Source organism: Bradyrhizobium zhengyangense, assembly GCF_022012555.1.
Classification (GTDB): Bacteria; Pseudomonadota; Alphaproteobacteria; order Rhizobiales; family Xanthobacteraceae; genus Bradyrhizobium; species Bradyrhizobium zhengyangense.
Map to the genome: position 1 here is coordinate 114,959 of NZ_JAKLTZ010000010.1, position 57,671 is coordinate 172,629.

The 57,671-nt window shown below is 61.3% G+C and carries 50 protein-coding genes (2 of these 50 running past the window's edge); 14 read left to right on the forward strand and 36 right to left on the reverse strand.

What is annotated here, in order from left to right; translation table 11 throughout:
* The 3 genes from ahcY to L6639_RS30400 form a co-directional block, all read right to left on the reverse strand.
* On the reverse strand, positions 1 to 968 hold the 5' portion of the coding sequence (gene ahcY, locus L6639_RS30390) for an adenosylhomocysteinase (RefSeq protein WP_237865049.1). It extends 454 nt beyond the left edge of the window; the window shows 968 of its 1,422 coding nt (coding positions 1–968); the start codon lies at positions 966 to 968; the stop codon falls past the left edge of the window.
* 118 nt (positions 969 to 1,086) lie between these two features.
* The gene (metK, locus tag L6639_RS30395; RefSeq protein WP_237865050.1) at positions 1,087 to 2,283 is read right to left on the reverse strand and encodes a methionine adenosyltransferase; all 1,197 of its coding nucleotides are present in this window, start codon (positions 2,281 to 2,283) and stop codon (positions 1,087 to 1,089) included.
* A gap of 61 nt (positions 2,284 to 2,344) precedes the next feature.
* On the reverse strand, positions 2,345 to 3,700 hold the full coding sequence (locus L6639_RS30400) for a hypothetical protein (protein WP_237865051.1): 1,356 nt from the start codon (positions 3,698 to 3,700) through the stop codon (positions 2,345 to 2,347).
* A 162-nt stretch (positions 3,701 to 3,862) separates the two neighbouring features.
* Here L6639_RS30400 and L6639_RS30405 point away from each other — a divergent pair, with 162 nt between their 5' ends.
* Positions 3,863 to 5,593 carry a caspase family protein gene (locus L6639_RS30405; protein WP_237865052.1) on the forward strand — a complete coding sequence of 577 codons (1,731 nt, stop codon included), beginning with the start codon at positions 3,863 to 3,865 and terminating at the stop codon, positions 5,591 to 5,593.
* A gap of 106 nt (positions 5,594 to 5,699) precedes the next feature.
* Here the strand turns inward: L6639_RS30405 and L6639_RS30410 are convergent, their stop codons facing one another.
* The 6 genes from L6639_RS30410 to L6639_RS30435 form a co-directional block, all read right to left on the reverse strand.
* Positions 5,700 to 6,818, reverse strand: coding sequence for a cobalamin-independent methionine synthase II family protein (locus L6639_RS30410; RefSeq protein ID WP_237865053.1), 1,119 nt, complete (start codon positions 6,816 to 6,818; stop codon positions 5,700 to 5,702).
* Between the two features lie 81 nt (positions 6,819 to 6,899).
* Entirely contained in the window at positions 6,900 to 7,616 is a 717-nt protein-coding gene (locus L6639_RS30415; protein WP_237865054.1) for an ABC transporter ATP-binding protein, read from the reverse strand.
* Positions 7,609 to 8,364, reverse strand: a complete 756-nt coding sequence (locus L6639_RS30420) for an ABC transporter ATP-binding protein (RefSeq protein WP_237865056.1) — start codon at positions 8,362 to 8,364, stop codon at positions 7,609 to 7,611. The genes L6639_RS30415 and L6639_RS30420 overlap by 8 nt, the downstream gene beginning before the upstream one ends.
* Entirely contained in the window at positions 8,361 to 9,389 is a 1,029-nt protein-coding gene (locus L6639_RS30425) for a branched-chain amino acid ABC transporter permease (protein ID WP_237865057.1), read from the reverse strand. The genes L6639_RS30420 and L6639_RS30425 overlap by 4 nt, the downstream gene beginning before the upstream one ends.
* Before the next feature lie 8 nt (positions 9,390 to 9,397).
* Positions 9,398 to 10,267, reverse strand: a complete 870-nt coding sequence (locus L6639_RS30430) for a branched-chain amino acid ABC transporter permease (protein ID WP_237865058.1) — start codon at positions 10,265 to 10,267, stop codon at positions 9,398 to 9,400.
* A 201-nt stretch (positions 10,268 to 10,468) separates the two neighbouring features.
* Positions 10,469 to 11,647, reverse strand: coding sequence for an ABC transporter substrate-binding protein (locus tag L6639_RS30435; RefSeq protein ID WP_237865059.1), 1,179 nt, complete (start codon positions 11,645 to 11,647; stop codon positions 10,469 to 10,471).
* Positions 11,648 to 12,172: 525 nt separating this feature from the next.
* Here L6639_RS30435 and L6639_RS30440 point away from each other — a divergent pair.
* Complete coding sequence (locus tag L6639_RS30440) at positions 12,173 to 12,457, forward strand: hypothetical protein (protein ID WP_237865060.1); 285 nt, start codon at positions 12,173 to 12,175, stop codon at positions 12,455 to 12,457.
* Positions 12,458 to 12,499: 42 nt separating this feature from the next.
* On the opposite strand, the gene purU is transcribed toward L6639_RS30440, so the two are convergent.
* Positions 12,500 to 13,363 (reverse strand): formyltetrahydrofolate deformylase, encoded by an 864-nt coding sequence (gene purU, locus L6639_RS30445; protein WP_237865061.1) that lies wholly within the window; start codon positions 13,361 to 13,363, stop codon positions 12,500 to 12,502.
* 177 nt (positions 13,364 to 13,540) lie between these two features.
* On the opposite strand from purU, the gene L6639_RS30450 reads away from it, so the two are divergent.
* Positions 13,541 to 14,383: a uroporphyrinogen-III synthase gene (locus tag L6639_RS30450; protein WP_237865062.1), complete on the forward strand. Its 843-nt coding sequence runs from the start codon at positions 13,541 to 13,543 to the stop codon at positions 14,381 to 14,383.
* Positions 14,384 to 14,416: 33 nt separating this feature from the next.
* Here L6639_RS30450 and L6639_RS30455 read toward each other — a convergent pair whose 3' ends face one another.
* The 3 genes from L6639_RS30455 to L6639_RS30465 all read right to left on the reverse strand — a co-directional run bounded on the left by L6639_RS30455 (position 14,417) and on the right by L6639_RS30465 (position 19,988).
* Positions 14,417 to 15,862 (reverse strand): adenylate/guanylate cyclase domain-containing protein, encoded by a 1,446-nt coding sequence (locus L6639_RS30455; RefSeq protein WP_237865063.1) that lies wholly within the window; start codon positions 15,860 to 15,862, stop codon positions 14,417 to 14,419.
* A 97-nt stretch (positions 15,863 to 15,959) separates the two neighbouring features.
* Complete coding sequence (locus L6639_RS30460; RefSeq protein ID WP_237865064.1) at positions 15,960 to 16,640, reverse strand: redoxin domain-containing protein; 681 nt, start codon at positions 16,638 to 16,640, stop codon at positions 15,960 to 15,962.
* A gap of 21 nt (positions 16,641 to 16,661) precedes the next feature.
* Positions 16,662 to 19,988 carry an adenylate/guanylate cyclase domain-containing protein gene (locus L6639_RS30465; RefSeq protein ID WP_237865065.1) on the reverse strand — a complete coding sequence of 1,109 codons (3,327 nt, stop codon included), beginning with the start codon at positions 19,986 to 19,988 and terminating at the stop codon, positions 16,662 to 16,664.
* On the opposite strand from L6639_RS30465, the gene L6639_RS30470 reads away from it, so the two are divergent.
* Both L6639_RS30470 and L6639_RS30475 read left to right on the forward strand, forming a co-directional pair.
* Positions 19,987 to 20,190 carry a hypothetical protein gene (locus L6639_RS30470; RefSeq protein WP_237865066.1) on the forward strand — a complete coding sequence of 68 codons (204 nt, stop codon included), beginning with the start codon at positions 19,987 to 19,989 and terminating at the stop codon, positions 20,188 to 20,190. The two genes, L6639_RS30465 and L6639_RS30470, sit on opposite strands and share 2 nt — an antisense overlap.
* 89 nt (positions 20,191 to 20,279) lie before the next feature.
* A complete protein-coding gene (locus tag L6639_RS30475; RefSeq protein WP_237865067.1) occupies positions 20,280 to 21,524 on the forward strand; it encodes an MFS transporter in 1,245 nt (414 codons plus the stop codon).
* A 58-nt stretch (positions 21,525 to 21,582) separates the two neighbouring features.
* Here the strand turns inward: L6639_RS30475 and L6639_RS30480 are convergent, their stop codons facing one another.
* Entirely contained in the window at positions 21,583 to 22,257 is a 675-nt protein-coding gene (locus L6639_RS30480) for a Crp/Fnr family transcriptional regulator (protein WP_237865163.1), read from the reverse strand.
* 318 nt (positions 22,258 to 22,575) lie between these two features.
* Here L6639_RS30480 and L6639_RS30485 point away from each other — a divergent pair, with 318 nt between their 5' ends.
* The 6 genes from L6639_RS30485 (at position 22,576) to L6639_RS30510 (ending at position 29,803) form a co-directional block, all read left to right on the forward strand.
* Positions 22,576 to 23,397, forward strand: a complete 822-nt coding sequence (locus L6639_RS30485; protein ID WP_237865068.1) for an ABC transporter ATP-binding protein — start codon at positions 22,576 to 22,578, stop codon at positions 23,395 to 23,397.
* Positions 23,394 to 25,325: a long-chain fatty acid--CoA ligase gene (locus tag L6639_RS30490; RefSeq protein ID WP_237865069.1), complete on the forward strand. Its 1,932-nt coding sequence runs from the start codon at positions 23,394 to 23,396 to the stop codon at positions 25,323 to 25,325. The genes L6639_RS30485 and L6639_RS30490 overlap by 4 nt, the downstream gene beginning before the upstream one ends.
* 214 nt (positions 25,326 to 25,539) lie before the next feature.
* Positions 25,540 to 26,433, forward strand: a complete 894-nt coding sequence (locus L6639_RS30495) for a branched-chain amino acid ABC transporter permease (RefSeq protein WP_237865070.1) — start codon at positions 25,540 to 25,542, stop codon at positions 26,431 to 26,433.
* A 3-nt stretch (positions 26,434 to 26,436) separates the two neighbouring features.
* Positions 26,437 to 27,510, forward strand: coding sequence for a branched-chain amino acid ABC transporter permease (locus L6639_RS30500; protein ID WP_237865071.1), 1,074 nt, complete (start codon positions 26,437 to 26,439; stop codon positions 27,508 to 27,510).
* A gap of 42 nt (positions 27,511 to 27,552) precedes the next feature.
* Complete coding sequence (locus L6639_RS30505) at positions 27,553 to 28,836, forward strand: ABC transporter substrate-binding protein (RefSeq protein ID WP_237865072.1); 1,284 nt, start codon at positions 27,553 to 27,555, stop codon at positions 28,834 to 28,836.
* A gap of 127 nt (positions 28,837 to 28,963) precedes the next feature.
* Positions 28,964 to 29,803 carry an ABC transporter ATP-binding protein gene (locus L6639_RS30510; protein WP_237865073.1) on the forward strand — a complete coding sequence of 280 codons (840 nt, stop codon included), beginning with the start codon at positions 28,964 to 28,966 and terminating at the stop codon, positions 29,801 to 29,803.
* On the opposite strand, the gene L6639_RS30515 is transcribed toward L6639_RS30510, so the two are convergent.
* Positions 29,800 to 30,942, reverse strand: a complete 1,143-nt coding sequence (locus L6639_RS30515) for an AGE family epimerase/isomerase (protein WP_237865075.1) — start codon at positions 30,940 to 30,942, stop codon at positions 29,800 to 29,802. The genes L6639_RS30510 and L6639_RS30515 overlap by 4 nt on opposite strands.
* Before the next feature lie 86 nt (positions 30,943 to 31,028).
* Between L6639_RS30515 and L6639_RS30520 the strand changes: the two genes are divergently transcribed.
* A complete protein-coding gene (locus L6639_RS30520; RefSeq protein WP_237865076.1) occupies positions 31,029 to 32,252 on the forward strand; it encodes a phenylacetate--CoA ligase family protein in 1,224 nt (407 codons plus the stop codon).
* A 2-nt stretch (positions 32,253 to 32,254) separates the two neighbouring features.
* On the opposite strand, the gene L6639_RS30525 is transcribed toward L6639_RS30520, so the two are convergent.
* Positions 32,255 to 33,892 (reverse strand): carbamoyltransferase family protein, encoded by a 1,638-nt coding sequence (locus L6639_RS30525; protein WP_237865077.1) that lies wholly within the window; start codon positions 33,890 to 33,892, stop codon positions 32,255 to 32,257.
* A 154-nt stretch (positions 33,893 to 34,046) separates the two neighbouring features.
* Between L6639_RS30525 and L6639_RS30530 the strand changes: the two genes are divergently transcribed.
* Together L6639_RS30530 and L6639_RS30535 are read left to right on the forward strand one after the other, a co-directional pair.
* Positions 34,047 to 34,550, forward strand: a complete 504-nt coding sequence (locus tag L6639_RS30530) for a D-glycero-alpha-D-manno-heptose-1,7-bisphosphate 7-phosphatase (RefSeq protein ID WP_237865078.1) — start codon at positions 34,047 to 34,049, stop codon at positions 34,548 to 34,550.
* A 340-nt stretch (positions 34,551 to 34,890) separates the two neighbouring features.
* Positions 34,891 to 35,994, forward strand: coding sequence for a hypothetical protein (locus tag L6639_RS30535; protein ID WP_237865079.1), 1,104 nt, complete (start codon positions 34,891 to 34,893; stop codon positions 35,992 to 35,994).
* 11 nt (positions 35,995 to 36,005) lie between these two features.
* Here the strand turns inward: L6639_RS30535 and L6639_RS30540 are convergent, their stop codons facing one another.
* The 20 genes from L6639_RS30540 to L6639_RS30635 all read right to left on the reverse strand — a co-directional run.
* Positions 36,006 to 37,310 (reverse strand): nucleotide sugar dehydrogenase, encoded by a 1,305-nt coding sequence (locus tag L6639_RS30540; RefSeq protein ID WP_237865080.1) that lies wholly within the window; start codon positions 37,308 to 37,310, stop codon positions 36,006 to 36,008.
* A 192-nt stretch (positions 37,311 to 37,502) separates the two neighbouring features.
* On the reverse strand, positions 37,503 to 38,552 hold the full coding sequence (wecB, locus tag L6639_RS30545; RefSeq protein ID WP_237865081.1) for a non-hydrolyzing UDP-N-acetylglucosamine 2-epimerase: 1,050 nt from the start codon (positions 38,550 to 38,552) through the stop codon (positions 37,503 to 37,505).
* 26 nt (positions 38,553 to 38,578) lie between these two features.
* Complete coding sequence (locus tag L6639_RS30550; protein WP_237865082.1) at positions 38,579 to 39,463, reverse strand: NAD-dependent epimerase/dehydratase family protein; 885 nt, start codon at positions 39,461 to 39,463, stop codon at positions 38,579 to 38,581.
* Between the two features lie 7 nt (positions 39,464 to 39,470).
* Positions 39,471 to 40,595, reverse strand: coding sequence for a class I SAM-dependent methyltransferase (locus L6639_RS30555; RefSeq protein ID WP_237865084.1), 1,125 nt, complete (start codon positions 40,593 to 40,595; stop codon positions 39,471 to 39,473).
* Positions 40,596 to 40,619: 24 nt separating this feature from the next.
* Positions 40,620 to 42,482 carry an asparagine synthase (glutamine-hydrolyzing) gene (asnB, locus tag L6639_RS30560; protein ID WP_237865085.1) on the reverse strand — a complete coding sequence of 621 codons (1,863 nt, stop codon included), beginning with the start codon at positions 42,480 to 42,482 and terminating at the stop codon, positions 40,620 to 40,622.
* A 141-nt stretch (positions 42,483 to 42,623) separates the two neighbouring features.
* Entirely contained in the window at positions 42,624 to 43,574 is a 951-nt protein-coding gene (locus tag L6639_RS30565) for a methionyl-tRNA formyltransferase (protein WP_237865086.1), read from the reverse strand.
* Positions 43,575 to 44,273, reverse strand: coding sequence for a polysaccharide deacetylase family protein (locus L6639_RS30570; protein WP_237865087.1), 699 nt, complete (start codon positions 44,271 to 44,273; stop codon positions 43,575 to 43,577).
* Positions 44,274 to 44,302: 29 nt separating this feature from the next.
* Entirely contained in the window at positions 44,303 to 45,391 is a 1,089-nt protein-coding gene (locus L6639_RS30575) for a glycosyltransferase (RefSeq protein WP_237865088.1), read from the reverse strand.
* Positions 45,392 to 45,481: 90 nt separating this feature from the next.
* Positions 45,482 to 47,047: a glycosyltransferase family 4 protein gene (locus L6639_RS30580; RefSeq protein ID WP_237865089.1), complete on the reverse strand. Its 1,566-nt coding sequence runs from the start codon at positions 47,045 to 47,047 to the stop codon at positions 45,482 to 45,484.
* A gap of 38 nt (positions 47,048 to 47,085) precedes the next feature.
* A complete protein-coding gene (locus L6639_RS30585; RefSeq protein WP_237865090.1) occupies positions 47,086 to 48,285 on the reverse strand; it encodes a glycosyltransferase in 1,200 nt (399 codons plus the stop codon).
* Between the two features lie 236 nt (positions 48,286 to 48,521).
* Positions 48,522 to 50,003, reverse strand: a complete 1,482-nt coding sequence (locus L6639_RS30590) for a glycosyltransferase (RefSeq protein ID WP_237865091.1) — start codon at positions 50,001 to 50,003, stop codon at positions 48,522 to 48,524.
* Positions 50,004 to 50,059: 56 nt separating this feature from the next.
* Positions 50,060 to 51,349, reverse strand: a complete 1,290-nt coding sequence (locus tag L6639_RS30595) for a glycosyltransferase (RefSeq protein ID WP_237865092.1) — start codon at positions 51,347 to 51,349, stop codon at positions 50,060 to 50,062.
* 200 nt (positions 51,350 to 51,549) lie between these two features.
* A complete protein-coding gene (locus L6639_RS30600) occupies positions 51,550 to 52,683 on the reverse strand; it encodes a DegT/DnrJ/EryC1/StrS family aminotransferase (RefSeq protein WP_237865093.1) in 1,134 nt (377 codons plus the stop codon).
* Positions 52,684 to 52,755: 72 nt separating this feature from the next.
* Positions 52,756 to 53,364 carry a hypothetical protein gene (locus L6639_RS30605; protein ID WP_237865094.1) on the reverse strand — a complete coding sequence of 203 codons (609 nt, stop codon included), beginning with the start codon at positions 53,362 to 53,364 and terminating at the stop codon, positions 52,756 to 52,758.
* 19 nt (positions 53,365 to 53,383) lie between these two features.
* Positions 53,384 to 54,121, reverse strand: coding sequence for an SDR family NAD(P)-dependent oxidoreductase (locus L6639_RS30610; protein ID WP_338076565.1), 738 nt, complete (start codon positions 54,119 to 54,121; stop codon positions 53,384 to 53,386).
* A complete protein-coding gene (locus tag L6639_RS30615) occupies positions 54,118 to 55,491 on the reverse strand; it encodes a class I adenylate-forming enzyme family protein (protein ID WP_237865096.1) in 1,374 nt (457 codons plus the stop codon). The genes L6639_RS30610 and L6639_RS30615 overlap by 4 nt, the downstream gene beginning before the upstream one ends.
* The gene (locus tag L6639_RS30620) at positions 55,476 to 55,856 is read right to left on the reverse strand and encodes a MaoC/PaaZ C-terminal domain-containing protein (protein WP_237865097.1); all 381 of its coding nucleotides are present in this window, start codon (positions 55,854 to 55,856) and stop codon (positions 55,476 to 55,478) included. The genes L6639_RS30615 and L6639_RS30620 overlap by 16 nt, the downstream gene beginning before the upstream one ends.
* Before the next feature lie 76 nt (positions 55,857 to 55,932).
* Positions 55,933 to 56,175: an acyl carrier protein gene (locus tag L6639_RS30625; RefSeq protein WP_237865098.1), complete on the reverse strand. Its 243-nt coding sequence runs from the start codon at positions 56,173 to 56,175 to the stop codon at positions 55,933 to 55,935.
* A gap of 74 nt (positions 56,176 to 56,249) precedes the next feature.
* On the reverse strand, positions 56,250 to 57,347 hold the full coding sequence (locus tag L6639_RS30630; protein ID WP_237865099.1) for an LLM class flavin-dependent oxidoreductase: 1,098 nt from the start codon (positions 57,345 to 57,347) through the stop codon (positions 56,250 to 56,252).
* A gap of 18 nt (positions 57,348 to 57,365) precedes the next feature.
* On the reverse strand, positions 57,366 to 57,671 hold the 3' portion of the coding sequence (locus tag L6639_RS30635; protein ID WP_237865100.1) for an acetyltransferase. 369 nt of this gene lie beyond the right edge of the window; 306 of the gene's 675 nt are visible here — the last part of the coding sequence; its start codon lies beyond the right edge, outside the window — the gene reads right to left on this strand; it ends in the stop codon at positions 57,366 to 57,368.

Sequence of the window (57,671 nt, forward strand, 5' to 3'; positions counted from 1 at the left end):
ATGATATCCTTGTTGCCGGTGGCGGTGACGAAGATGTCGGCGCGGGGCGCGGCGTCTTCCATGGTCACGACCTCGTAGCCTTCCATCGCGGCCTGCAGCGCGCAGATCGGATCGACTTCCGACACCATCACGCGGCAGCCAGCCTGGCGCAGCGAAGCCGCCGAGCCCTTGCCGACGTCGCCGAAGCCCGCGACCATCGCGACCTTGCCCGACATCATCACGTCGGTGCCGCGGCGGATGCCGTCGACCAGCGATTCACGGCAGCCATAGAGGTTGTCGAACTTCGACTTGGTGACGCTGTCGTTGACGTTGATGGCGGGCCACAGCAGCGTGCCGGCCTTCTGCATGTCGTAGAGACGATGCACGCCCGTGGTGGTCTCTTCGGAAACGCCCTTGATGCTCTCGGCGATCGCGGCGAAGTAGCCCTTCGGCTTCTCCTTGAGCTGCTTCTTCAGAAGCGCGAAGAAGACTTCCTCTTCTTCCGAGCCCGGCTTGTCCAGGAACGCGGTGTCGCCTTTCTCGGCGCGCAGGCCGAGATGGACGTACATGGTGGCGTCGCCGCCGTCATCGAGGATCATGTTCGGGTGACCGCCGCCGTGCCAGTCGAACAGCTTTGCGGTGTAATCCCAGTAATCCTTGAGCGTCTCGCCCTTGACGGCGAAGACGGGAATGCCGGCGGCGGCGATCGCTGCGGCGGCGTGGTCCTGCGTCGAATAGATGTTGCAGGAGACCCAGCGGATGTCGGCGCCGAGCGCCGCCAGCGTCTCGATCAGCACGCCGGTCTGGATCGTCATGTGCAGGGAGCCGGCGATGCGCGCGCCCTTCAGCGGCTGCTTCGGGCCGAACTCCTCGCGGGTGGCCATCAGGCCGGGCATCTCGGTCTCGGCCAGCGAGAGTTCCTTGCGGCCGAAATCGGCGAGCGAAATGTCCTTGACGATGTAATCGGTGAAGCCGGGCTTCGCGTTCATTGCGAGTGTCCTGTTGTTGAACGGGCATTCCGGGCCACCTTGAAGAGGCGCCCCGGACTAGCGACGTGAGGATTTAAGGATCCGGGTTCGCGCACGAACCCGGAATGACGCACAAGAATCAGAGCGCGCGCTTCAGCTGCTCGACGAGATCGGTCTTCTCCCAGGAGAAGCCGCCCTCGTTGTCAGGCGTGCGGCCGAAATGGCCGTAGGCCGAGGTACGCGCGTAGATCGGGCGGTTGAGGTCGAGGTGGCTGCGGATGCCGCGCGGGGTCAGGTCCATCGCCTTGGCGGCGGCCTTCTCGAGCTGATCCTCGGACACCTTACCGGTGCCGTGGGTATCGATGTAGATCGACAGCGGACGCGCCACGCCGATGGCGTAGGCAAGCTGCAGCGTGCAGCGATCGGCAAGACCGGCGGCGACGATGTTCTTGGCGACGTAGCGCGCAGCATAAGCGGCCGAACGATCGACCTTGGTCGGATCCTTGCCGGAGAACGCGCCACCGCCATGGGGGGCGGCACCGCCATAGGTGTCGACGATGATCTTGCGGCCGGTCAGGCCGGAGTCGCCGTCAGGACCGCCGATGTAGAACTTGCCGGTCGGGTTGATGTGCCAGATGGTCTTCGGCGTGATCCAGTCCTTCGGCAGCGCCTCGCGCACGTACGGCTCGACGATCTCGCGGACCTGGTTCGAGGTGAGGTCCGGAACCAGATGCTGGTGCGAGACCACGATCTCGCGCACGCCGACCGGCTTGCCGTTCTCGTACTGCACGGTGACCTGGCTCTTGGAGTCGGGGCCGAGCACCTTCTCCTTGCCGGAGTGACGGGCCTCGGAAATGAGGCGAAGGATCTTGTGGGCGTAGAAGATCGGAGCCGGCATCAGGTCCGGGGTCTCGTTGGTGGCGTAACCGAACATGATGCCCTGGTCGCCAGCGCCCTCTTCCTTGACCTCGCCCGGCTGCAGCGCATCGACGCCCTGCGCGATGTCGGCCGACTGGGGGTGCAGCAAGATCTCGATGTCGCAGGTCTTCCAGTGGAAGCCTTCCTGCTCGTAGCCGATGTCCTTGATCGCCGCGCGCACGACGCTTTCGATGTGCTCGTTGGTGACCGACTTCGGACCGCGGGTCTCACCGGCAATCACCACCTTGTTGGTGGTCGCCAGCGTCTCGCAGGCGGCACGGATAGCCCACGGATCGATGCCGGCTTTCGGCCCTTCGCGGTAGAACAGGTCGACGATTTCATCGGAAATCCGGTCACAGACCTTGTCCGGATGGCCTTCGGACACGGACTCACTGGTGAAGAGATAGGACGCGCGCATCAAGAAACCCCTTGTTCCACCGCTACCGGCGGACGTTTGCGATGTTTACAGTTGGATTATGTCAATCACGCCGGCGCGAGATGACGTAGGATTCGTCGAGAAACCAGAGCCCGTTGTACTTCCGCAGCACATCCCTGGCGGCATCCAGAGTGCGGCCGTTTTGAGTCATATCTGTCAACCGGTCGTCCTCAATCTGAGCGACATACACCGCCGCATTCCACGCTGCAAAGGCCGTCGAGGTCCCGATGGTACCCGTCACCTCGTTGGGCAGCGCTTCCATATCATACCTGAAGATCGAACGGTTATCCGCATAAGCATTAAAATTTAGGTCTCGGCCCAACGATCCGAGCTCATACTTAACGGCGCGCAATAGCTCATGACGGCTCACTGAGAAAGGGTTTTCTCCGGGCCAGATGGCCTGGATCATTTCCATGCCGGGATCGTGACCGTGGGAGTGGATTCCGATCAGGCGGCCGCCCGGCCGCAATGCCCGCGCCAGCGGTGCAATGATCCGCTTGGCCCGGAAATTGACCGATGACAGGGCCCGGTATGGCTGGGATGCGATCACGAGGTCAAAATTGGCCTCGGTCTGTCCGGGCCGAGGAATGGTCGAATCGAGCAGGAATCGGTGGTCGTCGCGGTAGAGCACGAGCACGACCGGCCGCTCGTAGAGCGGCATCGCCGTACGCGGGCTGATCGCGGCGCGCCAATTCTGCTCCAGGAACGGCCGGAGCTCAGCGATCTGCTGCTCGAACTCGCCCGATGAGGCGCCCCTCAGCGGCACCTCGTGCCAGACGGTCGCAGCAGCTGCGGCAGGCGATGCCGGCGTGAGCCAGGGCGCCTCCGAATAGAACATGTTGGTGAAGACGAAAACGGATGCCGGGTGCTCGAAAATGCGGTCCGGCACCTTCTCGAGCGTCAGGCGCAGATCCTCGAGACTGAGCTCCTTGCCGGCCACATAGAACGGCATGTGCGGGTAGCGCTGGTGCGTGGCGCGCAGCACGCGCGCCAGCACCGTGCCGTCGCCGACCCCGGCATCGAAGATGCGCAGCGCCGGCGGCCGCGGATGGATTGTGGAAAGCTCCAGCGCCACCCGGTCGGCGACCACCCGTTTTTCGCTGCAGGTGTGGACGAACAGCAGATATTTCTGCCGGTTCTCGAAAAAACGGAAATTGCCCCGTGGATCGCGCTTTTCCGGGGGAACTTGAAGCCCCCGCGGCGGCGGCAGGCCACCGGTCGTCGATGCCGCGATATAGGCCTGGATCCGCTCCAGCGTGTCGATGGTGATGCGCTTGCCCTCGCGCAGGCGGTGCACGAGCTTCCCATCGTTCACCGCCCGTCGGCCAAACGTTGATTCCGCCATGTCCGCCTTACGGCAGAACTCGGTGATTTGGCTCAGGATTTCGTCGTTCGTCATGAATGGGAGAGCGGTGGGCAGGAAAGTTGGGACCTGTCTCCTAGCAAATTCTGCCCACCGAGGGAATACCGCCGCCTGCTTTACCCCAAACCCGATGACGCGCCCGTGAACCCCAACGTGCCGCCGGACAACAAACAAGCACGTCTCCTCAAGGAATTACCCATGAGCCGCCTGCTCGTCGCGTTCGCCCTGCTCGCCGCGATCCTTTGGTCGGCACCCTGCTCCGCCCAGTCGCGTAGCCAGCTCGGTCCGCTCTGCACCACCGAGACCACGCCGGCGGACCAGATGGTCGACGCCTGCACCAAAATTATCGCCCTGAAGGTTTTCAAGGGCGAGCAGCTCGCGACCGTCTATTTCTGGCGCGCGGTGGGCTGGAACAAGAAAGGCGACTACGCCAAGGTCATCGCCGACACCACCGAGGCGATCCGGCTGCAGCCGAGCCAACCGGTCTACAATTTGCGGGGCTCGGCCTATTACGACAAGGGCGACTACGACATCGCCATCGCCGATTTCGACGATGCGCTGAAGCTCGGCCCGCCAAGCGCCAGCATCTTCCATAATCGAGGCAATGCCTGGCGCGGCAAGCGCGACTACGCCAAGGCGATTGCCGACTACGATGCCGCAATCAAGGCAGATCCGAAATCGGCGTTCTCGTTGCTGAACCGCGGCGTTTCGAAAGAGGCGCTCGGCGATCTCGACGGCGCGCTCGCCGACATCAACCAGGCGATCCGGCTCGATCCGACACTGCCGCAGCCGCTGATCAGCCGCACCTCGATCTGGCGCGCCAAGGGCGAACTCGATCGCGCCATTGCCGATGGCAGCGAGGCGATCCGGCTCGCCAAGGAGAAACCGCCCGTCAACATCATGACGCCGCCGAACAGCGTGCTGATCTCCGGCTACACCCATCGCGCGATGGCCTATGAAGCGAAAGGCGACTACGCCCACGCGCGCGAGGATTACAACGCGACGCTGGCGATCGTGGCTTCCGATGCGGTCAGCAAGGCCAATCAGGCCACCGCAAAGGTGCGGCTGTCGCTGGTGACGGACGCAGCGGCGCCGATCCCGCGCGATGCACCATCCCCGACGACGCAACCGGCGGCAGCGCCGACGCCGCAGCAGACGGGCGCGGCACCTGCACCGTCTCCTGCGCCCTCGCCTGCACCGGCCGTTCGCGGCAGCCGCATGGCGCTGGTCATCGGCAACGGTGCCTATGCGCATGTGAAGGCGCTGCCCAACCCACCCAACGACGCGCGCGCGGTCGCAAAGAGCCTGCGCGACATCGGCTTCACCGTGTCGGAGGGCGTCGACCTCGACCGTGCCGCGATGCAGAAGATGACGCGCGACTTCCTGCGCGAGGCCGCACGGGCGCAGGTGGCGCTGGTCTACTATGCCGGCCATGGCGTGCAGATCGACGGCCGCAACTATCTCATTCCCGTCGACGTCGCACTGAAGCCAGGCAGCAGCATGACCGAGGCCATGATCGACATGGACACGATCATGGCGGGTCTCGACGACCAGGTTCGCACCAATATCCTGATCTTCGATGCCTGCCGCAACAACCCGATGGCACAGCAGGTCGCAAACGCTGGCGGAAGTCGCGGCATTGAAGGCGCCTCGGGCCTCGCTGCGCCGTCGAGCCTCGGGTCCGGTGCAACACTGGGGGCCGGCACGCTGATCGCATTCGCGACCGCGCCGGGCCAGGTCGCGCTCGATGGCGAAGGCGCCAACTCCCCCTTCTCCGCCGCGCTGTCCCGCCATCTCGGCACGCCGGGCCTCGAAGTGCAGCAGATGCTGACGCGGGTGCGGGCGGAGGTGGTCTCGACCACGAAGAACAAACAGGTGCCGTGGTCGAACTCCTCGCTGCTGGGCGAGGTCTATCTGGCGGAGAAGTGAGGACTCGCAAGCGCGTCGTCATTCCGGGATGGTGCGCAAGCACCAGACCCGGAATCTCGAGATTCCGGGCTCGATGCCTCGCATCGCCCCGGAATGACAATACTCGTCAGTTGCCCCACACTTCCTTCGCGATTTCGACCGCAAGGCTCAGCTTGGCCCATTGCTCTTCCTCGGAGAGGATGTTGCCCTCTTCCGTCGAGGCAAAGCCGCACTGGGGCGACAGGGCGAGCTGCTCCAGGGGAGCAAACTTGGAAGCCTCTTCGAGACGACGCTTGATGTCGTCCTTTTTCTCGAGCTCGCCAAACTTCGAGGTGATGACGCCAACCACGACGACCTTGTTGCCCTTGGGCAGGAAGCGCAGCGGCTCGAAGCCGCCGGCGCGGTCGCTGTCGTATTCGAGAAAATAGCCGTCGTAATTGGTGCCGGCGAGCATGGTCTCAGCCACCGGCTCGTAGCCGCCCGAGGAAATCCAGGTCGAGCGGAAATTGCCGCGGCAAACATGCGTCGTCACCACCATGTCGGCCGGCTTCTCGGCCAGCGCGTAGTTGATGATGCGGGCGTAGATCTGCTGGAGACCGTCCGGATTGTCGCCGCGCTCGCGCGCCTTCTGCAATTCGTCGGGCGAGCAGAGATAGGCCCACACGGTGTCGTCGAACTGCAAATAGCGGCAGCCCGCGTCGTAGAACGCCTTCACGGCCTTGCGGTAGGTCTTGCCGAGATCCTCGTAGAAGGCGTCGAGATCGGGATAGACGTCCTTGGAGATCGCCTTGCGGCCGCCGCGGAAGTGCAGCACGGCCGGCGAGGGGATCGTCATCTTGGCGGTGACGTGGGCCTGGTCGGCGACCTTCTTCAGGAAACGGAAGTGGTCGAGCATCGGATGATGGTCGGGGAAATCGAGCTTGTCGATCACCCGCACCGCGTCGTGACGGGTCTGCACACCCGCGAACTGGATGCCGGTGTCGGGGTGGAACAGCTCGCAGCCGCTGAGCTTGGCGAGGAAGTCGAAATGCCACCAGGAGCGACGGAATTCGCCGTCGGTCGCGAGCTTCAGGCCGACCGAGGCCTGCTTGTGCACGACCTTCTCGATCTCAATGTCCTCGATCTTGCGCAGATCGTCGGCCGAGATCTCGCCCTTCTCTAGTTTCGCGCGTGCCTCCTTGATCTTGGCAGGGCGCAAAAGGCTGCCGACCTCGTCGGCACGGAAGGGGGCTTTGGTTCGCTGCATTTCTTAACTCCCAAGATATTTTCTATAGCGTTTTCAAGCGAAGTGGAGACCGGTTCGCGTGAAGAAAACCCGTCGGACAAGTTAGTGGGCCGCCGCCCCTGCGACGCCGAGGTGGCGCTCCAGGACCGACGGGTCGGCCTTGAGCGCGGCGCTCGGGGCGTCGTGGACGATCGTTCCGCGCTCCAATATCACAACACGGTCGGCGAGCCCCAGAATCTTTTGCGCGTTCTGCTCGACGATGATCGAGCAGATGCCGCCGGCCCGGGTAATGGTCCCGATCGCTTTCAGAAGCTCCTCGACGATGATGGGGGCGAGGCCCTCGGTCGGCTCGTCCAGCAGCAGGACCTTCGGGTTGAGGGTCAGCGCGCGGCCGATCGCCAGCATCTGCTGCTCGCCGCCGGAGAGCTGGTTGCCGAAATTGCTGCGCCGTTCCTTCAGCCGCGGGAACATCTCATAGACCTTCTCGACGGTCCAGGGACCGGGCTTCGCCACCGCGGTCATGTTCTCTTCCACCGTCAGCGAGCGGAAGATGTTGCGCTCCTGCGGCACCCAGCCGATGCCGGCACGCGCCCGCTGGTCGGGCCGCAAGCTCGTGACATCCGTGCCGGCGAGCGTGACCGAGCCCGAGAAACGGCGGGTGACGCCGACGATGGAGTTGATCAGCGTGGTCTTGCCGGTACCGTTGCGTCCCAGCAGCGCCAGCACCTGCCCTTCGGCAAGGTTCAGCGTCATCTTCGGCAGCACCACCGCCTCGCCATAGCCGGCGCGAAGCTGGTCGATTGCAAGCAGGTCAGACATTGACCGCCTCCTCGCCGAGATAAACCGCCTTCACCTGTGGATCGCGCGCGACCTGTTCGGGCGGGCCTTCGGTCAGCAACGCGCCGGAGACCAGCACCGAGATGCGGTCGGCAAACGAGAACACGAGGTCCATGTCGTGCTCAATCAGCAGCACGGTGACGTCGCGCGGCAGGCTGCCGACGACCGCGAGAATGTCGTGGCGCTCGCTCTCCGGCACGCCGGCGGCGGGCTCGTCGAGCAGCAGCACGCGCGGCTTGGCGGCGATCGCAACCGCGATCTCGAGCAGGCGCTGCTTGCCGTACGGCAGCGTCACGGTCTGCTCGTTCATGACATCAAGCAGATGGAAGCGCGTCAGGAGATCGGCGATCTCGCCGTTGACGTCGCTGCGCGTACCCATCCGCCGCCACCAATCGCCGCCATGGCCGAGCCGCTCGGAGACGGCAAGGCCGATGGTCTCGAGCGGCGTGAGATCAGGATAGAGCTGGTTGATCTGGAATGTGCGCGACAGTCCGCGCAACACGCGCCTGTGCACGGGCAGATCGGTGATGTCTTGGCCTTCGAGCAGGATGCGACCCGAGTTCGGCTTGAGCACGCCGGTGAGTTGGTTGATCACAGTGGTCTTGCCGGCGCCGTTTGGGCCGATCAGCGCGTGACGGGCGCCCTGCTCGATCTTGAGCGAAAGATCCCGCGTGACACGCAGGCCACCAAAAGTCTTTTCGAGGTTCCGGGTTTCGAGTGCGATGGTCATGCGTCGCTCTCCGGCACGGTCACAACCGCCTTGCGTCCGGCAATCTGTTTGATCAGCAAATTGGGCAGGAACAGCACGCCGTAGTGCAGCCGCTGGCGACCAACCAGCACGATCACGACCAGCACGAGGCCGATCCAGAACTGCCAATATTGCGGGGTGATGGTGGAGAACACTTCCTGGAGCATGCGGAAGATCACCGCGCCGATCAGGCCGCCATAGAGATAGCCGGTGCCGCCGATGACGAGCACCAGCATCAGATCGGCCGAGCGATCGAATGCGAACACATCGAGCGAGGCAATCGCGGTGGTCTGGGTGAACAGCGCCCCTGCGATGCCGGCATAGAACGCCGCAAGCGTATAGATTGCGATCAGGCGGCGGTTGACGGGGATGCCGATGGCGGCGGCACGCAGCGGGTTGTTCTTGATCGCGCGCAGAGACAGGCCGAAAGGCGAATGCACGATGCGGCGGGCGAGCAGAAACAGCACGAACAGCACGGCCAGCGAATAGAAGAATCCGGCCTTGCCGAACATGTCGAACGGGATCTGGCCGAGGATCGGCTGCATCTCGATACCCTGCAGGCCGTCGGTGCCGCCGGTGATGTTGGAGAAGCGTTCGGCGAGCGCCTCCAGGAGCAGCGCGATGCCCAGCGTCACCATCAGGCGGGTCAGGTCGACGCCGCGGATCACCAGAAAGCTGGTGGCGAAGCCCAGCACCATCGCGGCAAGACCCGCCGCGATCAGCGCCAGCACGGGCTCGTTGATGACGCCATGAAGCGCAAGAAGTCCCGCGGCATAGGCGCCGACGCCGAAGAAGGCGGCGTGGCCGAGTGAGACGATGCCGGCATAGCCGAGGATGAGATCGAGCGACATCGCAAACAGCGCCAACCGCAGAATGTCGGTCATGATCAGATAGCGCGCGGGGAACAGGAAGCCGCAGGCAAGCACGATAAGCCAGAAGGCCGCTTCGCCATAGTGCCAACGCGCGTGCCGCTGGGCGTGATAACCGACGTCGGAAGAAGCGCTCATCGGCAAGCTCAACGCGCGGCCGTGCGGCCGAACAGGCCGTTCGGGCGCCAGATCAGGATCACGATCATCATGGTGTAGATCACGAAGGGTCCCATCTTCGGCACGTAATATTTGCCAGCGACGTCACCGATACCGAGCAGCAGCGAGGCCAGGAACGGGCCTGTGATCGAGGACGAGCCGCCGACGGTGACTACGATCAGGAAGTAGATCATGAACTTCAGCGGGAAATACGGATCGAGGCCGAGAATCTCGGCGCTCAGCGCGCCGCCGAGGCCGGCAAGGCCGCATCCGAACGCAAACGTGAAGGCGAACACCTGCGGCACGTTGATGCCGAGACCGCTGGCGGCGCGGGGATCATCGACCGCGGCGCGCAGACGGCTGCCGAAGCGGGTCTTGGCCAGCACCATCTGCAGACCGATCGTGAGCAGGCCGCAGATCACGATGATCATCAGTCGGTAGCGGCCGATGCCGATGCCGAACACATCGAACTGGCCCTGCAGCGCAGCCGGCAGATTGATGAAGACACGGGAGGAGCCCTGGATGTAGTCCACGGCCGCGACCGACATGAATGTCAGGCCGATCGTGAACAGCACCTGGTCGAGATGGCTGCGTGTATAGAGGTGGCGATAAAGCGTGCGCTCGAGCACGATGCCGATCACCGCGGACGAGACGAAGGCGAGCGGCAATGCCGCGAAGAACGGCCAGCCGTGCTGGTTCACCAGCAACATGCAGACATAGCCGCCGGCCATGGCGAAGGCGCCGTGGGCAAGATTGACGAAGTTCATCAGGCCGAGCGTGACCGCAAGCCCACAGGCAAGCACGAACAGCAGCATGCCGTAGGCCACGCCATCGAACAGGTTGGTGAGGATCGAGGTCATCGAACGTCGAATATCATCTCTAGTGTCGCTCAGGGCCGTGCTGCGCTCCCTCTCCCGCTTGCGGGGGAGGGCTGGGGAGAGGTGTCTCAACAACGAAGGCTGCCCCAGAGGAAAGAACCCTCACCCGGCGCTCTGCGCTGACCTCTCCCGCAAGCGGGAGAGGTGTGAAGGAAGAGCCGCCGGATGACGCGCTTTCGCGCGTCACTTCTTCGTCTTGCCGAGATCCTTGACGGCCTCGAAGGTCTGGAACTCGACATTGAAGAGCTCGCCGTCGACCTTCTCGACCTTGCGGATGTAGACGTTCTGGATGATGTCGCGCGTCTCCGGATCGATCGAGATCGGACCGCGCGGACTCTCCCACTTCTGACCCTTCATGGCTTCGACCAGCTTGGTGCCGTCGGTGTCGCCGTTAGTCTTCTTCAGCGCTTCGTAGATCAGGTGGATGCCGTCATAACCACTCACCGCCATGAAGCCCGGACGATTGCCGAACGCCTTCTTGTAGGCGGCAACGAAGTCCTTGTTCATCTGCGAGGGATGCGACGCTGAATAGATGTGCGCGGTAACGGTCCCGAGCACGGCGTCGCCCATGTTGTTGAGCAGGTCGTCGTCAGTGACGTCGCCCGGTCCGATCACCTTGATGCCCGCCTTATCGAGGCCGCGCTCGGCATATTGCTTCATGAAGTTGCCGCCCTGGCCCGCCGGCACGAACACGAAGATCGCGTCGGGCTTGGCATCCTTCATGCGCTGCAGGAACGGCGCGAAGTCGGGGTTGGCGAGCGGCGTCTTGACTTCTTCGACCACCTCGCCGCCGCCGGCCGTGAAGTGCTCCTTGAAGAAGTTGAGCGCGTCATTGCCCGGCGCGTAGTCCGACGTCAGGGTCGCCACCTTCTTGATGCCGTTCTTCACGGCCCAGTCGCCGATGATGGTCGAGGACTGCGCCAGCGTGAAGCTGGTGCGCACGATATAGGGCGAGCGCTCGGTGATGATGGAGGTGCCGGCCGCCATCACGACTTCCGGAATCTTGGCCTGCGTCGCCAGCGGAGCGGCGGCCAGCGCGGCCGGCGTCACGCCGAAGCCGCCGATGAAACTGACCTTATCGTTGACGATCAGTTCCTGCGCTGCGGTCTTGGTCTTGTCGGGAATTGCCGCATCGTCCTTGACGATGATCTCGATCTTCTTGCCGGCGACGGTATCGCCCTTCTGTTGCATGTAGAGCTTGATCGCGTTCTCGATCTGCTTGCCGGTCGAGGCCTGGCCGCCGGTCATCGGCAGGATCAGGCCGATCTTGACGGTGTCTTGCGCCTTGACCGGTGCGAGGCCTGCAAGGCCTGCGATGGCGGCAATGGCAGCCGCCCTAGAAAACGTTTTGTATTCGAACATCAGATGTCCCTCTCCTTCATTCCCGACCTTCTTCTGCGATGGACCGATTAGCTCGGTCCTTGGCTGACTTTAACCCGCGCACGAGCGATATCGCGCGTCACATGGCGTCTTTCGCGCCCTCATTGTCAATCGGACGTTTGGCGACCATTCCGCGCAAGGCCCGCGCGTTCCAGTCACCGAGATTGGAAAGTGATGTCGCGGTTACGCCAGGGTAACCCGGGCTCCGCGTTTGCACATTTCATTTGTACGATTGTACAAATGAAATGGAGCTGTCAACGAAAAAGCCCTCGCGCCGGCCAAGCAGATTGCGTACCGACGCCCGCAGTCTACGAAGGCGTTCGCCCGCGGGGATGGAGGATTTCGTCTTTCATTTGCAGAATCCGCACATCGGGGAGAATCGATACCGCGAATTCGAGGTATTTTTATACCTATCTCGAATAAGTCTATTTTACCTTGTTGAAGGCTACCGTTCCGGTCGCGCCGCTCGCCCGGCGTCCGCCCCTCGTCCCGATTGCAGTGCCCAATATGTCCAGACGTTTCCGTTCCATCGTGTCCCTGCTCGCGCTTGCCGCGGGCCTGTCCGGCTGTGGCACGGTCAGCGAAAAACTCTCGGCCGGAATGGGCGATTACATCCCGCAATGGGCCGGCGGCCTGCCGGCGGATGCCCCGCCCCGGCCGGGCACACCGCGATACGACGCCTACATGAAGGAGCGCGAACGCAAGCGGCTGATGCCAGCGGCGGATCGCGACAAGGAAGAGCAGGCGAAGAAGGGGGCGACTGGGTCGACTTCGGGCGACGCGGTGCACTGAGGGACTGGCTCCCCGCCCCGCAATCGGGGCGAGGTGAGCAAATCAATCCACGAACACCACGGTCTTGCGGCCGTTGAGGATGACACGGTCGTCGAGGTGATAGCGGATCGCCCGCGCCAGCACGCGGCGCTCGATGTCGCGTCCCTTGCGAACGAGATCCTCAGGCGTGTCGCGATGACTGATCCGCTCGACGTCCTGATCGATGATCGGACCTTCGTCGAGATCGCGCGTGACGTAATGGGCGGTGGCGCCGATCAGCTTCACGCCGCGCTCATGGGCCTGGTGATAGGGCTTTGCGCCCTTGAAGCCCGGCAGGAACGAGTGGTGGATGTTGATGCAGCGGCCGGACAGCTTGGCCGACAGATCATCCGACAGGATCTGCATGTAGCGGGCGAGGACCACGAGATCGGTCCCGGTCCTGGCAACGAGATTGAGGATCTGAGCCTCCTGCTCGCGCTTGGTCTCCTTGGTGACAGGCAGATAATGGAACGGAATCTCGCCGAAATCGAGCCCGGCATAGACCTCGCGCGGATGGTTGGAGACGATCGCAGCGAGCATCATCGGCAATTCGCCGGTGCGCCAGCGATAGAGGATGTCGACCAGGCAATGGTCGGACTTCGACACCAGCAGCATCACCTTGCGATGCGCGGCGCGGTCGCGCATCTGCCACTCCATGCCGAAGCGCTCGGCGATCGCGGCAAAGCCGGTCTGGAGCGCGGCTAATTCCACGGCGAGATCGGCCGCGGTGAAAACCACGCGCATGAAGAATTTCTTGGTCTCGACGTCGTCGAACTGCTGGGCGTCGAGAATGTTCTGTCCGGAGTTCGCCAGGAAGGTCGACACCGCCGAGACGATGCCGGGGCGATCCGGACAGGACAGGGTCAGAACGTATTGATGATCGGGCATGGCTGTTGAAGGAATGGCTGTTGAAGAGATGGCTCTTGACGAAGGTTTGGGCAGCGATGTGCGGAACGATCCGCGACTTGCGCCCTGCTCTAGCACCGAGGCGACCCTTGCGCCAATCCCGACGACGGAGTCAGGATGAACGGACGATTGCGATTTTGAACTGAACGGAGCACGCCCATGGCCGACCGATTGAACGGCACCCGCATCCTGATCCTGGAGACCCGCGAGGAGGCGCAGTTCTCGAAGCTCCTGGCCGAGCAAGGCGCCGAGGTCGTGCAGTGTCCGATGTTCACCATCCAGGATGCTCCGGACCCGGCCCCGGTCGAAGCCTGGATCCGCCGCGCCATCGACAAGCCGTTCGACGACCTCGTTCTGATGACTGGCGAGGGCCTGCGGCGGATCATGAAGCTCGCGCGCACGCGAGGGCTCGACCAGGCTTTGGTCGCAGCGTTGGCCAAATCGCGAAAGTTCACCCGCGGGCCGAAGCCCGGCAAGGCGCTGCGCGAAATCTCGCTCGAGGCTCAGCAGACCACGGAGAAGCCGACCACCGAAGGCGTGATCGAGATGCTGGGTAAGCTGGATTTGAAGGGGCATCGCCTCGGCCTCCAGCTTTATCCGGACAAGGACCACAGCGTCCTGACTGGCGCACTCGCCGCGCAAGGCGCTGAGGTCGATACCGTGCTGCCTTACGGCTACGACTCCAAAGCTGCGGACGCCAGCATCGTCGCCGCCATCGACGACATGGCGGAGGGACGAATCGATTCCATCGCGCTGACCAATCTCGGCCAGGTTCGCCGACTGATGGAAGCCGCGAAGGCACACGGCATCGAAGCGAAGTTGCGCGCAGGGTTGGAGCGGACGCTGATTGCGTCGGTGGGCCCTGCGGTGTCGGGGGAGCTCGCCGCGCATGGCCTACGCACGGACATCGCGCCGGCGGAAGATGCGTATTTCATGCGGCCGCTGATCTCGGCGATGGCCGTAGTGCTGACGGAGAAGAAGCCGAAAGTACCCGTGACGTGAAACTCTCCAGCAGGCTCGTGCCGGAGCAGGACCCTAACTCCGCACGACACGATACACGCACGCATTTCCCTCGACGCCGCGGAGAGGTGCGTCAAACTGAACGATGGCGTGGCCTGCGAGAAGGCCGCTGACGCCCGGCGCCGAATAAAGCGCTTCCGAGAGACAGATTTCGCCGGCATCAGCCAAGGCTTGCACGCGCGCCGCAACATTCACAGTCTGCCCGAAGTAGTCCAGATTTTCGTTGAGGGTCACTGCAATCGACGGACCACAATGCGCTCCGATCTTCAGGATGATGCTCGGGTCACCATGCTCGCTGTTGTAGCGTTCTATTTCTCCGAGCATCTGCAACGCCGCGGAGACCGCGTCGGTCGGGCGGGAGAAGACCGCCATCACGGCGTCCCCGATCGTCTTGACGATGGCGCCGGAATGCGCCTGGACGGTCGCTCCCAGCAAGCCAAAATGCTCGCGGACCAGGGCGTAGGCATTCAGATCGCCGAGACGCTCGTACATCGCGGTCGACCCCTTGAGATCCGTGAACAGCAAGGTCACCTGCCGGATACCGAGGCCTTCCCGCTCGTCGACACGTTCCGAGCGGAACAGGCGGCGGAAGGTATGCCGCGCAAGTAACATGCCGCCGGACATATACGGTTCGAACTCGAGCGCAGGCTTGGTCGTCTGAGCCAGGACTTCGGGCGGCCAATTGATAAGGAGCAATGAGCCACGCACCACGCCGGAGTTCTCCGCGTCGATCACAACGGGGCCGGGCGGGACGACGGGCAGCGAAGGCGAAAAGCGCTGCGCATCATATCCGACCCGCAGGACGGTCGGCGCGGTTGCGGGTTCGCCTACGACCGAGACCACGAATGCAGCCTGCGTCTGGACGTTGACTCCGGCCAGGGCACCGGGACCGAGGTCGGCACGAAGAGAGGTGGTCGAGCCCGGCGGCAAGAACGCAAGTCCACGAACCAATCCCCGCAGGAAATCGAGGAATCGGACCTGCTGACCGGGCATGCGCGCGTCGCCAAGGAAACGAAGCTTCCAGTGGAAATCCTCGATCGAAAGGGAATCAGGATCATGAAATGGAATCCGCCGGAGCTGCGGCGAGACCGTAAACGTAACGTCAATGAAATCGTCGAGGTCGGTTTCACCGCTGACGTCGCAGAGGCCGCAAACGTAATGGGTTTTCAGGGTGCGCAGAGCGCCAAAGCTGTCGAGTACCATGCCGGACTGGGGACAAACAACGTCCCAACTCATCTCGAACAACCCGCTCCTGGTCGCATGGAGAAACAGGTCGATGCTTTCAGCCTCGGTAATGGCGCGATCACGCGCGAACGCCAGGGGATTGATCCGGTAGAGCGAGAGATCGTCACCGCCCCTGATAAGCGTTTCGAATTTCGAGATCACGCGTGGGCTCCAGGATCGGGCCTGCTCGATCTCGGTCATCTTGCTTTCGAGCAGCCGCTCCTGGATGTGGGTCATCGTGCGCCTGAGTCTTTGCGAGTCATGAGCAGGAACTGTCGCCGCGGGTTGCAGCGCGTCGAGCGCGGCATTTGCACCGCCAACTCGGCGGCGATTCCTAGCTTGCCACTTGCGAGGCGGCCGACATCAACTCCTGGGGGCTCGGAGCCCCGAACATGCGTTGGCCGCCTTCAGGAACCTCGGTAAAGGACCAGCGCACGATGCCCTCACGATCGAGCAGGAACTGGCCGAACAGCTGGCCCTGGCCGGTTGCCGCCATGCGCTGATCGGCCTCCATCATCTGGTAGCCGTCCTTGTTGTTGAGGTACTCGGAAGCCGCCAACCGATTCATCGGCCCCGACGTTTCGCCGGGCATATCGACCTGCATGCTCATGACAACGTCCATACCCACCTTGCGCGGCCACTCGGTCTCGTTCTCCGTAAACTCGATATTGGGCAGGCCGAACGCGCGGTGCGAGACCCGTTCTGGGTCGGACGCGGCAAGCAGATTGGGCAAGGGATGATAGCGGAAGTAGAGCCGCGCGCGCTCGATCGGCGTATTCACGACGGTGAGACTTTCGACGCCCTTCTCGCGCAGGGCTGCGTCAAGTTGCGCCTGGGCCGCGATGTGGCGCCGACAGAACGGGCAGTGCAGCCCGCGAAACAAGCCGATCAATATCGGACTATGCCCGCGAAAATCCTGGAGCGCGATCGTTCCATCGCGTGTGATGGCGTCCAGCACGATGTTCGGTGCACGATCGCCCGGCTGAAGCGGTCCATCGACATGAAGTTCTGACATGGTTGAACTCCTTCATATGACTTAGTCAAGAAATGGCAACACGATCAGCCCGGCGGGATCGAGCCCGTGGCGGGCGCAGACATCATGGGCCAGCGCGAAATATCGGTCTGCCTCGGGCATGTCGCCTCGATCAAGGCTCAGCGTGGCGAGACCATCATAGCACGGAAAAAGCTGCTGCGGTTCGCCGGTTTCGTTCGCCACCTCGATTGCCTCATTGTAGCAGAGGGAGGCCAGATCGGGGCGGAAATGACATTGATGGATTTGCCCGAGCACGATCAGGGGCACGGAGAGATGCTCGCGCAGATCCAGCGCACGGTCGATTTCGATTGCCTTTTCGGCAGCCGGTACACCTTCCTCGCTACATCTGTCCGTGAAGGTGCAACAGGCAACAGCAAAATTGGCAAGAAGACGCGCCTGGAAGCCGAGGTCCCCGATCCGGCGCGCGATATCGAGCCCACGCCGGCAGACCGCCACGGCTTTCGCCGGGTCGACAATCGTATAGAGCGCACCGAGGTTGGTGTAGCCGCGGCAGGCTACGTTAAGGTGGCCGGCTGTTTCGGCGGCTGCAACACTTTGCTCCACCTCGCGCACCGCCTCCTCGTGTCGTCCAAGCCGCGCCAGCGCTACCCCCTTGGTGTTGAGGGCCTCCGCAATGGCACGTGCCGCCTCCAGCCCGCCCTGCTCGTCCGCCTCCGCCGGTACGGACCGTGCATAGCCGAGCGCCTCGTCTGCCCATCTCGCGGCGGCCACGTGATCGCCTGTCCGAAACGCGAGACGGCCGCGCTCCTGCAAGAGATGCGCCCACTCGATGGGCGCGTCGATCCCTCCAAGCAGGTTGGCCGCCTTGGCGTAATGCGTCTCTGCCTTGATCCGCTTGCCGGCATCCCACAGCAATCGGCCAAGCTTACGAAGAATTCGCGCTTCGCCGATCCGGTCCTGCGTGGCGCGGTGCCCCTCCAACGCGCTGCGAAAGTGCTCCTCGGCCGTGTTCCGGCGGCCAGCCGCGGCACAGAGGTCCGCAATCCGCTCGTACAGGACCAGACGTTCCGGCTCACGTTCGCTGCCGCCGGTCAACAGCACGGCGAGGGCCTGCTGGTAGAGACGGATGGCATCGTCATTGGCATAGCTGGCGCGCGCGCGGTCGCCGGCCGCGCGCAAATAGCGCGCGCCTTTCGGCTTGCTCGCGCTCAGACTGAAGTGATGTCCGAGCAGTATGAGATCTTCGAGCCGCTCGGGCTCATTGCTATAGAGCCTCTCGAGCGCCCCACCAATCCGTCCATGAAGCTCGATCCGGCGCTGCAGAAGCAGGTTTTGATAGATGACGTCCTGAAGCATGGTTTGCGTGAAGCGGTAGGTCCGCAGCGAAATCGAGTTCGAGCCCGCGATCTCCTCGACGATTTCCGCATCGCACAGAAGTTCGAGCCCTGCTTCAACCCTTGCCGGCTCGGTTGCCGCCGCACCGAGAGTAGCCGCATCAAAACGCGGGCCGATCACCGCGGCCTCCTGTGCTAGGCGGCGCACCTGATGCGGCAACCGGTCGAGACGCGCCAGCAACAACGCCTGAATACTTGCCGGAATATCGGCGGCGGCTTCATCCGACGTCATCCGCCACTGCGCACCGTCGCGCTCCAGAGTACCGGCTTCGATCAGGCCGCGTATGATCTCCTCGAGGAAAAGCGGATTGCCGCCGGCACGATCGAGGATCCGACTAAACAGACGCCCCGGCGGTTCACGCCAACCGTGACTGAAGTAAGCCGCGAGCAGCCTTTGTCCGTCGGCGTCGCCAAGCGGGGGCAGCCGGAGGGTTGCGTGACTGATCCTGCTCGAACCGAACTGGTCCAGTTCCAGCATCGGCCGATGCGTAAACAGCAGCATCAGCCGCGTCCGCTCAAGTCGATCCATCAGGAAGCGCAACGCTTCCAGAGACACCGCATCGGCCCAATGCAGATCCTCGACGATGATCAGCAGTGGCGACAGTGCCAGGCGGCGCTCGAAGACGGTGCGAATCGCGAAAAATATCTGCCGGCGGAGCTGTTCAGGCTCGACATGCCTGAGCAAGGTGTTGGGGTCGCCGAGGCCGAGTACGTGCAAATAGAGGGGTATCAGGCGGTCGGCCTCGTCAGTCGCGAGGCCAAGCTCCGACAGCGCTTCGGCGACCTTCGCCTCCGCCTCAGTGGCGCCCGCCTTCTGCGCGATGCCATAGGCGCTGCGCAGCACGGCGGCGAGTGTGCCATAGGATTGTTCGCCGAGCGGCGAGCACGCCGCCTGCCGGATCGCCACGCCAGCGAATTGATCCTGGTCGCGAATGCGGGCGACGAACTCCCTGACCAGGCGCGTTTTCCCGATGCCGGCTTCACCGACCAGCCGCACCAATTGTGCCGCGCCGCCGCACGCGAGATCAAGGCTGCCGATCATGCGCGCAAGCTCGGCGTCCCGCCCGATCAACGGCGCATTGAGGCCCAGCGTATCGAGACCTCGCGCCGCGCGGGGCGTGTCGAGCGCTTCCTTCAGACGGTGGACCAGCACGCTGCCCATCTTGCCCTTGAGTGAGACCTCGCCAAGCGAGTCATAGGAAAACGCATGCCGCGTCAGCCGGTGGGTCAACGGCCCGACCAGCACCTCGCCCGGAGCCGCCATCGATTGTAGTCGCTGGGCGGTATTCACCGTGTCGCCGGTCACCGAATAGGATTTGGTAACACCCGCACCGAGCCCGCCCGCGACGACATGCCCGGTATTGATCCCGACATGGAGCAGCAGAGGTGAACCTGCATACGCCTTCGCGCGTTCGCTGAGGCGCGCCGTCCGGTCGATCATGTCGAGGGCAGCGCGCACCGCCCGCTCCGGGTCATCCTCGTGCGCCGCCGGCGCACCAAACAGGGCCAGCAGCGCATCGCCGATGAATTTGTCCACGAAGCCGCCAAAGCTTTGCACCGCGGCCGTCAACTCCTCGAACAATTCGTTTTGAAGCGTCTGCATGACCTCGGGGTCGAGCCGCTCACTCATCGCAGTGAAGCCGCTGAGGTCGGCAAACAGCACGGTGATGGTGCGGCGGTTCGCCTCGCTGTCGATCTTGTCCGACGGAGCTCGAAATGCGGCTTGGGCCTCCTCTGCCGGCGCGAGCGGCGGGGAGGAGGAGCGGATCGGGAGCGTCGTCGGGCTCGTCCGCGCCGATGCCTGCTCGCCGCCTGCGGGGACCTCAGAGACGAAGACGCCGCATTTCGGGCAATAGGCGAAATCCGGCGCGCATCGAAAGCCGCAGCCAGGGCACGCGTTCGGCTGCTTCGTGCCGCACTTCGGGCAGAAGGCAAAGCCGCTCTGGACCTCTAGACCACAGCAAGAGCAGTTCATGGGTCAAGATCTCGCGGAAGCCGCGATGGCGCGATCTACTGGACCTGCCGGATGGGCCCAGAAACCAGGCAAGCATGGCCTCGTCGCACCGGAAGAGCAAGCGGTGGTTGGTCAACATGTCCGTATCGGATGGGCGACGAAGCGATGCTGCGGACGCACTGGCGCACCGCGCGTCGTCGGCAAGCATGGCGGCATGCAGTAGCGCCGATTGACAGGGGCATGGCCGCGGCTACCCTGCCGAACAGAACAACAAGAATAAGGGGGAATCGCCGTGAAACCCGTCATCGCATCTTGAGCACATCCGCGCTCGCACCATTCCGCATTCGCAACTATCGCTTTCAGTGGCCGTCGGACCTGCTCACCTCCTGGGCGTTCGAGGTCGAGACGCTGGTGCTCGGCTGGTACATCCTGGTCGAAACAGGCTCGGTGCTGCTGCTGACCGTTCTCGCCTCGCTGCAATATGTGGGAACGCTGATCGCTCCGGTGCTCGGAATGGTCGGCGACCGCATGGGTCACCGCGATCTTCTTGGCGTGCTGCGTCTCACCTATACCGTGCTCGCCTCGACCATCATGGCGCTGGCGCTGACCGGCCATCTCGCGCCGCTCAAGGTGATGATCATCGTGACGATCATGGGCCTGATCCGCTCCTCGGATCTCGGCCTTCGCAGCGCACTGCTTGCCGACATCATGCCGGCCGAGCTGCTGGTGGGGGCGATCAGCCTGTCACGCACGACCCAGGACAGCGCGCGCATCGCCGGCGCGCTGACCGGAGCCGGACTGTTCGCGACCTTCGGCATCGGCAAGGTCTATGTGGTGATCGCCTGCCTCTATGTCGTGGCCGCCGGTCTGATGTTCTGCCTGACCCGACCGGCGAAGTCCGCCGAGCATCGCACGGTCGAGAGCCATTCCGGCTCGCGGCTGCTGCGCGATCTCAAGGAAGGCCTCGTTTTTTCCTGGAATGGGCCGGCCATGCTGGCCGCGCTGTGCGTCGCATTCCTGGCCAATCTCACTGCTTTTCCGCTGACGAATGGGCTGCTGCCCTACATCGCGCGCGACATCTTTCATACCGACCAGACCGGCCTTGGTTATCTCTCGGCAAGCTTCGCGCTGGGCTCGCTGATCGGCTCCGTCACGCTTAGTCTGGTCAGCGGCCTGCGTATCGCCCGCCTTTTGATCGGCGCCACCCTCGCCTGGTACACGCTGCTGCTGGTGTTCGTCGAAATCAGGACCATACCCGTGGCGATGGCATGCCTGGTGCTGGTCGGCATCGCCCAGAGCATGTCGATGATCTCGGCAGCCGTCATCCTGATGCGGACCGCCAGCGCTCACCTGCGCGGCCGCGTGATGGGGGTGCGCATGATGGTGATCTACGGCCTGCCGATCGGATTGCTCGCGGCTGGCAGCTTGATCGACATCATCGGCTATTCCGCGACGGGGTCCCTCTATGCCGCCGCGGGCTTCATCGCGATGCTGGCGATCGCGATCCGCTGGCGCGCCGACCTCTGGCCGGTGCACGCGCCCGCCAATGCGCGGTAGATTTTGTTTTGACGCGTTTTCTTGACGCGAACCGGTATCCACTTCGCTCGAAAACGCTCTAATCCCCGTATCCACGCAGCCGCTCGACATTGAGGATGGTGACGCCGCCATACTCCAGCCGCAGCAGCCCCTCCTTCTCCAACCGGTTCAGCGCTCGGTTGGCATTCTGCCTGGACATTCCGGAGAGCGCGCCGATCTCCTCCTGGGTGATCTCCAGATGCGCGGTCGATTCGGGATAGAGGATCGGATTGAACAGGGAGGCAATGCTGCGGGCAAGTCGAGAGGTCGCATCGAGGGTGCGGTTGACCTCAAGCATGCCGATGAATTGGCCGAGCCGCTCGTTGAGCTGGCGCACCAGGAAGCGGTTGAAGCCGACGCTGTTCTCGAACAGCCACATGAAGGCTGAGCGTTCCATCAGCGCGACACGGCTGTCGCGCAGCGCGACCACGTCGTAGCGGCGCAATTCGTTCTTGAGCACGCTGCCTTCGCCGAACCACGCGCCTGCCGTGAGCCCGGCCAGGCTGGTCTCCTTGCCGTCGCGCGACACCCCGCCCATGCGGGCGATGCCACTCACCATACCCGCCCAATAGTCGAATTTGTCGCCGCGCATGAACACGGTCTCGCCGGTACCGTAGGACCGTTCGGTGATCCCGGCGCGGGCAACCTCGATCTCCGCTGGCGTGAGCTCGCGCGACCAGGCGGCGACGCGCCTCAGTTGATCCTCTGAAATCATGATCGAGAGGCCGGCCATCCTTCTGTTGCATTGCAACATGATCGCTCCAGCCACCATCCTACGAAAGAAGGAGGCAGCGGCCGACTGAAAAACTTTGTCGCAGAATTGTCAGGCCGGAGACATTTCAAATTAGCGCTTTCCCCTATTGAGAACCACCTCGGGCGATGCGGCTTTTGATCCCAAACAGGGCGAAAGCGGCGCGGCTCTGGTCGGGACCATGTGCTGCATGGCCTCGCTGGGGCGGCCGTACTAGGATCGTCCAGGAGGAACCGACGAAGAGCGCCGCTGAATGCGCCATCACCGGGAGGGATTTGTTTGGTGGCTACCAGTCTCGAAGTGCGCGGCGTGTCCTTGCGATTCGGCGGCGTTCGTGCGCTGACCGACGTCAGCTTCGCCATCAACGAGGGCGAGCTGTTCTCGATCATCGGTCCCAACGGCGCCGGCAAGACCTCGATCGTGAACTGTATTTCCGGCCGCTATAAGCCGACCGAAGGTCAGCTGTTCTACCAGGGCCGCGACATCACGGGGCTGACGCCGAATGCGCGCCCCAAGCTCGGCATCGGCCGCACTTTCCAGAACCTTGCGCTATTCCACCACATGAGCGTGCTCGACAACATCATGGTCGGCCGCCATCACCTCTTGAAGAATAATTTCCTCACGGGCTCGCTGTACTGGCTCACCGGCGCGCGCAAGGAAGAGCTCGCGCATCGCCGCAAGGTCGAGGAGATCATTGACTTCCTCGACCTGCAGTCGGTGCGCAAAGCCACCGCCGGCACCCTCTCCTATGGCCTGCGCAAGCGCGTCGAACTCGCCCGCGCCATGGCGCTGGAGCCGCGCCTTATCCTCCTCGACGAGCCGATGGCCGGCATGAACTTCGAGGAGAAAGAGGACATGGCCCGCTACATCGTCGATCTCAACGAGGAGTTCGGCATGACGGTCGTGATGATCGAGCACGACATGGGCGTTGTGATGGACATCTCCCACCGCGTTATGGTGCTGGATTTCGGCCGCAAGATCGCCGAGGGCGATCCCGCCGCCGTGCTCGCCGATCCTCACGTCAAGCGCGCCTATCTCGGCGAAGAGGACGAGGCGCTGGTCGGCCCCGATGATGCACCGCCGGCGCAGGAGAGCGCGGCATGATGGATTACGCAGGGCGCGTCGCGCAGGCCGACACTTATCCGAAGCTGCTCCGGCTCAATGCAAAAGAGCACGGCAACGAGATTGCGCTGCGCGAAAAGGATCTGGGTCTCTGGCGCCCCTTCACCTGGAACGACTACCAGTCCCGCGTGCGCGACTTCGCACTCGGCCTGATCGAGCTTGGCCTTGGCCGCGGCGACGTCATCGGCATCATCGGCGACAACCGGCCGGACTGGGTCGCGGCGGAGGTGGCCACCCATGCGATCGGCGGACTGAGCCTCGGGCTCTATCGTGACGTACTCGACGAAGAAGCCTCCTACCTGCTCAACTACGGCGAAGCGCAGCTCGTCTTCGCCGAGGACGAGGAGCAGGTCGACAAGCTGCTGGCCCTGGCCGACCGCGTGCCTGATCTCAAGCACATCATCTATTCCGATCCGCGTGGCATGCGGAAGTACGACGATCCGCGTCTGATGTCGGCGGAAAAGTTCGCCGAGCTCGGTCGTGCCCGCGCCGCGCGCGAGCCGGAGCTTTACGATCGCCTCGTCGATGCTACCAAGGGCGAGGACGTCGCGATCCTGTGCACCACGTCGGGCACCACGTCACATCCAAAGCTCGCGATGCTCGCTGCCGGGCGCGTGCTCGGCCATTGCGCGACCTATCTGGCCTTCGACCCGAAGGGACCCGACGACGAATATGTCTCGGTGCTGCCGCTGCCCTGGATCATGGAACAGGTCTACGTGCTCGGCAAAGGCCTGCTCTGCCGGATGAAGATCAACTTCGTCGAAGAGCCGGATACGATGATGAACGATCTGCGCGAGATCGCGCCGACTTTCGTGCTCTTTGCCCCAAGGGTCTGGGAATCGATCGCCGCCGACGTCCGCGCCAAAGTGATGGATGCGACGCCCTTCAAGCAGCGCCTGTTCGATATCGGCATGAACAGTGGCCTCGCCGCACTTGAACAGGGCAAGCGCTCCGGCTTTGCCGACGCGATCCTGTTCCGCGCGCTCCGCGACCGGCTCGGCTTCACCCGCCTGCGCTCGGCCGCCACCGGCGGCGCCGCGCTCGGGCCGGATACCTTCAAGTTCTTCCAGGCCATGGGCGTGCCGCTGCGCACGCTCTACGGTCAGACGGAATTGCTCGGGGCCTACACGCTGCATCCGGAGGGCAAGGTCGACCCTGACACGACGGGCGTTCCGATGGCCGACAATGTCGAGATTCGCATCGACAATGCCGACATTCACGGCGTCGGCGAGATCGTGGTGCGGCACCCCAACATGTTCCTCGGCTACTACAAGAACCCGGAGGCCAGTGTCGCCGACATCAGGAACGGCTGGATGCTCTCGGGCGATGCCGGCTATTTCAACGCCAACCGCCAGCTCGTCGTCATCGACCGCATCAAGGATCTCGCCGAGACAGCGCGCGGCGAGCGCTTCTCGCCGCAATTCATCGAGAACAAGCTGAAATTCTCGCCCTATATCGCCGAAGCCGTGGTGCTGGGCGCCGGCCGCGACGCGCTCGCGGCGATGATCTGTATCCGCTACTCCATCATCTCGAAATGGGCGGAGAAGAACCGGCTCTCATTCACGACCTACAGCGACCTCGCCTCGCGCCCCGAGGTCTATGCCCTGCTCCAGAAGGAAGTCGAGACCGTCAACGCCACGCTGCCGCCGGCGCAGCGCATCTCGCGCTTCCTCTTGCTCTACAAGGAGCTCGACGCCGACGACGGCGAGCTCACCCGCACGCGAAAGGTACGCCGCGGCGTCATCAACGAGAAATACGCCGGGATCATCGACGCCATCTATCGCGGCGACGCCAACATTCCCGTCGACACCGTGATCCGCTTCCAGGACGGCACCACGCAGCGCGTGCGCACGACGCTGCGAGTCGTCGACCTCGGCGGACGCGGCCCCATGGCGGAGGCTGCGGAGTGATGTCGTTCTCGGAGAATGCGCTGTCAGTCGATGCGCCCTCTCCCCTTGTGGGAGAGGGCATCACCGCCATCAGCCACACCCTCATTGGGGTGAGGGGTCCTCTCTCCGCACCGTCACTGCCGGGACGACCCCTCACCCGTCTTCGCTTCGCGAAGCCAACCTCTCCCGCAAGGGGAGAGGGGAAGAGCGCGCCGGATTTGTCAGCGAGCATCACATGAACACCGCCTTCCTCATCCAGCTCCTGGTCAACGGTCTCGTCGTCGGCACGCTCTATGGCGTGGTCGCGATGTCGTTCGTGCTAATCTATAAAGCCACCCAGGTCGTCAACTTTGCGCAAGGTGAACTGTTGCTGGTCGGCGCCTGGGTGTGCTGGGCGCTGCTCGCCAAATATCAGGTGCCGTTCTGGATCGGCATGCCGATGACGCTGGTGTTCATGTTCGTGTTCGGCATCGCGATCCAGGTCCTCATCCTGCGGCCGATGATCGGCGAGCCGATCATCTCGGTGATCATGGTGACGATCGGCCTCTCCACCGTACTTCAGGCGACGCTGAAATGGATGTTCGGCGTCAATCCGCAGCCGTTCCCGCGCGTGTTCGAAAGCCAGTCCGTCGGCCTGTTCGGCCTCCAGATCCAGACCGTCTATGTCATGAGCCTGGTCGTCTCGCTCGCGATGATGATCGGCATGGCCTGGTTCTTCCGCGCCTCGAAATACGGCCTTGCGATGCGCGCCACGGCGTTCAACCAGCAAGTGGCGCAGTCGCTCGGCATTTCCGTCAAGAGCGTGTTTGCGATGGCCTGGGCGATATCGGCGACCGTCTCGGCGGTCGCCGGCGTGGTCGTCGCCGTGGTCAACGGCGTGTCGTCGGGCCTTGCGGCCTACGGCATCAAAGTGTTTCCGGCGGCGATCCTCGGCGGGCTCGATTCCGTCGGCGGCGCGGTGCTCGGCGGCATCATCATCGGCCTGCTCGAGAACATCGCGCAATATGTCGACAGCCAGTACCTGCATTGGGGCAACCTCTACGAGATTGCACCGTTCTACGTGCTCATCATCGTGCTGATGATCAAGCCTTACGGCCTGTTCGGCACCCACGACATCGAGCGGATATGATCCATGGCCGGCCCTTCCCTCATCCCTGCTGGTGATTTCCGCACCTCTTATGCGGCCGACACCACGATCTTCCCGGCCACGACCAGCCGCAACTTCGCGATTGTTGGCGTGCTGCTGCTCTGCCTCTTGCCGCAATTTCTCAGCGGCTATTGGCTGAGCATCCTGATCCAGATCGGCATCTTTTCGATCGCCGCGCTGGGGCTGAACATCCTCGTTGGCTTCACTGGCCAGATCTCGATCGGCCACGCCGCCTTCTTCCTGCTCGGCGCCTTCACCTCGGCTTACATCTCCAACAACGCGCCGATCCCGGTGTTCTTCGCGATCCCGCTCGCCGGTGTCGTTACCGCGCTGGTCGGGCTGATCTTCGGCATTCCAGCGGCGCGACTGAAGGGTCTCTATCTCGTGATCGCGACGCTGGCCGCGCAATACATCCTGCTCGACTTCTTCTCCCGCGCAGAATGGTTTTCCGGCGGCTCCGTGCCGGCGAGCGCAAATCCATTCTCGATCTTCGGCTATACGCTCCGGGGCGATAAGCAATATTTCTACGTCGTGCTGGCCTATGTGCTCGCGAGCTACATTCTCGTCACCAACCTGATGCGCACGCGCGACGGCCGCGCGCTGGTGGCGATCCGCGACCATTATCTCTCCGCCGAGATCATGGGCATCAACCTTACCAAATACCGCACGCTGTCGTTTGGCCTGGCCGCCTTCTTCGCCGGAATCGCCGGCGCGCTTTATGCGCATTACCAGCTCGTCGTGTCGCAGGAAGGCTTCGGCATCGAGCGTTCGATCCTGTTCCTCGCCATGATCATCATCGGCGGCACCGGCTCGATCATGGGCACGCTGATGGGCACCGCCTTCGTGGTGCTGCTGCCTGAATCCATGGAATGGATCAGCCTGCATCTGAAGGGCGGCGCGATTGATCAGGCGCTGTCGCTCAACAACAACCTCACCTTCCTGCGCGAGATCGCGATCGGGCTCATCATCATCGTGTTCCTGATGTTCGAGCCTGACGGGCTCGCGCATCGCTGGCGACAGATCAAGGCGTACTGGAAACTCTACCCGTTCTCGTATTGAGCGCGGTCAATTCAACAAACCAATAACAGGAGGAGACGACCTATGAAGACAAAAGCCCTTTTGAGCACCGCCTCACTCGCGCTGGCGATCGCCGCATTTTCCGCCGGCGCCCAGGCGCAGATCGCGATCGGCCATCTCGAGGATCGCTCGGGCGGCACCGCCGACGTCGGCACGCCGTTCGGCCAGGCCGTCGCCGATACCTTCGCCTGGGTCAACAAGAACGGCGGCGTCGGCGGCAAGCAGCTCAATGTCGACACGAACGACTACGGTTACCAGGTGCCGCGCGCGATCGCGCTCTACAAGAAGTGGTCGGCGCCGGACAACAAGGTCGCAGCCATCATGGGCTGGGGCACGGCGGACACCGAAGCGCTGACCGGCTTCCTCGCCCAGGACAAGATCCCCGACATGTCCGGCTCTTACGCTGCAGCCCTGTCGGATCCTGAAGGCGCCAGCGGCAAGGCCAAGCCCGCGCCCTACAATTTCTTCTATGGCCCGACCTATTCGGACGCGCTGCGCGCAATGCTGATGTGGGCGGCCGAGGACTGGAAGGCCAAGGGCAAGCCCGGCAAGCCGAAATACGTCCATATGGGCGCCAACCATCCCTACCCCAACGCGCCGAAGGCCGCTGGCGAGGCGCTCGCCACCGAGCTCGGCTTCGAAGTGCTCCCGCCGCTGGTGTTCGCTTTGAGCCCCGGCGACTACAGCAGCCAGTGCCTGAGCCTGAAGAGCTCCGGTGCGAACTACGCCTATCTCGGCAACACCCCCCAATCCAACGTGTCGGTGCTGAAGGCCTGCAAGGCCGCCAACGTCGACGTTCAGTTCCTCGGCAACGTGTGGGGCATGGACGAGAATGGCGCGAAGGCTGCCGGCGACGCCGCCGATGGCGTGGTGTTCCCGCTGCGCACGGCGGTCGGATGGGGCGGCGATGCGCCCGGCATGAAGACGGTGATGGAAATCTCCAAGATGTCCGATCCCACCGGCAAGGTCTACCGCCCGGTGCACTACGTCGCCGCCGTCTGCTCGGCGCTTTACATGAAGGAGGCGCTCGACTGGGCGGCCAAGAACGGCGGTGCCACCGGCGAGAACGTCGCCAAGGGCTTCTACCAGAAGAAGGACTGGGTGCCATCAGGGATGGAAGGCGTCTGCAATCCCTCGACTTGGACCGAGAAGGACCATCGCGGCACCATGAAGGTTGACCTCTATCGCACGAAGGTGTCGGGCGCGACCGATGGCGACATCAACGACCTGATGGGCAAAGGCACGATCAAGCTGGAGAAGGTCAAGTCGGTCGAGCTGCCGCGCAAGCCGGAATGGTTCGGCTGGTGAGCGCCTGATCCGTTCGTCGTTCCGGGACGCCTCGACGAGGCGAACCCGGAACCTCGAGATTCCGGGTTCGGTCCTGCGGACCGCCCCGGAATGACTGGATTGAAGCTGTGACGACAGCGGAGACAATATGACCGACACCCTCGAAGCATCTCGCGCCAAGCCGACTGCCGTGGCTCCCGCTCCCCTCCTCGCCGTGCGCAACATCGAGGTCGTCTATGACGACGTCATCCTGGTGCTGCGCGGCCTCAGCCTTGACGTGCCCAAGGGCGCGATCGTGGCGCTGCTCGGCGCCAACGGCGCCGGCAAATCGACGACGCTGAAGGCGATCTCGGGTCTGCTCAAGACCGAGGACGGCGAGGTCACGCGCGGCGAGATCCTGTTCGAGGGCGAGCCCATCGCCGGCATCGATCCCGACAAGATCGTTCGCCGCGGCATTTTCCAGGTGATGGAGGGCCGGCGCATCGTTGCCGACATGACGTCGCTTGAAAACCTCAGGCTCGGCGCCTTCACCCGCCGGGATCGCGAGGTCGATGCCGACCTCGACATGGTCTTCAATTATTTCCCGCGCCTGAAGGAGCGCACGGGCCTTGCCGGCTATCTCTCCGGCGGCGAGCAGCAGATGCTGGCGATCGGCCGCGCGCTGATGGCGCGCCCGAAGATGATCCTGATGGACGAACCATCGATGGGCCTGTCACCGCTGCTGGTAAAGGAGGTGTTCTCCATCATCCAGAAGATCAATCGCGACCTCGGCGTCACCATCCTTCTGGTGGAGCAGAACGCCCGCGCCGCGTTGTCGGTGGCAAGCCATGGCTACATCATGGAACAGGGCAAGGTCGTGCTCGACGGTACGGCGGACGAATTGCGCGACAACGAGGACGTCAAGGAGTTCTACCTCGGCGGGGCTGGCGACCAGCGCAAGAGTTTTAAAAACCTCAAGAGCTTCAAGCGGCGCAAACGGTGGCTTTAACCTTCAAGCACCTGCTCCGCTTCCGTGACCGCGCAGAGAACATGATAGAACGACGACGCAGGAATGGTGTCGATCAGCGATTTGCCGTCGCTGTCGAACTGGTCGTACCAGCCGCCCCGCACGGGATGGCTGAGATAATGCCGCTCGAGCCGCACCAGCGTCGCGCGCGCTTCCTCCGCCGCGCCCGCCTCGCCGGACTCGGCCTGCGCAATCCACGCCTTCGCCAACTCGGTCTGGGGCCACAGCCGTCGCGTGCTGCGACGGACATTCCCGCTCGCATCGCCTTCGTCGACGAGACAGCCGGTGGCCGCATCGCGGTAGCGCAAGGCGGTCGCAAGCAACTCGGCGCGCCGCGTGCCGGTCGGACATCCCGTGATGCGCTCAAAGCCTTTCAGCAGCCAGACCCATTCCGCCTGATGGCCCGGCTCGACGCTGACAGGCTCGATCTTCGACCAGTCCTCCTCGAAATGCTCTGTGAGGATACGCTTCTGCTTGTCGTAGAGATTGGCGAGGAACAGCGCGAAGAACTCACCGGCGCGATTCTGGAACGACAGATCGTGGGTCGCGTCGAAACACGCGATCATCGCCTCGAACAGATGCATGTGCGGGTTCTGCCGGCGCGGCAGCGTGACCGGCAGGCCTTCGTGCACGCCGCCATGCGGCGAGCGCAGATGGCCGTCGAGGAAGCCAAGCAGCGCGTCGATCTCCGCGCGGACCTGCGCGTCCTGATCGAGCGAATAAACGGTCGCAAGCGCGAAGAGGATGAAAGCGTGGTCATAGGCATCGCGGCGCGCATCCAGCACGGCGCCTTCAGGCGTCAGACGGTGCACATAGCCGGGCTTGCCGTCGGGCGCCTTCGCCTTTGCCAAGAGGTGCTCGAGCCCCTTCAGCGCAATGGCGCGGCCTTGCGGATACCAGCCCATCTGCGCTGCCTTGGCGTAGCAATAGATCTGGCGGGCCTGCACCATCACTCGTCGCGGCGCGGCCATATCCGCGGTGCCGTCGCGGTGCAGCCGATCGATGAAGCCACCCGAGCCGCCGTCCCAGCCGACGGTCGACCACAACGGGATCGCGTCCTCGATCATGCGGCGCTTCAGGCGCGCGACGACCTCAGCCGTCTTGATGCTCTCGTCCGCCATCACGTTCTCTCCACGCCCAACCAATGGCCGTCTGATACCCATGCGAGCGGCGGCGTGCAACGGATGCTAACCCGGAAAGATCTGCCATGACCGCCCATTACGACGCCCTCGAGACGCGCGATCATACGGCGCGCGAGGCTGATTTGTTCGCCCGTCTGCCAGACGTGCTGCGCAGCGCCATGGCCGCACCAGCCTATGCCGAGCGCTTCAGGGGCATCGATTCCGCCTCCGTGACCTCTAGAGCGGCGCTGGCGCGCCTGCCGGTGCTGCGCAAGTCGGAGCTGCCGGCCCTGCACAAAGCGTCCCAGCCCTTTGGTGGCTTTGTGACGGCTGCCGCCGGGGCGTTCGCGCGCCTGTTCACCTCCCCGGGCCCGATCTTCGAGCCGGAAGGACGCCAGGCCGACCCCTGGCGCGGCGCGCGAGCGCTGTTTGCCGCCGGGTTCCGGCCCGAGGACATCGTGCTCAACACATTCAGCTACCACCTCACCCCCGGCGGCTTCATCTTCGATTCCTCCGCGCGCTCGCTGGGTTGCGCCGTAATCCCGGCTGGTCCCGGCAATACCGAGCAACAATTCGAGCTGATCGAGGCCTACCGACCCATTGGCTACAGCGGCACGCCTGATTTTCTGAAGATCCTGCTCGATTCCGCCGCGACGGCCGGCCGCGACGTCTCCTCGATCAAGCGCGCGCTGGTCTCGGGCGCGGCATTCCCGCCCTCCCTCCAGGCCGAGATCAAGGCGCGCGGCATCGACGCCTATCAGGCATTCGGCACGGCCGATCTCGGCCTCATCGCATTTGAGACCGAGGCGCGCGACGGCATGGTCCTCAACGAGGATCTGATCATGGAGATCGTCAAACCGGGCACTGGAGATCCGGTGACGCCGGGCGATGTCGGCGAGATCGTGGTGACCTCGCTCGATCCGCATCATCCCTGGATTCGGTTGGCGCTCGGCGACCTCACCGCTTCGCTGCCAGGCACGAGCCCGTGCGGGCGCACCAATATGCGCATCAAGGGCTGGATGGGTCGTGCCGACCAGACCACCAAGGTCAAGGGCATGTTCGTCCGCCCCGAGCAGATCGCCGAGATCGGCAAGCGCCATCCCGCGCTCGGAAGGTTGCGCCTGGTCGTCACCCGTCAGGGCGAGGCCGACGCGATGACGCTGAAAGCCGAGACGGGCGCTTCGAACGATGCGCTGCGTGAAGAGATCGCGAGCAGTCTGCGGGCCGTGACCAAGCTCGGCGGCGCAGTCGAGCTGGTCAGCCCAGGGGCGCTGCCGAACGACGGCAAGGTGATCGCGGACGAGCGCTGAGCTCAGCCCGCTTTCGACAGCCGATAATTGCCAAGATAGAGCACGTCGAGCCCCGAGCAGAAATAGGTGTGCAGCGCTTCCAGCGGCGCGTTCACGGTCGGCTGCTCGTTGATGTTGAGGCTGGTGTTGATCAGGACGGGCAGCGAGGTTGCCTTCGCGAACTCGCCGATCAGGCGGCTGTAGAGCGGATTGCTGTCGGCATGAACGCTCTGGATGCGCGCAGTGTTGTCGACATGGACAACCGCAGGCATCGTATCGGCGACCTTCTCGTTGACTGGAAAGGTCACGACCATGAAGGGCGCGTCGAACGCGTCCTCGAAATATTCGGCCTGGCGCTCATACAGCACCGACGGGCAGAACGGGCGGAATTCCTCGCGATATTTGATCGTGAGGTTGATGCGGTCCTTCATGCTGGCCTGGCGCGGATCGGCCAGGATTGAGCGGTTGCCGAGCGCGCGCGGCCCGTATTCCATCCGCCCCTGGAACCAGCCCACCGTCTTCTGCTCGGCGAGATCGGTGACACAGCGCGCCACGGGATCGTCGAGCAGCTCGAACCGCGCGCCGATCTTGTCGAGCGTCTCGCGGATCGTGTCGTTGGAGTATTCCGGTCCCCAATAGGCGTGAGACAGCGGCGAGATCGCGTGGCCCGCCTCCGCGCATTTCATCATCGCAGCGCCCAGCGCCACGCCCGCATCGTGCGGTACCGGCGGCACGTACAGACGCTTCACCGACGGCTCGGCGGCGATCTCCATGTTCATCTTGCAGTTCAGCCCGACGCCGCCGGCGATGCAGACGTCGCCGCAACCGGTCTCGGCAATCGCGGAGCGGATCACTTCGGTGGTGACGATCTCGAGCTGCTTCTGGCCGCTCGCCGCGATATTGGTCATGCGCTGGTCGAGCGGCGCGCCGCGCAGGCGCCGCGGCCCGAGGATCTCCTCCATCTTCCCGGTGAAGATGCGCTCCTGCCGCGTCGAGAAATCGCTGGTGAAAATGTCCGCATCGTGCCGGCGCTTGTCGAGCTCGGGATCAAGCTCATAATTGATGCCGTTCGGGCGCAGCAGCTTGGCGAACTTGTCGAGATAGTCCGGGCTGCCATAGGAGGACAGGCCCATGACCTTGTACTCGTCGTTGGTCATCTGGTAGCCGAGATACTGGGTCAGCATCCCGTAATACAGGCCGAGGCTGTTGTGGCGGCCGAACCGCGTCAACACGCGAAAATCGTTGCCGCGCGCATGCGCGACAAGACCGGAGCTGGAATCGCCGGAGAAGTCGAAGCAGGCCACCGTCGCCTCGGAAAAACCTGAGCCGTAGAACGAGCTCGCGGCGTGGCACAGATGGTGGTCATAGAGCTCGATCTTCGGACTGTGCCCGAACTGGTATCGAAAATATTCGGTGAGGCGCTGCGCGTAATTCGTGTAGGTCTTCAGCGGCGAGCAGATCCAGTCGACGTCGCGCATGGTGATACCGGCCTGCTTCAGGCAGAACCCGATGGCGCCGCGGGGCAGCTCGCCGCGCGCGTGCTTGGCCAGCGTGAAACGCTCCTCCTCGGCGGCCGCGATCAACTCGCCGTCGCGCAGCAGGACGGCCGCGCCGTCGTGATGGCCGTGCTTGATGCCGGAGCTGATCCCAATCGCGTACATGCGCATATACCCTCGAAAAACCGCCTTCTACAGCAACCTGAGGCAAAGTAAATCGCCTCCCCCCGGATGTGAGCCGACGGTTCTGGCTTGATCCGGACGCCCGCGCCTGTAGCATGGGAGAACGTGCCTTGAAGCCCACCAAATCAGCTGTTTGATGAAAAAGCCCGCCGTCTTTCTCGATCGCGACGGGGTCCTCAATGAGGACGCCGGATATGTCGTCCGCCCGGAGGATCTAAGATGGATCGCGGGCGCCCGCGAAGCAGTGAAGCTCATCAACGACGCAGGCTACTTTGCCTTCGTGGTCACCAATCAATCTGGCGTCGGCCGCGGCTTCTATGAGGAAAGCGACGTGCAGGAGCTCCACAGATGGATGGCGGACGAACTGGCCAGGATCGGCGCACGCATCGACCAGTTCGAGTACTGTCCTGAGCACCCGGAAGCCGTCGTCGAGCGCTACCGGGCCGCCAGCCCCCGGCGCAAGCCAGAGCCGGGAATGATCATCGACCTCGTGATGCGCTACGACGTGGACAAAAGCCGAAGCATGCTCATCGGCGACAAGCAGACGGACATTGAGGCGGCCGACGCCGCCGGCATCAAGGGCCACCTTTTCTCAGGGGGCAATTTGTACACCTTCATCAAATCCCTGCTCCCGGCATGAGGGCAAAGCCAGGGCACAGCGCCACTGGCGACGCTGATCGACACCTGAGACCCCCAACACTTGCCAACCGGTCATCCTTTCGATAGCACGAACTTCCTGCGTCCATGGGCACGAACACGCGATGAACAGTCCTGCCCCATCAGCGAGATTGACCTCACATCAGGTTGCGCTGACTCTGCTGCTCCTGTCCTATACGGTGGCGCTCTGCATCTCCACGGTCCTCGTGATGGACGTCTTTCAAGGCGTCGTCGCGTTCGATCGCGCTCACCTCGTTCTCGCAATCGTCAGCGTTTCGATCTTCGCGCCGGCTGTCCTGCTCTTCGCCTACGCCCGATTCAGCTTGGGCTACATCGTCAGCTTCAATTTCTACACGATGATCGCCGGGTATCTCTGGCTGATCGCATTCTCACTTCTTCGCTACGATCATCTATTGGCGTACGTGTCGATCATCTTGTCCGGACTGGCGTTCACTGTGCCCGCCCTGTTCATCACCTCTCCGATCAGCCGGCCGCTCGATATATCGCCCCGCGCCTTCGACCACCTGCTTTCGCTTATCCTGCTTGTCGGAACAGGCATCGTCGCCGTAGGGGCGCTCTACAACTTCACTCCGGCAGGCCTTTCCGAAATTTACAAATATCGGGCCGAGATGAACTTTCCCGCGCCGCTTCGATATGCCATCGGAATTGCATCGAACGCTTTGCTGCCCTTTGCATTTGCGAGCTTCCTGGAGCGCAAGCTCTACTGGCGCGCCGGACTGACCTTGCTGCTGCTTCTGCTGCTGTATCCGGTCACGTTGACGAAGCTGACGCTCTTTGCGCCGTTCTGGCTGCTGTTTCTCGCAGCGCTGTCGACGCTCACGCCTCCCAAGCTCGCGACGATCATGTCTCTGCTTGTCCCGATGCTGGCCGGCATCGTCGCATTCTATATGATGAGGGCTGGTATGTTTCCGCTCGGCATCGGATCGCTGTACGTCGGAACCGTCAACAGCCGCATGATCGCGATGCCTTCGGTCGCCCTGGAGGTCTACAACAACTTCTTTGCAGAGCATCCGCTGACCCATTTTTGTCAGATCAACGTACTGAAGCTCTTCATGAGCTGTCCCTACACCGAGCCGCTATCCGTCGTCATGTCGAAAGCCTATCAGCTTGGCGCTTTCAACGCATCGCTGTTTGCGACTGAGGGCATCGCCTCCGTCGGGCCGGCGCTGGCGCCATTGTCCGCACTCGGATGCGGGCTGATCGTGGCTCTGGCAAACCGCCTGTCGTCAGGCCTGCCGCCCCGACTCGTCCTGGTTTCGTCCGGACTCATCTTGCAGGTGCTTACCAATGTGCCGCTGACAACGAACCTGTTGTCGAACGGGGCCGCGGTGCTGTTCCTGCTGTGGTACATTTCACCGCGGCCAACTGTCACGACAGCCGGTAAGGAGCCACAGGGCCCGAAATAGCCGACGACGGCTCAGGCGCGAACGATATTGTCGCGCGGCTGGAGATATTTTCCGCGGCAGTCGACGATCAGGGACGCCTCCTTGCGGATCAGCTCATAGTCGAACTTGTCGTGGTCCGTCGCGAGCAGTACGCAATCGAAGCGCTTGAAATTGTCCGCCGTGGGCGCCACGCTGGAGAGATCGAACGAGTGCGCCCGCATCTTCGGAAAGGACGGCACGTGCGGATCGCTGTAAGCGACGTTGGCGCCGAGATCGCGAAGGCGCTCCATCAGCAGAACCGACGGCGACTCGCGAACGTCATCGACGTTTTTCTTGTAGGCGATGCCGAGCACCAGAATTGAGCTGCCCTTGATCGACTTGTTGCGCTGGTTGAGCGCAAGCGAGATTTTCGAGACCACATAATCCGGCATCGACGAATTGATCTCGCCGGCAAGCTCGATGAAGCGCGTGTGCATGCCGTATTCACGCGCCTTCCAGGTCAGGTAGAACGGGTCGATCGGGATGCAGTGACCGCCGATGCCCGGGCCGGGATAATAGGGCACGAAGCCGAAGGGCTTGGTGGCAGCCGCGCGGATCACCTCGTGAATATCGATCCCCATCCTGTCCGCGACCATCTTCATCTCGTTGACGAGGCCGATGTTCACCGAACGATGGATGTTCTCCAGCAGCTTCGTCAGCTCGGCAGCCTGGGTCGAGCTCACTGGAACGACCTTATCGATCACCTGACGATAGAGTGCGATGCCCGCCTCGAGACACGCCGGTGTGCATCCGCCGCAGACTTTTGGAATGGATCGCGTCGTAAAGTTCTGGTTGCCCGGATCCTCGCGCTCTGGCGAGAACACGAGGAACACATCGGTACCCACCTTGAACCCGCGGCTCTCGATGCGCGGCATCAACTCCTCCTCGGTCGTACCCGGATAAGTCGTGCTTTCGAGCGACAACACCATGCCTTTGCGCAGGTGGGGCACCAGCGACTCGGTCGTGTTGAGCACGAAGCTGAGATCGGGCTCACGGTATTTGTTCAGCGGCGTCGGAACGCACAGGATCAGTGCATCGACCTCATTGGCGCGAGAGAAGTCGGTCGTCGGCTCGAAGCCGAGCTCATTCGCATTCTTGATGCTCGCGCCCGAGATGTGCTCGATGTAGGAGTGTCCCTTTCGGAGCGCATCGACCTTGGTCTTGTCGATGTCGAAGCCGATGACCTTGTAGCCCACCTCGCAATAACGAAGCATCAGGGGCAGACCGACATAGCCAAGACCAACGATACCGATCTTGGCCGTCCTGCGGTCCAGCTTGTCGATCAATTCACTTTTCATCTCGGAGCCCCTGGTTCACCAAGAATGAGATCCACGATGGGGAAATCACTCGTTCCTATCTGACTTGAATTCAAGCGCGGTATCGCGGTTTTGTGGCCGCTGCATAGACCGGATGGGCGGGATCTACAAGCGACAACCCAGTGGCTAGGTACCGCTGAACCGCAACCCGGGCTGGAGTGCAGCCGGGCTCAACTAGGCCGTTGCCACTTCCCGGATCAAATCGACGACCTTGAGGGCGGCCCGGCCGTGCCCGTATTCGCTGATGTCCTTCCGGTCACGATAGTCCGGCCCCTTCCAGAGCCTGTTCCAGCCATGCTCGACCGTCTCCGTCCACTCGGTTTCGTCCCGCAGCGTGATGCAGGGCACGCGGTGGAAATAGGCTTCCTTTTGAAGTCCCCCGGAGTCGGTATAAACTTCGACGGCGTGATGCAGCAGCTTTGCCATGTCGATATAACCAAGCGGTCCAACGACCTGAAGGCCGTTCAACTCCACACCCATTCGGGATGCTGCGTGACGCGTTCGGGGGTGGAGCGGCAATACCACAGGTAGCGTCCGCACTTTTTCCTGCAGGAACTCCACGACTGCCCGCAACTGGCGTGGATCGTCGGTGTTCTCGGCACGATGAACGGTCGCGAGCGCATAGTGTTTGGGCTCGAGACTGAGCTTCTCGAGTATGCTTGAACTCCGTTCCGCCTTTCCGATCGCGAACAACGTGGCGTCGTACATGACGTCCCCGGCGTGATGCACGCCCTTCACGATGCCCTCGGCTGCAAGATTGGCGACCGCAGTCGTTGTCGGGCAGAGGTGGAGCGTTGACAAATGGTCCGTGACGAGGCGATTGATCTCTTCCGGCATACGGCGGTTGAACGAGCGCAGGCCGGCCTCGACGTGGGCGACGGGAATATGCAATTTGGATGCAGCCAAAGCTCCAGCCAGAGTGGAGTTGGTGTCGCCGTAGACGACGACGCAGTCGGGCTTCTCCAGATGCAGGATCGGCTCTATCGCTATCAGCATCCGTCCGGTCATATCGCCGTGGCCGCCACCGTTGATAGCGAGATGATGTTGCGGCCTCGGAATGTCCAATTCGTCGAAGAACACGTCCGACATATCGGCGTCGAAATGCTGCCCGGTGTGGACCATGACCTCGAATGTGCCGCTGGTCTCCCGAATGGCACGGCTGACTGTCGCAGCTTTAATGAACTGCGGCCGCGCGCCGACGATGGTGAGGACTTTCAGAACCATGGGCATGACTCACACAATGGGACTTCTCAAGATGGTCTGACCGCCTCAGACTCGTCCGAAGCAATCGTCTTCCGCAAACCTTCCTCAAAAGAGGCAAACCTCTTCAGTTCGTATCGCGACGCGAGACGACTGAGGTCGGGGACGATGTTCGCGGCCGGAGCATCCACGATCTCAAATTTCGGTTCGATCCCAAGTTGGCCACCGATGACATTCGCGATCTGCCGAATTGACAGTGTCTCCGGCGTCGCCACATTCAGCGTTCCCGTCCAGGACGACGCCGCACTTGCAAGAATGACGTCAACGATATTGCCGATGAAAGTGGGCGCGAGGCGAATGCCGTCGACGTTTCCCGCAAGCTGAACGGCCTTGCCGGATCGAACACGGCGGATCAACTCCGGTATGAGCCGATCGTGCTGACCGGGACCATATGGAAAGAACAGCCGCAGGACGTTCAAGGCGAATAAGCTCGAAAATGGCTTCGCAAGAATCTCCGACGCAAGCTTGCTCGCACCAAGAAAGCCATTCGGGGCCAGCGGAATGTCCTCGCGCAAAGCTTCCGAGAAAGGCTCATAGACCGCTCCGGAGGACAGCAGGCAGAATTGCTTGACTGAAGATCGAGCCGCCCACTCGAGCAGCAGCATCGTCATACCGACGTTGACCGCAAACATCTCTCGCGAATCCGCCGGAAACTGGCGATAGCTGCGCGATTGCGCCGCGTGAATCACCATGTCGACCGCTTTCGGGAACATGTCGGGATCGATGGCCTTGGTGCCGTCCCAGGCCAAGTTGGTGCCGAAAGCTGCCGATGTTCCTGGCCGGCACACGCAGAATAACTCATGCCCGTCGGCCATCAGCCGGGCGCTGAGAGCGGAACCGACAAAGCCGGTGCTGCCAGTCAACAAAATCCGCATGCTCTTATCAGGCCGCCGGTTTCGTCAGCAGAACGGAGATACCGTTCGGATTGGAATCGTTGAAGGCGTAGGTCCTGACCCCGAGGTCCTTCAACCAACCTTCGACTTCATCGTCCGTGTGCTGCCATGCATTATGCGGATGATACCAGTCGAAGTTGACCATATTGTTGGTTTCATAGTCGAACGCCTCGTTCCAGAAGCACTTCAGGAAATTGTAGTACAGCAATCTCTGAACGTTGTGCGTGCCGGCAGGAATTCCGAGAACCGGAATCGGCTTTTCGAGTGTGATCGTCGCGTTGAGCCGAGACAGTTCCCGGCCAAGATCCGTGATACCCTCGCACGCTGCATAACATTCCTCGGCCGACAGTGGCATGAAGTTCTGGCGCACGTGGTCGTCGGTAAATACGCGCACTGCGCCCATCTTCCTATAGACGTAGAAAAAAAACTGTCCACCCGGCCGCACCTTCCGATACAGGGCCTCAACGGCCGCTCTCGTATTCGGGGTATGATGCAGCACGCCGTCCGCAATGATGAAGTCGAAAGTGTCGTCCTCGAACGGGGCGTCCATCAGATCGGCTTGCACCACCGAGCAATTGTCCAAATCGCGCGTATTCTCGAACGTCGTCAGCGCGGCATCGGAGACGTCGAGAGCAAATACCTCTCCAGGGCAGTTTTCCGCGATGAACTTCGTATTGAAGCCGGAACCCGGCCCCACTTCCAGGACGCGCTTCTTGGCCCGATAGAAGTCCTTAAGCGCGCCCAGATCGGGCACGCCAAGCTTCTTGCAGTACCAACCGAACAGGAACTCCTTGTGCTCGGGCTCCAGACCGTACTTCTTGAAGCGGCGCCATTTATCCGAAAACGTCTCGTTGGTCTTGGCCTGCTCAGCGGCCTCGGGCCGGCTTGGCGACATCGCGGACTTCAGCAAGCCATGGCGCGCGCAAAACTCGGTTAAATCGGGCTGCATAGGTCCGGTCAGAAAACAGGGGACACCCTGCAGGATCGGATACCAGATGGAAGGATCGGCCGTCCGAAAGATGCCTTCGATCACGTGGCCACCTTGCTGGCTGAAGACCTCCAGCTGAAGCTCCTTTCCGTTCGGACGGAAAAATTGTCGGCTCGCAGTTCGCATGAGTAAGATATCCCAAAATTCCGGCTAGTGGAGCGCGCCACCATAGGCGTTGTACTGCTTGCACCACGACTCAAAGCTGAGAAGGCACCAGATCAACGCAACATGGTTGGCCTTCCCCTCAAAATGCTCGTTCAAGATCCCGCGCACATACCCCGGCTGGAGTACACCTCGCCGCCTGATCCGAGATTCGGACAGCTGTTCCTCGATCCACGAACGAAGGGCTCCCCTGTACCAAGAAGCGTCCGGCGGGCCAAATCCCATCTTTGGCTTTCGATAGATCATATCAGGAACAAGCGGTCGGACTGCCTCGCGGAACAGGATCTTGCCCGTCGCACCGTCGGACAACAGCTTCCAGTCCACGTTGAACAAATAGTCCACCAGCTCACTGTCGAGGAGCGGAACTCTCGCCTCGAGGGAGTGCGCCATGGACAACTTGTCTTCCAGCGACAAGAGTCCCGGAAGATAAGTCGTCAAATCGACATGCATGACGACGTCCCAGGGATCTTGCGATGGCGCGGTCTCGATGGCTTGTTCGATTGCGGCGAGCGGATCAAAGCCACTCGCCTCCCGCAAGAACTCCGGCGTGAAGGCCTCCCTCATCCTTGCGGCCGCGAGCGGAACGTTCAGGGTCGAGCGGTAAAGCGCCAATCCATCTTTCGCCGGTTGTCCCTGTCGTACCGCTGACCGAATATATTGGAGGATGCGCTGCCCGAGTGAGGGCGGCCCTGACCTAGGCACGATCGCGTATCTACCGACATATCCGCCGGTCACCTCGTCACCGCCCGTTCCCGACAACACCACCTTGGCGTCCTGCGCAACTCGCTGCGCGATCAGATAGTTGACGTAGGCCATCCCCATGCGAGGATATTCGAGTGCAGCGACGGTTGCATCCAGAGTGGTGGTCAAAGCGTTCTGGGGAACGACCAATTCGGTGCGTTCGATGTTCAGATTTTCTGCCACAGCCCGCGAGAACTCGCGTTCGTCGACGAAGCTATCCTCTCCAACATTCTCAAGATCAAAAATGCAGGAGTAAGCGCGGACGACCGGATCGATCTTGTGGGCACCAGATGTAATGGCGGAGCTATCGATGCCGCCGGACAAGTATGCCATCACCGGCACATCGGCTGCCAGCTGCCGTTTGAGCGCGCTCTGCAGAATATCGGCGAATTCGCCAGATGCTTGCGCCAGACTTGGCGAATAAGTCCGCTTGTAAACGGGCGACCAATAGGTGCTCCCGGAACGACCGCCTGCTGTGAACCGCTGGAACGTACCGGGCTTGAGGAGGCGGACGCCGCGGAATGGGGTGCGCCCATCCCAGTTGTTCATCAACGTGAAAAATTCGAGCGTCGCCGAGGCCTCAAATTCCGTGCGTATCAATCCGCTCGCATGCAGCGCCCGGACCTCAGATCCGAACACGATTCCCCCTGCCGGCAAATCCGCAAGGTAGACCGGCTTGATCCCGTAGCGATCGCGGGCGACCACCAACTCACGCTGGTTCTCATCCCAGATGGCACACGCGAACATGCCGTTGAGGCGGCCGAATAGCTTCTCCCCCCACTGCTCCCAGCCGTGGACGAGCACTTCGGTGTCCGAGTGGTCGGTTCTGAAGACATGCCCGGCGTCCTGTAACTCGCGCCTCAGCTCACGGTGATTGTAGATCTCGCCGTTGAACACGACCCAGACCCGCCCATCCTCGTTGGACATCGGCTGGTTACCGGTTGCGAGATCAACGATAGCCAGGCGACGAAACCCCAACGCAACGTCGGACGTAAGATGGTAGCCACAGTCATCGGGACCGCGGTGCACGATACTGGCAGTCATGCTTCGGATACGCTGGTCCGCGTCCGTGCAGGTGCCAAAATGCAAGATGCCAGAGATGCCGCACATTTGGACTACAGTATCTGTGACGAGAGTGTGAGTTCGCGATCGAGGCTACACAAAGCTATCTTTACGTTCACGACGCCCCCAAGATTTGTCCATACCGCACGGACCGAACAGAGTCGGCGCCCGGTCTTTCTGTCGATCGAACTAGTTGAGATCGCCGCCAAATCGTCGCCCGACGATGCCGGACAACGCCAATGGGTCAACGTCTTTGCCGTCAACCACGGCATGCCTGATCCATAGCGGCGCTGCGCCAGTCTGCACAATGAAGCCAGACGGAAGGACGCGCAAAATGCGACCGGGCGTACGAGGCTGGTCTCGGAACAAGAAACGATCATATCGCTGCGCTCTGAGAACTCTCCACTTCTCGGTGCCAAGATATGTGAATGCACCTGGGTAAGGTGGAACCTGCGCCCGGATGAAATCGCAAATTTGACGGTCAGTCATCGTGAAGTCGATCAGCCCGTCCGCCTCGGTCCTCTTCGGATAATGGGTCAGAAAGCGACGGTCCTGAGCCTGCCCGCCTTCTCCGGCCACCACTTTCCCGATTGCGGCAAGAAACAAGTCCGCCCCAACGTCCATCACCTTTTCATAAAGTGTCCGGACGTCGTCGTGCTCGGTTATTTCGACGACCTGGGCGGCCATGATGTCGCCGTCGTCTGCATTTGGAGTCAAGCGGAATACGAAGACCTCAATATCGGACTGCCCGTTTATGATATTCCAGACGAGCGGCGCTCTGCCCAGTCCAAGCGGTGGATGACCTGCGTGAATTCCAAGCGCGCCAAATCGCGCGCGAGAAAAGACTTCCGATGGTATCAACCGATTCCAGCCGTTGACGACAAGCAGGTCGAAGTCCAACGCCTGTACATCTTCGACGCGGATCTTGTACTCGCCAGTCAGCTGGATACATCGCAATCCGTGCGCCAGACACCACGGCAAAACATCAACATATCCGGACACGGCGTATTTTGTTGCCAGCTCGGGCGTAATCGTCACAACCGCAGCAACATCAACACCGGCCTCTATCAGCCGCGCAAGGCCGTAGAGGCCGTTCTCCGCGCAGGTCACATAGAGGAGCTTGGGACTGTCAATCGGCATCTAGTTGCCCAGCCCATGGAAATAAGGTCCCTTCAGGAGAAGGTCCTTCTCGAACCACCAGTCCGGGTGAACCAATATCTGAAAACGCGGGTGCTTGTTGAAGTGGACGAGCGGATCGCCCTCTCGCCAAAACCCATTCGAGTCTGACAGATATTTCATTTCGTTGAAGAAGCGCTTTTCGAGCGCGTAGTTCCGGAAGCCGGCCTCAAGCGGATCGAAACTATCGTGGTAGTTTCCGGTCTGATGAACAATCTGGCTGATGTCGCGATGCTCGGACGTCGAGTTGATCTCAAAGCCCGTGATCGCCTCGAGCACGGCCTTCTCCCTCCGTAGCAACGCAACAGGCGACATCTCCAAGGCGCGTCCGATTGTCATCGCCTCAAAGTGCAATCCAATCTCGTGCCCCAATCCTCTCAAGCCGTGGATGAGGCGATACACGTGCGGAGTGAAACAATTGTACTCGTGCGCGTGAACTCTAAAAAAGTACGTAGCGGAAACTCCCAGGTCAGCTTCGATCGCCGCAAGCTGACTGACGCCGTTGAGCGTGTAGTCGACGTCATGGCGCATAATCAGCGTTCGCTCATGGCGGGCATCGTATTTCTCGAATGAACTCACGTTGTAGCCGGCATCAAGCGCGGTACGCAGCAGCAACCGATAGTACTCGAACGTGAATGGCTTCGGATTGGACGAGCTTGACATTGGACTAGATCACCATGGGCTAGAGTTTCCTAGACGAAGGACAACGCCTCTCCAGGATGAGCATAAAGTTTTGCCAGCGCTCCTGCAATTTTCCTTGGATCGTGCCACCGGCGGACAAAATCAGCCGACCGCCTGCCGTGTTCGATCAACAATTCAGGCCGGTCAAGAATTTTCGAGAGATCGCGCTCCAGATGGTCGGGATCGAGCCCGAGTATCGGAAGCTCATCCCACATCTGAGCAGGCACGAAGCGCTTGTCCTCCTCGCGAATGTAGGCCGCCACTGGCTTCCCCATCGCCATCAACTCGACAGCAAATCCACCATACCAGCCATAGAGGATCTGATCGATCGCAAGATCCGCACCTCGATACATTTCCATCGCTTGCCCGTGCGGAACACCTTTTACCAGGATCAGATCGAATTGATATTTCGAGGCAAGCCGATCCAGGGCCGCAAGTATCAGATCCGTCCCCTTGGTTTTTGGATCGCTCGGCGCGTGAACAATCTTGATCCGACGCGACCCTGACGGTGGCTGTTGCTCGACGTTGTTTACGTCGACGTTCGCGTACGGCAGAAAAACACCATTTGGGATATAGTGCCCAAGCTCGGGGTTCAAATAGAACACCTGGTCCATCAACGGCAGAAGGGTTTGAGCCATTGCTTCGCGATCGCTGTCGTATTGCTTGACGCAGGCATCGAAAGCGCCACAGCGCTCCGGATGGCAAGGTGTCCACCTGTTTCTCTCGAAGGATCGCTTTGCCAAGCGAGCGTCACACCCCTGCAGCGTCATGAATGTGCGCTTCCCGAGCCGCTTTGCGAGTTTGACGTCGCGGAGAATCCAATTGTCCAGGGCTGCTCGTCGACCGAATGCCATGCCGTGATCGTCCCAAAGGGAGAAGCTGCGGCCGAAATAGTAGTGAATGACGTCGTATTTGAATGGCGCGCGGAGACCAAAAGCGAAGCGCCTCAGCTTTTCAGAAATTGTCTTTCGCCCGAGGGCGCCCACGGTCACGTCGGCGGGGTAGCCCAGCCAAGTCCCGTAATTGACGGCGACGTCGCTTTGCAGACCCAACTCCCGCTCGGCCCTCGAAAGGGTCCAAGGCTGATTGCCGACGTTCACTGGTCCATGGAGAACTCTCATGTTTGCAACCAAGGGCATTTATCCAGCGAAGACAAGTGGGAAGGTACCGATTAATCCGACGAAACCGCTCTAGAGCTGAACGCCGTTTCGAGCAACGCCATTTGACGAGGAGCGCTGCTCGCGTCCGATCTCGACGAGTTTCTGATAGGCTCGCAATTGCAGCTCGACAATCCGCTCCGCTGAGTGAAAGCGTCGGATCCAGGCACTCCCCGCATCGCCGATCCGCTGCGCGTCACTCGGATCGGAGGCGATTTGGCGGAGCGCCGCGGCAATCTCGCTCTCAGTGGATGCCGCGACTATAGGGGGCGCCTCAGAAAAAAACTCCTCCGCCGAAGCGCGATCAATATTGGTGATGACCGGCCTTCCGAGTGCCAAGGCTTCGAATGTTATCCCCCCGAACGAGGGAAGAACAAATTGGTCCAGCACCGCGTGACTCGACAGATACGCTTGCCAAAGTTGGGGTTTGCGCATCGGTTCCAGCCAGGTCACCTTGTCCTCCAATCCAAGGCTACGGATGAGCTCGCGCGATGCCTGGAGATCGCGTCCCCACGCGATCATCACCAATCGCAATCTGCCGTCTTCGCGAGCCACGGCCGCGAAAGCTCGGATCAACCTGTCGTTCCCCTTGACCAGGCTGGGATCGGCGTCTCTCCAGTCATGCCTTGCCGGATGAAAGAATACGATCCGATCCTTAGGAGGAGACTCTTGCTCGTTCGCGATTTTGAAATCAACAAGTTTCTTGTCGTCGAATGCGTGAGGAAGAGGAGTGATCCGTTTCGCTGGAATCCCGAGGCGCTTTGCCGCGGAAAGACAATCGATATTGGTTACCAGCACGTGCTCCGCCCCAAGGAAGACGGCTCTCGTCAAACGTCCAAGGCTGTCATCCCCGAAGGGAAGCGCTCTGAGCGTCCCGTGTTCGTAGGCGACGTAGGGATGACGCGCCAATAACGGCCAGGCGCCATCCGTCGAGTAGGCCTGGACAACATCAAAATGAGCAAAGAGTGGCAGCAGAGGCGCTAGCCGGGCTCGATACACGGTAAGATCCCCTTCGCGTAGTGGGGATCTTGGCTTCATCGCCTGTCGTGAGATGTCTGACTGTCGTGCCAGCTTCGATTGCTGGTCCCCACCCCAAACCAGTTGCAATGCTCGAAAGCCCGAGCGCCAGCCGAAGCGCTTCGCTCTCAGGCCATAGCGCATTGCGCGTGCGTATGTGGTTTGCGAAGATACTTTCCTTCGAGCACGATCCAATGCATCGCGAAGCTGCGCCGCTCGATCCGAGTTCCCTGTGACTTCCGCTTCGATCATCGAACAGCAGAGCTTAAGGGGACCCGACGCAAACCAATTCGGTCGATGGTAGCCCCCTAGATCCACGCTGGACCAATCAGGAAAGAAGGGATCGCCAAGATCGCCCTCGAAGGTCGCCTCCTCCCATTCGGGGCAGGCCATGATGTGATAGTTTTCGTAAGCCAAGACGTAAGCCTCGACTCCGTGTTGACGCTGGATCCTCGCATTGTTGAACGCGTTGTTTGCGATATTACCGACATGCAACACCCGCAAAGCTCGCCCATGCCGCCGCTGAAAGGCGCGATACCAATCGAAGCCGTCATCTCGTATCAGTGCGATCCTGCTCGACATTTCGGTCGTAGCCGCTGAGAATTCTTCGTGGAGGCCGATCAAGAGCGAGCCGACCGCTCCCCGACTTTCGCTTCGACAAGCTGCCCACCGACCGGAAAGGGATGTTGCCAGCCGTTGACAGTTGAAATCGAGCTCCGTCGGTTATCCTCCAGCTCCTGCATTTCGCGAATGCGATTGACGACGATCGGCGGAAACTCCGCGGTGTCGCAATAGAGTTGACCAAGTCGCGCGGCGACCGCCGATACACAGTGCCATCGCTCGACGTAGCGCCTGCCCTGGGCGCCGATGGCATGAAGGATTTCCCGATTACGGATGATCCAAAGCAGAACCTGATCGAGGTCATCCGGGGTTGCGTTGATGATGGGACATTCTTCCGGTGCTTCGACCAGATCCCTGCCTCTCACGAAGCTCAGCACGGGCTTGCCGAGCGCCATCGCTTCGAGCGCTGTATAGCCGTAGGCTCCGCCGACGAATTGATCGGCAACGACGTCGCTCGCCGCAAACAGCGCGATAACTTCGGCGTTGTTGACGCCCTGAATCTTTCGATATTCGATCTCGTATCCCTGAGCTCTCAGCCTCTCGATTGCCTGCTCGAGGTATTTTGAGCCTTTGAAATGCGTGTGATTGGGTGCGTGTGCGATTCGCAGTGGCCCGGCTACGACAGCCGAATCGATGGCCTTGAACCGGTCCAGAGCCAAGGGCCAGTAATTGATGTGCTTTGCGCCCGGAACGTAGGTGAGCATGTCACCAAGCGACACTATCGCAGTTGCATACTTTTCGAGTTTGGCGAGGTATTGCTGCAGCTCGGCATCGTGGCAAACACAATATTTTGGTGGTTCTGTGCAATCGACGCAGAAGTTCCATCTGCCCAGGGCCAACGTCTTGTTCCTGGTCCGGACGTCCGCACCATAGGTGTAAATATAGACGCGCTTTCTCGCATCGCGTAACGCCGCGAGCTCCTCGAAATTGATCTGTAGCCGGACGTCCGAATCCAGCAGACCGCGATCGGCGAAGAGGTGAAACACGTCGTAACGAAGCAGAGCCCAGGCAAGGACCAGACGTTGGAAAGAGGCGCCCTGCCCCCACTTCAACGCCAGAGCATATGGGCGTTCGAGATTGATATCGAAATTCGAGGTAATGACGTAGGTCACGTAGACGAGCGAGGTCGAAGAAAAACCAAGCGCGCGATCCGCTTGGGCCTTCAACGGAAGCGTTAGAATCGGCGTTACGCCCCACAAGCTCCGAACCCATCCCTGCCGCATTCGAATTCGGCCAAGCATTGGTCCAAAGCGGACTGCAAGCCTCAGCATTCTCCTCGACAAGACGGTCCCGATCGCGACCGAAAGTCTCAAGGCCCTCCGCGAAAGAGCCATTCGCGCCGATGCCGGATCCGTCAGCCCAATGACCGACCACCTGATATACGGACGGAACCACGCACGAACGCGCTGAGGCACAATGCGCCGTGCAAACCGTTTCATTTGCGGAGCGCCTGCGCTGAACTATTTGCAGCGGGCAGGCTACCGTAAAGCGCGACCAGCTTGCGCCATTCGGACGCTGCATCCAACTGCGCCAAGGCTGTTCTCGTGTTGGCGGCACACCTCATGCGGAATGGCTCATCCTGCATAAGGCGCTTTATCGACTGCGCAATCGATTGCGGATCATACGGATCGAAGGCCAACCCGACCTCGCGCTCCAGAACCAAGCGTTTCGCCTCCGGATAGTGCGCGACGAGCACGGGAAGATCCGCAGCTAGATATTCAAATATCTTGTTCGGGAGCGCGAAGGTGAAATTGCGACATAGCGCCGGGAGCGTCCATATCCCTGCATCGGCCCCTCTGGCGGCGGCAACGACGTCACCTGATGGAACCGGAGGCTCTAGTTTGACCCGGTCCGCTACTCCGACCCGTTCCGCCAAGGAAAGATAGTCGGCTCCGAAAAGATCCAAAGAAGGGCCCCTGATAACGAAGACACATTCCGGGACATGGGCCAGAGCCTCTATGATCGGCTCGATCAGGCGCGTCGGACCGGTGCCTCCCTGCCACAACAATACGAAGCACGATTCAGGCAGCCCAAGTTGTTGCTTCAGCGGCGGATAGTTGCGCGATGTCGTCCTCGACACGTCTGGAATATTGCGGATCACGACCGGCCGTGTTCCCCCAAGCTCCGCTTCCATCGCATCGGCGATCGAGTCGCACACTGTAATTGTGGCAGAGGCTTCAGTGAGGCAACGGGTTTCCAGTTGCTGAAGCTGCTGCTTCCAGTCGCCCTGATAGGGGACCCAAATGGACTTGTCGGCATCCCAATGGACGTTCTCCGAAAACCATTCGTGAAAATCGACGACCAAATGGGAACCGTGAAATCTCGCAGCCGCCATCGCAGCATAAGCCGTGGACAAATCATGCCCATGAAATGCGAACGGCTTCGTCTTGATCGCCTCCTGATAGAGCAAATCAGCAAAATAGCCGGGTTGCTTCATCATGAATGAAGCCGCCGACCAATGGATATGGCGTATGGAAGCGCCCGTGCCCCAGTCCAGATTCGCAGCAGCACCTGCACCATCATGGAGTTCCGGACAGATGACTGTGACGGCAAATCCCGCCGACGCAAGCGCTCTTGCCTCCCTTTCAACCCGGGGATCGATGCGCAGATCCGAGACAACCAGCATCGTGACATCGCGACCGACGGCGCTGCGACCAATACGCCCGTTCCACGCGCGCCCCTCGGCCACCTCACTCATACTCGGAAGTGCGGCAGTCGCTATCCGCTCGGCCCGCCCCTCCGCCATCTCGCGCAAACTCGGAACCCGCGCATTCGCGATCCGCTTGGGAAGATGAACGGCGGAACTCCGCAGACGAACGAGCCAGGAATGGACCGGACGTAATGTCCGGGCGAGCGGCGGATACCGCTTGATCATCGACTTGAGTTGCCCGAGCATGCCTTCACTCAATGCCAACATTGTGGGTCACCGCAAGCTTTATTGCCATTGTCATCCCTGCGTCACTCATCGGGAACTCAGGACCGAGCGCGAGGTCCAATTTTCGCCTGTAGTATCTTGGGCAATTCAGCAGTCGCGACGTAGAGCTTTGCGAGATGACCACTGAGAGCGTCAATCGAGTAGTTCCTCTCGACATATCGAGGGCCCGCTTCAGTCACCGCCGCGAGCCGAGCCCGGTCCGATATCAGATCGCGTAGAACATCTTTGATCGTATTCGGGTTGGCTTCGATGATCGGACATGATTCACGATCTGCGACGGCAACCTCGTCGTGCAGATAACAAATAACGGGGCAACCTATCGCCATAGCCTCGACAGAGGTCAAGCCAAACGATCCACTGACGAGCTGATCGACGAGAACATCGATCTCCCGCATTGCCCGCAGAATGTCCTCTTGAGGCTTTCCACTCAGAAGCAAGAGCTCGACTTCGTATCCTTCCGCCTTCAAACTACCGATTGCTTGTTCCAGGTATTTTGTACCCTTGAAATATCCGTGGTTTGGAAAATGTCCGACGATGAACTTGTCAGCGCGGCGATTGGAACTCTGGCGAGGAGACAATTTGCGTGAGTCCACCGCCAGATATGGAATATTTATCGCGCCGGGAATGAGCTTCATCGCAAGTCCATGCGCAATGACTGCCGTCGCTCGTTCACTGATCGCCTTCAGCATGGCGGCGCCGCCGACGTCATCACAGACACAAAACGCTCCAATCTCCGGGCATTCGGAACAGAACGTCCAATTCCCCAGCGCAAGGGTCTTTTCGCGCGTTCGATGATCCGCTCCATAGGCGTAGGTGTAGAGGCGTTTTCCGGCGCTTCGGTAGATATCCATCTCCTGGATCGCAATTCCAAAACTCGGACTTCCATACCCGCCGGCCGGCTCTATGAGGCCGCGATCGTTATAAAGGTGAAAAATATCGAAATTGATCAGAGCCCAGATCAAAAACAGCCAGCGAAACAAGAACAGGTCTTCGCCGCGCTCCGTAATCACGCGTTCTTGCAGCTTGGCGAATGTGTAATCGAAATTGGAAGACGTGTGATAGGTCGTGAATACGACCGAACAAGAGGTCAAGCCTAACGAGCGATCGGCTGCGACGCCGGCGGACAAATTCACGATCGGCGTGACACCCCAAAGAGACTTTAACTCTCCTTGCTGCATTCTGTGTTGCGAGATCACCCGGCAGTCGGCAGCCAGGGCATCCCAGAACTCGATCGCCTCCGGGGACTGGCCAGGGTCCAGGAATGGTCGCAGCGCGTCCAGCATCAAGGCAAGAAGGTGGTAATCTTGCTGCGCGACAACCCTGTTCAAGTTTTCAACGATTGCGTATTCTATCCGGCCTATCCGGCCTATCCGCCACCTCGGAGTAAGCGAAGAAAGCGCCACTCGGAACCTTTGATTCCCTGTTGCGAACCGAAGCAGATGCGAGAAGCTCGTTGGCTCCCGTCTGAACACACGACCGGCCAACTGCGCTAATAGCTTCGAAGACACTGTGAGAGCCTCTGCTTCCTCTAGGCGCAAGCTCGATTGATGCAATCAACGACCCGACTCTGATCGCCATCCGTCATATTCGGAAAGATAGGCAACGTGATTGTCGTGTCCTCAGCCAAGGCGGCATTTGGAAATGCCTCAGGCCGCAGCCCATACTTGTTCTTGTAGTAGCCGAGCCGATGAACAGCGTGCGTCCCCGGTCGGGTCTGAATTCCTGCGGCGGCCAGCGCCGCCATGACCGCGTTCCGATGCGCGCGACTGCCCTCGAGCACGCGAACAACGTACGATTGAAACGTGTGCCCATCGATGTCGCCGCCGAGCGGACGAGCGATCGCGTTGTTTCCTGCCAGCAACTCGGAATATCGATGCCCCAGACGTCGGCGCTCCGCCAGCAATCGGTCGAGCTTGCCCATCTGCGCCACACCCACAGCCGCCTGAATGTCGGACAATCGTAGATTGAAGCCGAGATTCTCGAAAGTCGCCATGGTCCAGGGACCACGAGGTTCGATCGATGGATCAGGCACCCCCGTCGAACCGTGATTGCGCTGTGACCGCACACGCTCCGCAAGATCATCGCGATCGGTTGTCACCGCTCCTCCCTCACCGGTCGTGATTGCTTTGCGCGGATGAAACGAAAAGCAGCCGATATCGCCGAGAGCACCGACCGGCCTGCCCTTGTACGTCGTCCCAATGGCGCACGCGGCATCCTCGATGATGGCGATGCCACGAGGCTCGGCGATCTCTCTGATCTCGTCCATGGGCGCAGCGAGCCCGAACAGGTGGACCGCAACGATCGCCTTCGTCCGCGGCGTGATCGCCGCCCTCAACGCGTCGGGGTCAAGATTGTACGTCGACAAGTCAATGTCGACGAACACTGGCTTCGCGCCGACATATTCGGCACAATGAGCACTCGTCACCCAGGTGAACGCAGGAACGATCACCTCGTCTCCCGGACCAAGCTGCAATGCCAGCGTCGCCAGGTGAAGCGCCGCGGTGCAAGAAGTGCAGGCCATCACATGTTTGATTTCGTGCCGCTTCGCAAAAAGCAGTTCGAACCGCTCCGTCATGGGGCCTTGCGTCACCCACTTCGAATCCAAACACTCTCTCAACAGTGCGATCTCGTTCTCGTCGAAGCTCGGTTCGGTGATGTTCATTTCTCTGCTCTCGAAGGACGCCCCACGCATCGGCCGCGACTGCGGCTTCCGTGGTGCGCTGTCAAATCAGCATCAGCCTTGAATGAAGGTCATTGCGCCGATGTGGTGGCCTGCGGCCTGGATCTGCGATCTTGTAGTGCCACTCCCAATCCTGCGATCAATGACGATCTTGGTATGAGAGGCATCCTCTTTTGTCAGCAGGCGCTCCAACTCAAGGCGGGCAAGCAACCACCGACGTCCCTGCGCAGGGGTCAGGCGCTGCTTGTGCAGATGGACCGCCAAGGCAGTAACGACCTCAATCGGCTGCATGCCTACATCGCGATCAAGACTGACCTCAAGGTCACCCAGCTCTGCAGAATTCCAGATCTGCGCCTCGTCATAAGGCTTGATGTCGCCGACCGGATCGCCGCTGTCCTGCAACGCGACCTGCCACGTCTTGCCGTTGAGCTCGATCAACCCGACGGCCCCGGCTGATTTCGCCGCGGCAGAAGGAGCGCTGGAGTAGTGGTAAACGACTTGCCTGGTCATCTTGCGGTTTATACGAAGGTCCATTGGACCGCCGATACTCCATCCGTTCGACAACGCCCCGTCGATGATCTGCTGGTAGATGTCCGTCGAGTGAATATAGTCCCGGCTTCCGCGGAAGGCCGCGGGTGGACTATAGAAAAACTCGGAAGACATCTTGCCGTACCCTCGGTCGTCAGGCGGTCAACCCGCCATCCACCACTATGGTTTGACCCGTTACAAATCTTGCTTCGTCACTCAGCAAGAACATCACCACGCCGACGACGTCCGCGACATCGCCCGGCCGGCCGAGCGGCGTTCGTCGCACGATTTGCTTGAGCTTGGACGGATCCATGTCGGCGACGAGATCCGTCTTCATGTAGCCTGGCGCCACACTATTCACCGTTATCTGGCGCCCACCGAGCTCTCGCGCCAGCGCCCGCGTCATCGCATTTACGCCGCCCTTTGTGGCCGAATAGGCAACCGTCCCCTTGTAGCCACTGACGCTCACGATCGAACTGATGTTCACGATCCTACCGTAGCCAACGACCATCATGCCTCTGATGGCGGCGCGCGTAAGGAGCAGTGGTCCGGCCAGATTGACGGAAAGCAGGCGACTGATGTCATCTGCATTCTGTCTTGCCAGCAGCTCTTCGGCTACGATTCCGGCATTGTTGACCAGACCCGTGAGCGGCCCGAGCTGCTTCTCAAATCCTCTGACCAATTCTCGAAAGTGTTCCGGCTGCCCCATATCGGCGGCCGCAAATTTCAGCCGGTCGGGATAGAGCTGAAGGAGGCGCTCCAGCTCCGGAGATGCGCGTCGACTGAAAGTCGCCACGCTGTGCCCCTCGGTCAACAATCTCTCGACGATAGCCAGCCCGAGGCCGCGGCTTCCGCCACTGACCAAAACAACCTGGGGTCTTGAAGCACTCACTTCGTGGTTCCTCGGTTTCTTATCTTCTTCGATCTAGAACTAGACAGCGATTCCCGCTCGACGATCTCGAATTTGAGCGGGACCTTGAACTTCTGCAGACGCTCGCGACAATGGTCGCGGGCCCTTTCGACGATTTCCTCGGGAGTGGATGATGACGCAATCGCCACTTGGGCAATGACGGCATTTCCGAGCAAACGATGCGGCATCCCCGTGACAAGGACGTCCAAGATACCCTCGACCTCGAGCACGACACTTTCAACCTCGGTCGGAAACACCTTCTGCCCGCCGACATTGATAATGTCGCTCCTTCGCCCGACAAAGCGAATGAGATCGCCTTGCTGCTCGACCAGATCCCCCGTGTTCATCCAGCCGCTTTCGTCAATGGGACTGGGCGCGTTCAGATAACCAAGCATCGACGACGACGAGCGGATATGGAGCTCGCCGTCCACTACACGCGTCTCGAAGCCGTTGCCGCCAATCTTCAGCCAAAGCGACCCGGCGTCAGGCGAGCTAGAACGCAGAACTCCGAGTTCTGAAAGGCCATAGGTTTGCTTAAGCTCCGCATCCGGAACGATCTGCGCAATCTTCTGCAGAATTGACGGAGGCATGGGCTCCGCGCCGTAGGTGATGAGCTTCAGCGAAGAGAGATCGTAGTTCTTCCAAATGCCCGATCCGATCAACAACCCAAGGAACGTCGGCGTGGTGGGTAGAAGCTCAGCCCGAAACGCCTCGATCGACCGACAGACGTTCTGCGGCGAGCGATCCCCGACGCAAATACCTACGCCGCCGTCGAACAGGCAGGCGAGAAGCGTGTTGAACCCACCGAAATGGTCCATGAGCAGCATGAGCAGCATCCGCCACGGTTTTCGCGCCGTGGAAAACTTGGAGGCAACTCGTTCGACGTCATGCAAGATTGCCTTGGGCTTGCCAGACGAGCCCGACGTAAAGACGATCAGCCCGGCATGCTCCCTGGCTCTCAGCTGGTCGATCAGGGGAGACGCAGCCGATCGCTTTGGCTCACGAGTTACCGCCCTCGTGCTCGGATCCACAAACCACTGTGTTCCTGCAATTTCTGCCAGCTGCTCGCGTTCGCCCGCCATTTGCAGGCTGAAGGGCGTGAGCACCGCGCCAATCTTCATCAGCGCAAGCATAAGGCTGACGGTCGCCAGATTGTAGTCTCCGGCGAATCCACAAATGTCGCCCCGAGCGATGCCCTGCGCTTGCAAACTCCGAACCCAAACGTCGACCTCGTTCAGGATAGCGTCGCAGCTGGCGACACCTTCATGCGCAATCAGCGCGGGAGCGTTGCCCCGCTTCGCAAGTCTTTCGAAAAGATCAGCGATATGCGACTTTCTCAACGCATCAGACATTGCGCTTCACCAGAAAGCTGTTCTCCCAAGTCGGAGACAGCCGACAAGTCGACCCTGATGACGCGCATCGGACGAAGGACGCGCGAGACTGTAACCTTGAAGGCGATCTCTTGCCCCAGGAAGGTAGGCCGACGAAATTTGAGGTCAACCTTTTCGAGGATCGCATGCTCCCCAGGCAGATACATTCCGATGAGCCTGGAGAAACGAGTTGCAACGCACATGCCCTGAAGTATTGGCTGGCCGAAGCCGCGATCGCGCGAGAATCGCTCATCGTCATGAACCGGAGCGCGATCGTTTGCGACGATTCGAAATGCGTCGCGCATCTCCTGGTTAAATACAACGCGCTGCTCGACGGCGTCGCCCACGACAACATCCTCCACGGTTAGCGCGCGTGATGCCGTAAGGTCATCTACGACCAGGAGCTGGGGAGGACGGACCATTCTAGTTCGACTTCTTCATCCTGGTGACGTGGCTCGCCAGTTTGTTGATCGTGTTTATCTCCTCGACCTCGACGTCCTGAAGCGAGACGTCGAACCTGTCTTCAACGGCCATCAACACGCTCGCATAGTCGAGCGAATCGAGCTCGCCCGCCAACAATGATTGGTCGGGATCCTGCCCAATAGGACTGCTCGGCTTGACGACCTTGTTAATGATATCAACGATGCTTTGACGAACGTCTGTCATATCTCACCTTTCAAACTCTTCTGCGACATTGAGCAGGGCCACTTTTGGGGGCGGCCGACTCCAGATCTCGACATTTACCGAATGCCCGCCTTTTCGAGTTTCGGTAGAACTTCGCTCAAAAAGAACGGCAGCTCGTTCTTAAAATCGACAAAGGAGACCGACACTCCGGAAAAGCCCGCGGCCTGCAGCTCGATCAGCTGATCAGCAACCGCCTGCGCAGATCCCACAACTCCGAGGCTTCCGAAGCCGCCAGCAATCCTCTTTTTCTGGAGTTTCATTGCCGCAGCAAGGGCCGGCTTTCCGGCGTCGGAATTCTCAGCGATATAGGCATTCACAGCGTCGGTATCTGCGAAAGTTTTGGCGAAACGGTCATAGTACTCTACGGCTTCGGATGTCGTTTCGCGACAGACAACGTGCAGCGGTGTGCAAACATCAATTGCACGATCGAAGCGGTCCGATTCTTCCTTCAACTGGGCAACGTGGCGTTTTCCATTTTCAATGTTCGAAACGGTCGTAAACAGCACGTTACAGTGACGAGCCGCGAACGTCCGCCCTGTCTGCGTGAACGCCGCGGACATCAGTACCGGCCCCCCCGGCTGGACGCAAATCGGCGAACAATGAGCGCCACGCACCTGAAAGAATTCGCCTTCGAAGTCGAAGGGAGCTTCTCCCTGGACCAGCCGCGAGAAGATCTTCATCCATTCTTCGCCTTGGTCATAGCGACGATCGACACCGACGTCGCTGCGTCCAAACATGGCAAAGTCTTTTGCGTTCCAGCCGCACACGACATTCAGGCCGGCTCGGCCATGCGACGCCTGGTCGAGGGTTGCGATTGCGCGTGCTGCCCAGGCCGGGTGAACGATTGAAACCTGGACCGTTGCAAAAAGCGCGATTCTTTCCGTCATTCCCGACAGTGCGGCCGCATGCGTCATCGTCTCCATGCACCAGCCGCGCGGATCCGTCTCGCCGCCGTAGCCCCGCCAACGTTGAAGCGGCAGCAGAAAATCCAGGCCCGCGCGATCGGCCATCCGCGCGACCTCGGCGATGTCATCCCATTCTGCGCGCCATCGTTCAGGCACCCGGGTCATCGCGATGCCGCCGCTGGCATTAAGGGAAAACAACCCGATCTTGAACTTGGGTCCGCTCAACGCTCCCTCCGCCGCCTTGCTCATGACAACGCCGACAACACTCTACCGCTGGTCCGACAGCCGCGCGATCGTTCCGACCCGGACAGCCGGATTGCCGAACACAACCCAGCGGTCGGGCACGTCTTTTGTCACCGCTGCCGCAATACCCACCACTGAAAACTCACCCAACTTTTTGCTGTCGAGCAAAACCGAACCCGGGCCGAGATGCGCGCCAAATCCCACCGTGCTGCGACCGCACATCGTTGCGTTGGGGCCAACATAGCCATGGTCTTCGACGACGCAATGGTGCCCCAGCATGGCGCCTGCACGCAAGCTGGCAAACCTTCCTATGCGGGATTCCGGCTGAAC

Excerpts from the sequence above, each read along its gene's own strand:
- asnB (WP_237865085.1), bottom strand. The coding sequence starts at position 42,482 with ATGTGCGGCATCTCTGGCATCTTGCATTTTGGCACCTGCACGGACGCG.
- L6639_RS30495 (WP_237865070.1), top strand. The coding sequence starts at position 25,540 with ATGAACACCGCCTTCCTCATCCAGCTCCTGGTCAACGGTCTCGTCGTC.
- L6639_RS30425 (WP_237865057.1), bottom strand. The coding sequence starts at position 9,389 with ATGAGCGCTTCTTCCGACGTCGGTTATCACGCCCAGCGGCACGCGCGT.
- L6639_RS30490 (WP_237865069.1), top strand. The coding sequence starts at position 23,394 with ATGATGGATTACGCAGGGCGCGTCGCGCAGGCCGACACTTATCCGAAG.
- L6639_RS30520 (WP_237865076.1), top strand. The coding sequence starts at position 31,029 with ATGACCGCCCATTACGACGCCCTCGAGACGCGCGATCATACGGCGCGC.
- L6639_RS30615 (WP_237865096.1), bottom strand. The coding sequence starts at position 55,491 with ATGTCTGATGCGTTGAGAAAGTCGCATATCGCTGATCTTTTCGAAAGA.
- L6639_RS30420 (WP_237865056.1), bottom strand. The coding sequence starts at position 8,364 with ATGACCATCGCACTCGAAACCCGGAACCTCGAAAAGACTTTTGGTGGC.
- L6639_RS30465 (WP_237865065.1), bottom strand. The coding sequence starts at position 19,988 with ATGAACTGCTCTTGCTGTGGTCTAGAGGTCCAGAGCGGCTTTGCCTTC.
- L6639_RS30400 (WP_237865051.1), bottom strand. The coding sequence starts at position 3,700 with ATGACGAACGACGAAATCCTGAGCCAAATCACCGAGTTCTGCCGTAAG.
- L6639_RS30455 (WP_237865063.1), bottom strand. The coding sequence starts at position 15,862 with ATGACCCACATCCAGGAGCGGCTGCTCGAAAGCAAGATGACCGAGATC.
- L6639_RS30405 (WP_237865052.1), top strand. The coding sequence starts at position 3,863 with ATGAGCCGCCTGCTCGTCGCGTTCGCCCTGCTCGCCGCGATCCTTTGG.
- L6639_RS30435 (WP_237865059.1), bottom strand. The coding sequence starts at position 11,647 with ATGTTCGAATACAAAACGTTTTCTAGGGCGGCTGCCATTGCCGCCATC.
- L6639_RS30565 (WP_237865086.1), bottom strand. The coding sequence starts at position 43,574 with ATGCCGATTGACAGTCCCAAGCTCCTCTATGTGACCTGCGCGGAGAAC.
- L6639_RS30510 (WP_237865073.1), top strand. The coding sequence starts at position 28,964 with ATGACCGACACCCTCGAAGCATCTCGCGCCAAGCCGACTGCCGTGGCT.
- L6639_RS30480 (WP_237865163.1), bottom strand. The coding sequence starts at position 22,257 with ATGATTTCAGAGGATCAACTGAGGCGCGTCGCCGCCTGGTCGCGCGAG.
- L6639_RS30580 (WP_237865089.1), bottom strand. The coding sequence starts at position 47,047 with ATGTCGAGCAGGATCGCACTGATACGAGATGACGGCTTCGATTGGTAT.
- L6639_RS30460 (WP_237865064.1), bottom strand. The coding sequence starts at position 16,640 with ATGTCAGAACTTCATGTCGATGGACCGCTTCAGCCGGGCGATCGTGCA.
- L6639_RS30440 (WP_237865060.1), top strand. The coding sequence starts at position 12,173 with ATGTCCAGACGTTTCCGTTCCATCGTGTCCCTGCTCGCGCTTGCCGCG.
- L6639_RS30590 (WP_237865091.1), bottom strand. The coding sequence starts at position 50,003 with ATGTTGGCATTGAGTGAAGGCATGCTCGGGCAACTCAAGTCGATGATC.
- L6639_RS30555 (WP_237865084.1), bottom strand. The coding sequence starts at position 40,595 with ATGCGAACTGCGAGCCGACAATTTTTCCGTCCGAACGGAAAGGAGCTT.
- L6639_RS30625 (WP_237865098.1), bottom strand. The coding sequence starts at position 56,175 with ATGACAGACGTTCGTCAAAGCATCGTTGATATCATTAACAAGGTCGTC.
- L6639_RS30630 (WP_237865099.1), bottom strand. The coding sequence starts at position 57,347 with ATGAGCAAGGCGGCGGAGGGAGCGTTGAGCGGACCCAAGTTCAAGATC.
- L6639_RS30450 (WP_237865062.1), top strand. The coding sequence starts at position 13,541 with ATGGCCGACCGATTGAACGGCACCCGCATCCTGATCCTGGAGACCCGC.
- L6639_RS30530 (WP_237865078.1), top strand. The coding sequence starts at position 34,047 with ATGAAAAAGCCCGCCGTCTTTCTCGATCGCGACGGGGTCCTCAATGAG.
- L6639_RS30415 (WP_237865054.1), bottom strand. The coding sequence starts at position 7,616 with ATGTCTGACCTGCTTGCAATCGACCAGCTTCGCGCCGGCTATGGCGAG.
- L6639_RS30525 (WP_237865077.1), bottom strand. The coding sequence starts at position 33,892 with ATGTACGCGATTGGGATCAGCTCCGGCATCAAGCACGGCCATCACGAC.
- wecB (WP_237865081.1), bottom strand. The coding sequence starts at position 38,552 with ATGGTTCTGAAAGTCCTCACCATCGTCGGCGCGCGGCCGCAGTTCATT.
- L6639_RS30500 (WP_237865071.1), top strand. The coding sequence starts at position 26,437 with ATGGCCGGCCCTTCCCTCATCCCTGCTGGTGATTTCCGCACCTCTTAT.
- L6639_RS30430 (WP_237865058.1), bottom strand. The coding sequence starts at position 10,267 with ATGACCTCGATCCTCACCAACCTGTTCGATGGCGTGGCCTACGGCATG.
- L6639_RS30410 (WP_237865053.1), bottom strand. The coding sequence starts at position 6,818 with ATGCAGCGAACCAAAGCCCCCTTCCGTGCCGACGAGGTCGGCAGCCTT.
- metK (WP_237865050.1), bottom strand. The coding sequence starts at position 2,283 with ATGCGCGCGTCCTATCTCTTCACCAGTGAGTCCGTGTCCGAAGGCCAT.
- L6639_RS30605 (WP_237865094.1), bottom strand. The coding sequence starts at position 53,364 with ATGTCTTCCGAGTTTTTCTATAGTCCACCCGCGGCCTTCCGCGGAAGC.
- L6639_RS30470 (WP_237865066.1), top strand. The coding sequence starts at position 19,987 with ATGGGTCAAGATCTCGCGGAAGCCGCGATGGCGCGATCTACTGGACCT.
- L6639_RS30550 (WP_237865082.1), bottom strand. The coding sequence starts at position 39,463 with ATGCGGATTTTGTTGACTGGCAGCACCGGCTTTGTCGGTTCCGCTCTC.
- L6639_RS30505 (WP_237865072.1), top strand. The coding sequence starts at position 27,553 with ATGAAGACAAAAGCCCTTTTGAGCACCGCCTCACTCGCGCTGGCGATC.
- purU (WP_237865061.1), bottom strand. The coding sequence starts at position 13,363 with ATGCCCGATCATCAATACGTTCTGACCCTGTCCTGTCCGGATCGCCCC.
- L6639_RS30570 (WP_237865087.1), bottom strand. The coding sequence starts at position 44,273 with ATGTCAAGCTCGTCCAATCCGAAGCCATTCACGTTCGAGTACTATCGG.
- L6639_RS30515 (WP_237865075.1), bottom strand. The coding sequence starts at position 30,942 with ATGGCGGACGAGAGCATCAAGACGGCTGAGGTCGTCGCGCGCCTGAAG.
- L6639_RS30540 (WP_237865080.1), bottom strand. The coding sequence starts at position 37,310 with ATGAAAAGTGAATTGATCGACAAGCTGGACCGCAGGACGGCCAAGATC.
- L6639_RS30600 (WP_237865093.1), bottom strand. The coding sequence starts at position 52,683 with ATGAACATCACCGAACCGAGCTTCGACGAGAACGAGATCGCACTGTTG.